Below are 57671 nucleotides of genomic sequence, written 5' to 3' on the forward strand. Positions count from 1 at the left end.
CTTAAAAGGTACAGATTGGGGTGCTGATAATGAAACGGATAAGTTATTTAGAGGTTTTACTAGAGATGATTTAGATTATGATGGGGTAAATGTTTATGGTGATGAAGTAAGTCAGAATATGTTTAGTGTTGCACAAATACTTACCAAAACTAATAACCCAGCTACAGGAGAGCCAATTTTACCTGCTGGAGCAGAAGCACTAGTGCCTAATGTTAATGTGAGTAGAACTGGTTATAATGAAAAATATTTGACTGATTACAATGCAGAAAGCATTAAGGCTGATTGGGGACTTTATTACAGACCGTGGGAAAATGATTTTGAAATTTCTTATGTTGGTAAAGTAGGTTCTGGGTCTACAATTTACCAAGGAGCAAACAGGTATGCTATTGATGATTTCTTTTTACAACAGCATAAAATTGAAATTAAGAACGATAATTTTTTCTTAAGAGGATATATGACAGAGGATAAAGCAGGAGATTCCTATGATATGGTATTTACAGGGATTAATATAAACAGGGCTTGGAAATCTGACCCACAATGGTTTGCAGAATATGTTGGTACGTATGTACAGAGTACTTTAGGTGGTGCAACATCAGACCAAGCACATGCTAATGCAAGAGCACAAGCTGAATCAGGGAGATATCTACCGGGTACACCTGAGTTTCAGGCGGCATTTGAAAAAAGTATAAATGATCCGGATTTAAGTTCTGGTTCTAAGTTTCAAGATAATTCAAAAATTTATCATGCAGATGCAAACTATAATTTTTCTGAAATAATTGAATTTGCAGATATTCAAGTGGGTGGGTCTACAAGAACATATGAGCTAAATTCTTCAGGTACAATTTATACAGATAATGACGGACCTATTAGGTATTCTGAATTTGGTATTTATACACAAATACAGAAAAAATTAATGGAAGATCGTTTAAAGCTAACAGGTTCTTTACGTTATGATAAGTCGGAGCTGTTTGATGGTTTCTTTTCTCCAAGATTAGCTGCTGGTTATACTTTAGGTGAAAATAAAAACCATAATTTAAGAGCATCTTTTCAGACAGGATTTAGAAATCCTACTACACAGGATTTATACATTGGTTTAGACGTTGGTAGAGCTATTTTAATAGGTGGTGCTAAAGATAACTTAGATAGAGATGTTAGAACATATGGTATTAGTCAAGATGCACAAGATGATCTTGGTCAGCCTGCAACGATAGAAAAATCTGGAGATGGTGCTTACAATAATTCTTATTTGGCAAGTTCTTTACAGGCTTTTGGAGCTTCAGGAAACCCTGCAGATTTAAAAGTGGCAAATTCAAACTTAGCAAAACCAGAGCAGGTAACTTCGTTTGAATTAGGATATAGAGGTAAAGTACATGGTGTGGTAATAGATTTAAGTGGATACTATAATAGTTATAAGGACTTTTTGTCTAACGAGACTGTAGTTTCTACTTTTTATGGTGAAGCAGGTGATAATAGCTTATCTGTTTTGGCATTAGCTAATGGAGATTATCAGGCTTATCAAACATATACAAACTCTGAGGCAAATGTAAACTCTTATGGTGCTACATTAGGCTTAGATACTAAAGTTTTAGGCGGATTTGATTTAGGAGCAAATTATACATATTCTAAGTTAGATTTTGACCAAGAGGCAAACCCTGATTTTAGAACAAACTTTAATACTCCAGAGCATAAGTTTAAAGCTAATTTTGGTAAAACTGATTTATTTGAAAATATTGGTTTTAATGTAGCTTACAGGTGGAGTGACTCTTATTTTTGGGAAGCATCATTTGGAGATGGTCAGGTGCCTTCTTTTAGCGTTTTAGATGCTCAGGTAAATATTACTGTGCCAAGTATAAAATCTAACTTTAAAGTTGGTGCTTCTAATTTATTAGGAGATGAGTATTTTACAGCATTTGGTACTGGTTACGTAGGTTCTCAATACTATGTTTCTTGGACAATTAATAATTTATAAGATTTAAATATGAAAACTAAATATATATGGCTAGTAGCCGCAATGGTGGCATTTTCTTCTTGTAGTGATGATGACGATTCGTCTACAATGAAGGAAGAACAATTACCGGAATTAACAGCAGGGACGGCAGATTTTTCAAATTATGTTTCATTAGGAGCTTCTTTTACTGCAGGATATACAGATGGAGCTTTGTTTAAAGCATCTCAGGAAATGTCTTTTCCAAATATACTTTCTCAGAAGTTTGTTAATGCGGGTGGTAGTACAACATTTACACAACCATTAACAAATGATAATTTTGGAGGATTAGCCTTAAACGGAGATAGAATTGCAGATCCTAGATTAGTTTTTGGTGGAGCAGGACCAGTGCCATTAGAGGTGGCGCTTCAAAGTTCTGTTACTGTTTCTACAGATATAATTTTAAATAACCCAACAGGTCCTTTTAGTAATATGGGAGTTCCTGGAGCTAAAAGTTTTCACTTATTAGCAAACGGATACGGAAATATATCTAATTTATCTGCAGGAGCAGCCAACCCATACTTTGTTAGGATGACAGGTAGTACGCCAGATGCAAGTATGATAGAGTTAGCGGCAGCACAAAATCCAACATTTTTTACACTATCAGAAATAGGAGGAAATGATGTTTTAGGATTTGCTGTTTCTGGCGGTATGGGAGTTGATCAAACAGGTAATCCTAATGCAGCTTCTTATGGCTCAAATGATATAACAGATCCGGGTCTTTTTCAAGTTGTGCTAAGTGGTTTAGTAGATGCTTTAACTGCAAATGGAGCTAAAGGTGCTGTAACTAACGTACCTTATATTACGAGTTTGCCTCATTTTACAACAGTACCTCACAACCCTTTACCAATGGATGAAGCTACTGCTACACAAGTAAACAATGGTTACGCCCAATACAATGGAGGTTTACAGGCAATGGTTACAGCTGGTTTATTAGATGAAGAAGAGGCAAAGGCACGTACAATAGAATTTGTTGCATCTGCGACCAACGCAGTGGTTATAGAAGATGAAGATTTAACAGATTTAACAGCATTTGGATTGCCAAGTTATAGGCATGCAACAGCAGATGATTTATTAGTTTTGCCAGCATCATCTTTTATTGGAACTAAAGTAAATGATGACCCAACAATGGTTAACGGTGTATCTGTGCCGTTAAAAGATAAGTGGGTTTTAGTAGCAAGTGAGCTAGAATCTATAAAAACGGCAACAGACGCGTATAATGCAACAATTGCATCTGTTGTTTCTGCAAAAGGATTGGCGTTGGTAGATTTAAATGCTATTCTTATACAAGCGTCAGAATCTGGTGTCCCTTTTGATGAGTATACAGTGAATACAGATTTAGTATTTGGAGGCTTAATAAGTTTAGATGGTATACATTTAACTTCTAGAGGTTATGCATTAATGGCAAACAAATTTTTAGAGGCTATAGATGCAACTTATGAGTCTAATTTTGTGGCGTCAAAAAACTTAGCTAAAGCAGCAAATTATCCAACAAATTTTTCTCCTGCGTTGCAATAGAAAAATATAAATGTTATAGAAAAGCGCCTTATTTAATAAGGCGCTTTTTTTTATAAAATGTGTTTAAGAACTAAAAGGTTTTCAATAAGTTAAAAAAACAATAAAAAGTAGTTTTTATTTAAATTTGAAAAACTTATCTTTGCACCCTGAAAAACACGGGGTCTGTATTACAGGGTTTTATGTTTTTTAAAAAACGAAAAATTATATATAAATAAATACTGATAGCAATGTCTAAAGTTACAGGTAAAGTTTCCCAAATTATTGGCCCAGTTATAGATGTGGAGTTCCAAGCAGGGGTAGATCTTCCAAAAATTTATGATTCATTAGAAATTAAAAAAGCAGATGGATCAATTTTGGTTTTGGAAGTACAATCACACATTGGTGAAAATACAGTAAGAACTATCTCTATGGATTCTTCTGATGGTTTAAGCCGTGGAGCAGAGGTTAATGCAACAGGAAGCGCTATACAAATGCCGGTTGGAGATGACGTTTACGGACGTTTATTTAACGTAATTGGAGACGCTATTGATGGTCTTGGAAATTTACCAAAATCTGGTAAAGATGGTTTGCCAATACACAGACAGGCACCAAAATTTGAAGACTTATCTACTTCTACTGAAGTATTATTTACAGGTATTAAAGTAATTGACCTTATTGAGCCTTATGCAAAAGGTGGTAAAATTGGTTTATTTGGTGGTGCCGGTGTAGGTAAAACAGTATTAATTCAAGAATTAATTAACAACATTGCAAAAGGTCACGGTGGACTTTCTGTATTTGCTGGTGTAGGTGAGCGTACTCGTGAGGGTAACGATTTACTACGTGAGATGTTAGAGTCTGGTATTATTAAATACGGAGATGACTTTATGCACTCAATGGAAGAAGGTGGATGGGATTTATCTAAAGTTGATAAATCTGTAATGAAAGATTCTAAAGCAACTTTTGTTTTTGGACAAATGAATGAGCCACCTGGAGCACGTGCACGTGTTGCATTATCTGGTTTAACTATTGCAGAATATTTCCGTGATGGAGCAGGTGAAGGTCAAGGTAAAGATGTACTTTTCTTTGTAGATAATATTTTCCGTTTTACACAAGCTGGTTCTGAGGTATCTGCATTACTTGGTCGTATGCCATCTGCGGTAGGTTACCAACCAACATTAGCAACAGAAATGGGTGCTATGCAAGAGCGTATTACATCAACAAAAAGAGGTTCTATTACATCTGTACAGGCGGTTTACGTACCTGCGGATGATTTAACGGATCCAGCTCCGGCAACAACGTTTGCTCACTTAGATGCAACAACAGTATTGTCTCGTAAAATTGCAGAGTTAGGTATTTACCCAGCAGTAGATCCGTTAGATTCTACTTCTAGAATCTTAGCTCCAGAAATTTTAGGAAAAGATCACTATTCTTGTGCGCAACGTGTAAAAGAGTTGTTACAACGTTATAAAGAATTACAAGATATTATTGCTATCCTTGGTATGGAAGAATTATCTGAAGAGGATAAAATGGCAGTTGGTAGAGCAAGACGTGTACAACGTTTCTTATCTCAGCCATTCCACGTAGCAGAGCAATTTACAGGTCTTAAAGGTGTTTTAGTAGATATCAAAGATACTATTAAAGGATTTAATATGATTATGGATGGTGAGCTAGATCACTTGCCAGAATCTGCATTTAACCTTAAAGGTACTATTGAAGAAGCTATAGAAGCAGGAGAAAAAATGCTTGCTGAAGCATAAATAATACATAATATTACGTGTTAGCTAAATGGCTTGCACGTAATATTTATTTAATACTTTTATAATTATGTATTTAGAAATTGTATCACCAGAAGCTACATTATTTGCAGGAGAAGTTGTTTCTGTAACTGTACCTGGTATTAATGGAGATTTTCAAATGTTATCTAATCACGCACCAGTTGTTTCGTTATTACAGCAAGGTACTGTTAAGATTCAAGGAAATGTATCTATAGATGAGGCTTTTGAGGGTAAATTCTCTAAAGGTTCTAACGGAGATACTGTTTTAGCTATAAGCAGTGGAACTATAGAAATGAAAGATAATAAAGTTATTGTACTAGCGGATTAAGTATAGCTAACTCTACTAAATAAATATAAACGTGAAGTTAAATGCTTCGCGTTTTTTTATGCCTTGCTTTTAAATTGTGATATTTTATAATGGCATTATCTTATTTTGTAAGAAAATATGTTAAATAATAAATATTTAAAAGTAATTTCTTACATTTGATACGTCTAAAGTATATGTTTTAAGCGTATTTAAAAGAAACACAGCGCATTATAATAATGTGTATTATATAATATTTATTTTATTATTGGAGTTAGTATCTGTAATAAATGTAAAGCGTAAAGTGTAAACTTTGCGCTTTTTTGTTGTTATACTTTTTTTATAACATTGGTAACAATGCCCCAAATTATAAAGTTGTTTTCTTCAGTAATTTGTATGGGTTTGTAATTGGGGTTTTCTGGTTGTAGCCAAACTATATTATTTTCAACTTTTAGTCTCTTTACGGTAAATTCACCGTCTAAATAGCAAACAGCAATTTTATTATGAGATGCTTCTAAACTTCGGTCTATAACTAATAAATCATTATTTTCTAAACCAGCGCCAATCATAGACTCACCACTTACTCGTGCAAAAAAAGTTGCTTCGGGGTTTTTAATTAGTTCTTTGTCTAAGCTAATTCTATTCTCTTTAAAGTCATCAGCCGGAGACGGAAAGCCAGCAGAGATACCAGTATCTATAAAAATAGTAGAGCTACTGGTAGAGCTATCAACAGAGAAAAAAGTAAGATTTGTATTTTTTATCACGCTTAATTTACTTTTATAATGTCGTTAAAACTTGTTGTGTACTTAGGAGATAAGTGTTCTTGTTTCATTTTCCAGGTTCGCTCCAAATCTTGATTGGCAATTTTTAATTTTTGATCACCATATTTAAAATTTAATTTATCTATGGCTTTCATTAAAGGTTTGTGCTTTGGGTTTTCTGTGGTAAACAAATGCAGTTGGTGATTATTTGTGGGTACTAAACCAGTAACAATAACACCAGCACGCTTGTAGTTAATACCAGGTTTGTATATGTGTTCTATAGCTTTTATAGCTGCGTTGCTAATTGCTAGGCTAGAATCTGTTGGGTAAGACATATTTACGCTAAAAGTTCCTCTATGTTGTTCTGCGCCTTGTTTATGTTTATCACTACTTAATAAAACAACTACCGTATGGCAACTAGAGTTTTGTTTGCGCAACTTTTCTGCACAGCTACTAGCAAAAGTAGATATACGCTCTTTTATATTTTCTATGTCAGAAAAAGTATGTTCAAAACTTCTGGTAGTTGCTATAGATTTTTTATTCTCTTTAATTTCTAGATCTAAAGTAGGTATGCCTTCCAAATCTTTTTTTAGTCGCCACTCGGTTATAGAAAAGTTTTTGCGCACCCAATCGTCAGGTAGGTTAACAAAGTCTAATGCTGTTTTACAATTTTTAATTGCTAAGCGCTTGTGAAGCCTTCTTCCAATTCCCCAAACGTCCTCAAGCTTTATCCATTTTAAGGCTTTTATACGTTTTTCTTCAGTATCAATAACATAAGTTCCTTTTGTTTGGTTGGGAAATTTACGTGCAATTTTGTTTGCTACTTTGCTAAGCGCTTTTGTTGGGGCAATACCAACGCAGGTAGGTATGCCAGTCCATTTTAAAACACGGTCTCTTATTTCTGTTCCATAGGTCGTAAAATTATAATTGTTAAAGCCTTTAAACTGAATAAAAGCTTCATCAATACTATATACTTCTACATCTGGAGAAAATTGTTGTAGTATGCTCATTACTCGACTGCTCATATCGCCGTATAATGAATAATTAGAAGAAAAAACGTGGACATTATTAGCTTTAAAAAAGCTTTTGTATTTAAAGGCAGGAGCGCCCATAGGTAAGCCAATTAATTTAGCTTCATCGCTTCTAGAGATTACACAGCCATCATTATTGCTTAAAATTGCAATAGGTTTTCCCTGTAGGCTAGGGTTAAAAACCCGCTCACAGGAGGCATAAAAGTTGTTACAATCTACTAGTGCATACATTGTTGCAAAGGTACAAGATTTGCTCTTTACATTTTGTATGTGCACTAGTAGTATGTGTTAATTATAATTTTATTTTTTTAGTTAAGTCTTTTGGTAATGCATCTTTGTGTACCATAACACTTATTGCTTTAAGTCGCATATAAGCCTCGCTAAAATATACATAGCCGTTATGTGTGGTTCTGCTAGCATCTGTGCCCCAACTGTTTTTTACTTTGTAGTATTTTGTTCCGTTTTGGTCTTTTACTGTGCCCGTTATGTGCATTAAATGGTCATCTGTAGTTGTAAAGTTTTCAAACTCGTTTTGTCTGTAGCTTTGCGTAACTTTTAGCTCTGGATAAATGCCTTCTAGTGCTTTTTTACTGTTTTCATAATTTGCAGGTACTACAGCAACTCCGTGTTTAGATGAAAACGTACGCTCGCTAACATCACAATCTAACTCAACAGTAAATCCGTTTTCTAGAGCGTTATCAATAGTATTCATCATTTGGTCTAAAGTAACATTGTACATACTACCGTTACTCCAGTTATCAGGTATGTTTAATATAAACGAACTGTAAAAAGGAGCGTGTGTAAAAGAAGTAATTGTAACATAGTCTTCTGGTGTAATTTTGGTCATTTTTAAAAATGAAACAGGAGTATATTCTTTTCCTTGATAAGTAAAAGATGTTTTATTTGCTCCTAAATACACATCTAAAACAGCATTTACGGCTTTAGACCAGTTTTTGCTTAACTCTCCAGCAGGATTGTCTGCATATGTTTTTACCATAGCTTCTAGCACTGCAACTAATTCCGCGTGATTGTGAAAGTTGCTATTTTCTAGAAGTCCATTATATGCTTCTTGTGGTACAAGACCATAATTTTTAACCGAGTTAATTACATCATGTGCTAGTCCACCTTCGCTAAACTGAGCTTTACCTTGTCGCATCACAAAGTTTTCTGCTTTTTTAGGATAAGTATTACGCACAGTGTACATCTCAGACAAATCTATTTGCTTTCCGGTAAGTCGTATAATTTCCGATTCTAAAAATGAAGAAGTAGAAAAACTCCAACATGTGCCCGTAGCTCCTTGACTAATAACAGGTGTTGCGTCTAAATCTATAACATCTGTAAATTTATATGCTTCTTGTGCGTTTATAGCACCTATGGCAAGCATAAAGCCAAGGCTTAAAAGTAGTTTTCGCATAGTGTTCTTAATTAATTAGTGCTTTGCGGTTAGCGTATTTTTTATTGATTAAAAGATTTTATGTATTCTATAAACTCTTTTCTCTCATATTTTTTAGCAAAATCTAAAGCAGACTGTTTATCATTGTTTCTAAGTGTAATCTCTGCACCTGCTTTAACAAGTTTTTTTGCCATTGCTAATCTGTTGTATTTGGCAGTATACATAAGAGGGGTTTTGTTGTTGCACGTTTTTTCTACGTTAGCACTTTGTGCTATTAGTTCTGCAAAACAAGATTTCGCGTTAAGTTTTATAGAAAGTGTTAACAAAGTGTATTCAGACTCTTCAAACTTAAAGCAGTTATTAATTTCTTTGGTTGTTATGTGTTTTTTAAGAGCGGTAACATTATCGCTTTCTAAAGCACTTTTAATGTCGTTGTTTAGTTCTTGTGCGCTTGCATAAGTAGAAATAATAAGTAGGAATGTTAAAAATAGGGTTTTCATTATTTTGAGTTTATTTAATTTAACTAATGTTTATATAAAACGTTAGTGAGTTAAATTTATTCTTTTTCTTTTACATATTCTAAAATATCTGATGGTAGTTGTTTTTTTTCAATTTGTTGTTAATATAACAATTGCTAGTTTCTAATACTTTTTTTAGCTTCAATTAAAATCCATCTCTTTGTATCTTTGCCAAATGCTACCACAAAAACTTCAGAAAAAATTAGAAGAACGACAACAGAATATGTCTTTGCGTACATTACCTGTGTTTAAACAATTGGTAGATTTTTCTTCTAACGATTATTTAGGTTTTTCTGGCAATGCTATAATCTTTAACGCTACGCATCAATATTTAATAAACCATAATTTTTTAAAAAACGGAGCAACAGGTTCTAGGTTGCTTTCTGGGAATCATAATTTATACGATGAGTTAGAGTCTAAATTGGCATTATTTCATCAATCTAAAGCAGCAATAGTATACAACTCTGGTTATGATGCTAATATTGGTTTTTTTAGTTGTGTTCCTCAACGCGGAGATTTGGTTTTTTATGACGAATATATACACGCAAGTATAAGAGACGGTATTGCTATGAGTAATGCTAAGAGTTATAAGTTTAAGCATAATAGCCTGTCCGACTTAGAAAAATTAGTTGAAAGGCATTCGGCTATAATAAAAGATGATGAAACTGCTACTTACGTAGTAACAGAATCTGTTTTTTCTATGGATGGCGATTCTCCAAACTTAAAAGAAATGGCATTATTCTGTAAAGAATATAAACTATTTTTTGTGGTAGATGAAGCACACGCTGTTGGTGTTTTTAGTGATTTAGGTCAGGGTTTAGTGCAAGAATTACAATTAGTAGACTTAGTTTTTGCACGTATTATAACTTTTGGTAAGGCATTAGGTTGTCACGGTGCAGCTATATTGGGTAGTGTAGAGCTAAAAAACTATTTGGTTAATTTTTCTCGTAGCTTTATATATACAACAGCTTTAGCGCCGCATAGTGTAGCTTCAATTTTGCAGTCGTACTATTTTTTAGAAAGTAAAGAAGGTAAAATGCAGCAGCAACTTCTGCAGAGTGCTATTCAGTTTTTTAAAAATGAAGTTGATCAACGCGGGTTAAAAGAATATTTTATACCAAGCAATTCGGCAATACAATGTTGTTTAATATCAGGAAATAATAAAGTAAAAAGTATTGCGAAAAAGCTTGAAGAAAATGGGTTTAATGTAAAAGCTATATTATCGCCAACAGTACCAAGAGGAGAAGAGCGATTGCGTTTTTGCTTGCATGCATACAATACACCAAAAGAAATAGAAAAAGTAATAACCGTTTTGTGTAATCATATAAAAGAATGAGTCAGAAATTTTACAAGTTAGCCGCATTTGAGTATTTGGCAGATACAGTTATTATAAAAGGCAAGCTAGAGTCAGAAGGTATTGAGGTGTTTTTAAAAGATGAAAACACGGTAAATTCAGACCCATTAATTAGCAACGCAATTGGCGGAATAAAACTTTTGGTTTTAGATGAAGATAAGGACAAAGCAATAGAAATTTATAATGAAATTAGAAGCTATGCAGTAGATGATGACGGAAAACCTTTAGCATGCCCAAATTGCAAGGCAGAAAAGTTAGAAGGCTATTATTCTGGAAAGGGAATTTTTTACAAATTGTTTCCTTTTTTTGAAAAACGAAAGTTTCGTTGTTTTAACTGCAATATAGTTTCTTAAATAAGTGATAAGATGAAAACAAAACAAATATTTGTAACTGGTATATCTACAGAAGTTGGTAAAACGGTTGCTTCTGCAATATTAACTGAAGCATTAGAGGCAGATTACTGGAAGCCAATACAGGCAGGAGATTTAGATACGTCAGACAGTCATAAAATAGCAGATTTTATTTCTAACTCTAAAACGGTAATACATAAAAATAGTTACGCTTTGCAAACACCTATGAGTCCGCATGCGGCGGCAGAAATAGACGGTGTAGTAATAGAGGTAGATAAAATAGTGGCGCCAAAAACAAGTAATCACCTGGTTATAGAAGGCGCAGGTGGTTTATTAGTTCCTTTAAATAATAATGATACCATATTAGATATTATAGATCCTAGTTACCAAGTTGTAGTGGTTTCTAGACATTATTTAGGCAGTATAAATCATACTTTATTAACGGTAAATTATTTAGAAGAGCGTGGTTTTAAAGTGTCTATAATTTTTAGTGGAGAAGAACACAAAACAACAGAAAGTATTATATTATCTAAAACAAATGCAAAACTTATAGGCCGTATAGAAGAAGAACCATATTTTGATAAAAATGTGATAAAAGAATACGCAGATTTGTTTAGAGATAACCTATAAAATCTAGGCTGGTTTGTATATTTGCCAAAAAATAATAGCTATTTGTGTGGTGTAAAATATTGCAAAAACACATTTTAGAAATCTACTAATAAATTAAATGCCATAAATCCTAATACTATAGGATGGTATACAGCTTATGAATCTTACAGAGAGAGATAAAAAACACTTGTGGCACCCGTTAACCCAGCATAAATTACATAGCGCAATGTTGCCAATTGTAAAGGCTAAAGGGGCAGTGTTAACTGATGATAAAGGAAAAGATTATATAGACGGAATATCTTCATGGTATACCTCTGTATACGGACATTGTAATGATTATATTTTAGGAAAAGTTCAGGCGCAAATGCAACAGTTAGACCAGGTTGTGTTTAGTGGTTTTACGCATAAACCAGCTATAGAACTGTCTGAAGAGTTAATAAAAATATTGCCAAACAATCAGCAGAAGTTATTTTTCTCAGATAACGGTTCTACTTCGGTAGAAATAGGAATTAAAATGGCATTGCAATATCATTTTAATAAAGGCGAAAAGCGTAATGTAATGTTAGCTTTTGAAGACGGATTTCATGGCGACACGTTTGGTGCAATGTCTGTGTCTAGTTTATCTGTTTATAACGGTCCTTTTGAAGATTTTTTTATAGATGTAGAGCGTATTCCTGTACCCACAGAAGAAAATATAGAAGCTATTTTATTGCAAATTGAAGATTTGGTTAGTACTAAAGCTATTGCAGGTTTTGTGTATGAGCCTCTTGTACAAGGAGCAGCAGCAATGAAAATGCATAATGTAGAAGGTTTAAATAAAATTTTATCAGCCTTAAAAAAACATAATGTTCTTTTAGTTGCAGATGAGGTAATGACTAGCTTTGGTAAAACAGGTGAGTTTTTTGCTTCTGATTATATGGATGTAAAGCCAGATGTTATATGTATGTCTAAGGCATTAACGGCAGGTTTGGTCCCAATGGCAGCTACTAGTTGTACGCAACAAGTTTATGATGCTTTTTATGATGATGATATTTCTAAAGGATTATTTCACGGGCATACATACACTGCAAATCCTTTGGCTTGTACTGCTGCGTTAGCAGGTTTAGAGTTGCTTAAGTCTGCAGAAATGCAAGATAATATTGCTAGAATTATAGCTTCCCATAAGCAATTTAATGAAGAGGTTAAAAATCATCCTAAAGTTGCAACAACAAGACAGTTGGGTGTTATTTATGCATTAGATCTTAATATAAAAATGGAGCGCTACGGTAATTTAAGAGATAAATTATTTAAGCATTTTATGGATTCTGGAGTGTTTTTACGTCCGTTAGGAAATACAATTTACATTTTGGCGCCTTTTGTAACTACAGATGAGCAACTTCAAAAAATATACAACTCAATTAAAGAAGCACTAGAAATAGTTTAAGTATGAGTATTTACATTACGGCACTGGCATCTATTTCTCCTTTAGGAACTTCTTTAGATAAAGTTTGGGAGAGTTATAAAAACGATGCGCATTTATTAGAAGAAAAAAATATAGGCAGTCAAAAAAGTTGGGTTGCTGGCTTAAATGATGATGCCAAGCAAGAAATAGAAGCTTTAAAAAACTCTGACTTAAAGTATAAAAGTTTAGATGATACTGTATTGTTTGCTATGTATGCTTCAAGAAAAGCACTAAAGCAAGCCGGTTGGAGTTCAAAAGATAATTTTGGTGTAAACTTTGGATCTTCACGCGGAGCTACAGCTTTGTTTGAAAAATATCATACAGAGTTTTTAGAAAAAGATAAAGCATCAACCCTATCATCACCAACAACTACATTGGGTAATATTTCTTCTTGGGTTGCTCATGATTTGCAAACGCAGGGTCCGGAAATATCACACTCTATTACTTGTTCTACAGCATTACATTCGTTATTAAATGGTGTTGCTTGGGTAAAAAGCGGAATGGCAAATAAATTTTTAGTAGGTGGTAGTGAGGCTCCTTTAACGCCTTTTACCATTGCGCAAATGAAAGCTTTAAAAATTTATGCAAGAGGTACAGAAGCATATCCTTGTAAAGCTTTTGATGTAACAAAAGACCAAAATACTATGGTTTTGGGAGAAGGAGCTGCGGTAATTGGTATAGAGAACGGGAATAAAGAAAATGCCCTAGCGGAAATTATAGGTGTTGGTTATGCTACAGAAGTTTTAAAACATAATATTTCTATTTCTTCTGATGCTGTATGTTTTCAACGTTCTATGAAAATGGCTTTAGAAGGAGTAAATCTGGACGATGTGGACGTTATTGTAATGCATGCGCCAGGCACAATTAAAGGAGATTTGTCAGAAATTGAAGCAATACATAAAGTTTTTTGTAACAAAATACCTTCTTTAACTACAAATAAGTGGAAGATAGGTCATTCTTTTGGCGCTTCAGGGATGTTAAGTATAGAGCTAGCAATAGCAATGTTGCAAAAACAAGAATTTATAAAAGTTCCTTTTGTAAACTATGCAGAAACTCCAAAGAGTATAAAAAAGGTGCTAATAAACGCTGTTGGCTTTGGTGGTAACGCTGTAAGTATTTTATTGCAAAAAACTTTTTAAAACTAGTCATTAGCTAAGTTGTATTTTATTATCTTTCACAAACCAAACTAAATTTTTATTTATGGGAGAATGGTATGCAAGCTTAGAGTTGTTTCCAAAAGTGTACTGGAGTATTGCCTTAATTGGCTCTGTGGTAATGATTGTCTTTTTATTGCTAACCTTAATTGGTGGTGATGTAGATGGTGTAGACGGTGATGTAGATGCAGAAATAGAAGGTGATTCGGGAATTGGATTTCAATTTTTATCTATTAAAAACTTATCAGGATTTTTTGCCATTTTTGGATGGACAGGCATTGCTTGTATAGAAGCAGGCTTTTCTAATGTGCTAACGATACTAATTTCTGTTATTTGTGGTTTATTAATGATGCTGTCTATGGCGGCATTATTTTATTACCTAAGTAAATTGCAAAGTAGCGGAACACTACGCTTAAAAAATGCTTTAGGTCAAGTTGGAGAAGTGTACTTGACTATAGGTGCAAACAGAAGTTTTATAGGTAAAGTAAGTATAACAGTGCAAGGGTCTTTGCGCGAGCTAGAAGCACTTACAGATGAAACTGTGAATCTTACACAGGGTAATGTTGTTAAAGTAGAAGACATTACAGATAACGGAATTTTAATTGTTAAATTATTAAATAAATAACCATATGATTTTAGTACCCCTACAGTTGGGCGGTAATGCCAGTTTAATTGGTATTGCAGTAGCCATTTTGTTCTTTTTTATAATTGTGATCTCGTTTATACGTAGATACAAACGATGTCCTTCAGACAGGATTTTAGTTGTGTACGGTAAAGTGGGCGGAGGAAATTCGGCCAAATGTATACACGGTGGAGCCGCTTTTATTTGGCCAGTTGTACAAGATTATGAATTTTTAGATTTAACACCTATATCTATAGAGGTTAACCTAGTAAATGCATTAAGTAAGCAAAATATACGTGTAAACGTACCTTCAAGATTTACAATTGGTATATCTACAGAGCCTGGAGTTATGCAAAATGCTGCAGAGCGTTTATTAGGATTAGGTCAGAGTCAAATTCAAGATTTAGCACAAGAAATTATTTTTGGACAATTACGTTTGGTAGTTGCTTCTATGGATATTGAAGAAATTAACAACGATAGAGATAAATTTTTAACTAACATATCTCAGAGTGTAGAAACGGAATTAAAAAAGGTTGGTTTAAAATTAATCAACGTAAATATTACAGATATTGTTGATGAGTCTGGATATATTGAAGCTTTAGGTAAAGAAGCTGCTGCACACGCAATTAATGCAGCGCGTAAATCTGTAGCAGAGAAAACAAGAGATGGTTCTATTGGTGAAGCTAACGCATTACAAGATGAGCGTACACAAGTAGCAGCAGCAAATGCACAAGCTGTAGAAGGTGAAAACATTGCAAAAATTAATGTTGCAAATTCAGATTCTTTACGTCGTCAAAGAGAAGCAGAAGCAGAGCGTACGGCAATTGCATCAGAAAAAGTACAATCTGCAAAAGCATTAGAAGAATCTTATGCGGCAGAAAAAGATGCGGAACTTGCAAGAGCAGAACGTGTGCGTAGTTCACAAATGGCAGATATAGTTGTACCTGCAGAGATAGATAAGAAAAAAGTAGAGATAGATGCAGAAGCAGATGCAGAGCGTACAAGACGTTTAGCAAAAGGTGAAGCAGATGCAATCTTATTTAAAGCGCAAGCAGAAGCACAAGGTATTTTAGAGGTTTTAACTAAGCAAGCACAAGGTTTAGATGAAATTGTAAAAGCTGCGGGAGACAATCCTAAAGATGCAGTATTATTATTAGTGGCAGATAAGTTACCAGAATTGGTTAAAACACAAGCAGAAGCTATTAAAAATATTAAAATTGATAAGGTTACTGTTTGGGATTCTGGAGCAAAAACTGCAGATGGTAAAGGTTCTACAGCTAACTTTATTTCTGGTATGTACAAATCTGTACCACCACTACAAGAAATGTTTAATATGGCTGGTATGCAATTACCAGAGTATTTAAAAGGTAAAGATGTAGAGGCAGTAGATGTAGAAGAGAAATCATCTAAAAAAGACGAAAATAAATAAAAAACGTTTTTTGATATTTATATGTAAAATGAACCATTAGATTATATCTTTTGGTTCATTTTGTTATTTAAAAACCTTTATTGGGATTTAATTACTAAATAGGCTATTTTTGACAACTGATTTAAAATAATCGTATGAGCGAAGTAAGACACAACTGGAGCAAGCAAGAAATTTTAGATATATATAATAAACCGTTAATGGATTTACTGTATGAGGCAGCAACAATTCATAGACAAGAACACGATCCTAACACAGTACAAGTATCTACTTTGTTATCTATAAAAACAGGTGGTTGTCCTGAAGATTGTGGGTACTGCCCACAAGCAGCTAGGTATCATACAGATGTAGAAGGCAATGATTTAATGTCTGTGCAACAAGTAAAAGCACAAGCTTTACGTGCAAAATCTTCTGGAAGTTCTAGAGTTTGTATGGGGGCAGCTTGGCGTAATGTTAAAGACGGACCAGAATTTGACCAAGTATTAGAAATGGTACGTACAATAAACAAACTAGATATGGAGGTTTGTTGTACACTTGGTATGATTACTGAAAACCAAGCGCAAAGATTAGCTGAAGCTGGTTTGTATGCTTATAACCATAACTTAGATACATCTGAAGATTATTACAAAGATGTAATTTCTACTCGTGCTTTTGAAGATAGATTAGATACTATTGAAAATGTACGTAAAACCAATGTTACTGTTTGTAGTGGTGGTATTATTGGTATGGGCGAAGCTTTAGAAGATAGAGCAGGTATGTTAGTTGCATTATCTACTTTAAGTCCGCAACCAGAATCTGTGCCAATTAATGCATTAGTAGCTGTAGAAGGTACACCAATGGAGGATATAGAGCCGGTATCTATTTGGGATATGGTGCGTATGGTTGCAACCACACGTATTGTTATGCCAAATACTCAGGTTAGGTTATCTGCAGGGCGTACGCAAATGAGTAGAGAAGGGCAAGCAATGTGTTTCTTTGCAGGTGCCAACTCAATCTTTGCAGGAGATAAATTATTAACTACTCCTAATCCAGATGTAAACGAGGATATGGAAATGTTTAAGATGTTAGGTTTAAATCCGCAAAAACCATTTACTAAAGTTTCTCAACCAAAAACAGTAGAAGCTCAGGATTCTGAGTATCAAAATTTAGGTGAAAAACCAAAATGGTCTAGACCGGGTCATAAAATAGAACGTAACGAGGCTGCTAAAGAAAAAGCAAAGCTTACAAAATAATAAAAACATCAAGTTATATAAAGCCGCTATTTAATTTTATAATTAGATAGCGGTTTCTTAATTATTCTAGGTTTTTAAATGATTTTAAGAATTATTTAAATCGTATTTTTTATTTTTATCTATTATTTAATATAATTTCTATTGCAGTTACAAGATATTCCAAGGGTAAAAACCATTACCAAAGAAGATTTTATAAACCACTTTTTTAAGCCTCAAAAACCAGTAGTTGTTGAACGTTTTATTGAAGAGTGGCCTGCGTATTCTAAATGGAATTTAGAATATATGAAAACTGTAGCGGGAGATAAACTTGTACCGCTTTATGATGATAGACCTGTAGATTATAAAGATGGTTTTAATGAGCCACACGCCACAATGAAAATGGCAGATTATATAGATTTGCTTAAAAAAGAGCCTACTAAATTCCGTATCTTCTTGTGGAATATCTTAAAGGAAGTTCCTCATTTACAAAAAGATTTTACGTATCCGGACTTTGGCTTACGATTAATGAAAAGTCTTCCTATGTTATTTTTTGGCGGTAGAGATTCTCATACATTTATGCATTATGATATTGATTTAGCTAATATTTTTCATTTTCATTTTGAAGGAGATAAAGAGGTGGTTCTTTTTGATCAGTCTCAGAATAAACACTTATATAAAGTGCCACATTCTTTAATTACAAACGAGAGTATAAATTTTTCTGACCCAGATTATAGTAAATGGCCAGCACTAAAAAATGCTAAAGGCTTTAAAACAACATTGCAACACGGAGAAGTGCTATATATGCCAGAGGGCTATTGGCATTATATGAAGTATATTACGCCAGGTTTTTCTATGAGTTTGCGGGCAATAGCGCGTAACCCTAAAAACTTAAGTAAAGCGCTCTACAATGTCTTTATAATGCGTAATTATGATAATCTAATGCGTAGAATTAAAGGTCAAAAATGGATAGATTGGAAAAATAATAAATCTATAATAGATACAAATAAGGCATTAAAGTAATGTGTTATTTAATTGGTAGGAGTAAGTTCTTTTACTTTTTCGTAAACCAAATGACTTTCCCAGCCTCTGTATAGTAAATAGTCTGCTATTTTTTTTCTTTTTTTAAATACATTGGTTTCTTTAACTTCATTAGCTCTTTTAGTGGCAAGTGCATCTAATGTCTCTGTGTATTTATTGTCTTCTATTTCTTTTAAAGCTGTTTTAATATTGTAAATAGATATGTCTCTAAACTTTAGTTCGTTTACAATTCTATTTTTGCCCCATTTTTTAATATTAAATTTTCCACGAGCAAAACTTTGAGCAAAACGCTCTTCGTTTAAGTAGTTTTCTTTAATTAAATGAGTAATTATAACATCTCTAGCATCTGTAATCATCCCCATATCTTTTAGTTTTTTGGCAACTTCTTTGTGGCAACGTTCTTGGTATGCGCAGTACTGCTCTAATTTTTTAGTTGCTTCTTTAATAGTGTAAGAGGGTTGTAGACTCATATTACAAATGTACGTAAACAAAAAAAAGCGACCACATTGCTGAGGTCGCTTTTTGCTTATTTTTTATATAGCTCTTTTGGTTTTGAGAAGATCTATATAACAAACCGTTTTTTAAGTAAAGGTATATTTTAATATATGGTTTTACCTTTTTTGTTTTTAAAGCGATATTCTAGATACGTATATGCGTCTCTAGGCTGCACTTTAACCCATTTTTTATATTCCATAAACCACTTGAAACGAATGGATTGTAATCCTTTTGTAAGATATGCTGCAATAAACGGGTGTATGTGTAGAATAACATCGTTGTCTTTTGCAGGGCCGTTTAGTAGTTTTTCTAAATCGGATTTAATCTTATCTATTAAAACTATAGGAGCTTCTACCTCTGCGCCATTTACGCCGCTAGGGTTTTTCTCCATTGTTTTAATGTTCCTTTCTGGTCTTACTCTTTGTCTTGTTATTTGAATAAGTCCAAATTTACTTGGTGGTAAAATTTTATGCTTAGCTCTGTCATCTTTCATTTCATCACGTAGATGATCAAAAAGTTTTTTTCTATGATCTGGCTTGCCCATATCTATAAAATCTACAACAATAATACCTCCCATATCGCGTAAGCGTAATTGTCTGGCTATTTCTGTAGCAGAAATCATATTTACCTCTAATGCTGTATCTTCTTGGTTTTTTGCCTTATTAGATCTGTTACCACTGTTAACATCTATAACGTGTAGGGCTTCAGTATGTTCTATTATTAAATAGGCGCCTTTACTCATAGAGGCAGTTCTACCAAATGAAGTTTTAATTTGTCTTTCTATTCCAAATTTTTCAAAAATTGGTACGGAAGACTCATATAATTTTACAATAGATTCTTTCTTTGGTGCAATTTCCTGCACATAATCTTTTATTTCATTGTAAAGCGTTGTATCATCAACATGTATTCCTGTAAAGGTGTCGTTAAATACGTCTCTAAGTATAGATGATGCTCTGTTTAGCTCTACTAATACTTTAGATGGGTGAGGTGCTTTATACAATTTTTTACACATTACTGTCCATTTGTCCAGTAAGTTTTCTAGATCCTTGTCTAGCTCTGCAACTTTTTTGCCTTCGGCAACGGTTCTTATAATTACACCAAAACCTTTTGGTTTTATGCTTCTTACAAGTCTTTTTAACCTCTCTTTTTCTTCTTTGCTTTCTATTTTTTGAGAAACAGAAACTCTGTCTGAAAATGGTACCATAACCACATAACGTCCTGCTAATGAAAGCTCGGAGCTAATTCGTGGTCCTTTGGTAGAGATAGGTTCTTTTACAATTTGTACTAATAAGGATTGATTAGATTTAATAGCATCGTTAATGCTACCGTCTTTATCAATATCTTTTTCAAAAGGGAAGTCTTTTAATGAAAAATCTTTTAATTTTCCAGTACTTGCTCCCTTTACGAATTTCAGCATAGAAGATAACTGCGGACCAAGGTCATGATAATGCAAAAATGCATCTTTTTCATAACCAACATCTACAAATGCAGCGTTAAGGCCAGTAACAGGTTTTCTTATTTTGGCAAGAAATATATCGCCAACAGAAAAATTGTTATTGTCCTCTTCTTTGTGAAGTTCTATTAGTTTTCCGTCCTTAGTTAAGGCAAAATCGACAGCGTTAGAACCAGATCTTACGATTAATTCTTTATTCACCTGAATCAATTTTTATTTAACTCTGCCTAATAATTAAGCAAGTTAAATGGATTAAACAATAGTTGTGCGGGTAAAATTTACCCGCTGAAATTCTTTCGTTAGAATCTCTATGTCAATGAACGTTTTTAAAACGAAAAAGTAGTTGTTAACAACTACTTTTTCTTGTGTCGGTTAGCTCTTCTACGCTTCTTGCGCTTGTGAGTAGCTACCTTATGTCTTTTTCTTTTCTTACCACTAGGCATAAAATCTACTTTTTAATTAATATTATGTTTTATTTTACTTGTACGTTGCTCTTTACACCTTCAACAAAAACCTTTGCAGGCTTAAATGCAGGGATGTTATGAGCTGGTATTTTAATGGTAGTGTTTTTTGAAATATTTCTACCAGTTTTTTCTGCTCTTGTTTTAATAATAAAACTACCAAAACCTCTTAGGTAAACATTATCTCCATTCTCTAATGAAGTTTTAACCTCTTCCATAAAAGTTTCAACAGTAGCCTGTACATCTCCTTTTTCAATACCCAGTTTATCTGAGATTTTCGATACGATATCTGCTTTCGTCATTGTCAGTATATATTATGTCCTTGTTTTTTCGGGTTGCAAATATATAAATTAAATTTATTCTTTTACGTTAATAGACTTAATTTTAAGTATATAAACCTGTACTTTTGTTTATTATTATTTATTTGATGACTTTTTCCCAAAAAATTCTTGATTGGTACGCCTTAAATAAACGCTCTTTACCTTGGCGAAGCACTGTAAACCCTTATAAAATATGGCTTTCAGAAATTATGCTTCAACAAACAAGAGTTGCTCAAGGTACGTCTTATTATTTAAGTTTTGAAAAACATTTTCCCACAATTTTTGATTTAGCTAATGCTTCAGAGGAAAAAGTTTTAAAATTATGGCAAGGTTTGGGGTATTATTCAAGGGCAAGGAACCTTCATTTTACGGCAAAACACATTGTAAATAATTTAAATGGCGAGTTTCCTAATACATATAAGGAGTTGGTAAAACTAAAAGGAGTGGGTGATTATACTGCCAGTGCTATTGCATCTATTTCTTTTAATGAGCAACAAGCAGTTGTAGATGGTAATGTGTACAGAGTTTTGTCTAGATATTACGGTATAGATTTACCTATTAATAGTACGGAGGGGGTTAAATATTTTAAAACGTTGGCTACAGAAGTAATGCATTCCTCTAATATTAGAGATTACAATCAAGGTATAATGGAATTTGGAGCAATCCAATGTGTGCCTAAAAATCCAGATTGTAAAATATGTCCTTTAAATGATAGTTGCGTTGCATTAGAGAAAAACTTAATAGCTACTTTGCCAGTTAAACTAAAAAAGATTAAAGTTAAAAAGAGAAACTTTAATTATTTGGTTGTGGTTGATGCTGTAGGCAATACTTTATTGCAGCAGCGTACAGGTAAAGGAATATGGCAAAATTTATATCAATTTCCTTTGTTGGAGGAGGAGGTTAATGAGGATACAATATTAGAGTTATATAATAAGGTATTGCCTAAAATAGATGTAAATAGTGTTACCTTATATAATAAGGTAGCAATTGTGCATAAACTATCGCATCAGCATTTACATACACACTTTTGGGTGCTTCATACAGATGCTGTTTTAGAAGAAGGAATTCCTTTTTCTGAATTAGAAAAATATCCTGTACCTGTTTTAATAGCAGACTACATAAAAACATTGTAAATTTTTGTATTTTTGATTTTAATATAACAAAATTATGAGTGGTACGTTAAACAAAGTGATGCTAATTGGGCATTTAGGAGATGCAGTAAAAATGCACTATTTTGAAGGAGGAAACTGTATAGGAAGATTTCCTATTGCAACTAATGAGTCTTATACAAATAAGCAAACAGGAGAGCGTGTTACAAATACAGATTGGCACAATGTTGTAGTGCGTAATAAAGCCGCAGAAATATGCGAAAAGTATTTAAGCAAGGGAGATAAAATATACGTTGAGGGAAGATTAAAAAACCGTCAATGGCAAGCGGAAGATGGTACTACGCGTTATGCAACAGAGGTACACGTGCAAGATTTTACATTTTTATCTACTAAGCAAGAGAGTATGAATAATGCGCAAAATAATTCTGCACAACCAGCTCAGCAACAGCAAAGTCAAGCTGCGCCACAACAAAGTGCTCCTGTGCAACAAAATACTGCAGCTCCTAGTGAGCCTGTAGAAGATGACGATTTACCGTTTTAATACAACTAAATTATAATTATTGGACCCTGACCCCCTTATTTTACTGCTAAACGCAACTGTTTTTGATGGCGCCTTAATAACTAAGTTTATTGTGCTAGTTGTGCTATTGCTGTTGTCTGCCTTAATTTCTGGTGCAGAGGTTGCATTTTTTGGTATGTCTGCAACAGACATTAATGCTATTGGAGAAGAGAAATCTGCAAAAGGAGAATCTGTAATAAAGTTATTGCAAAAACCTAAAAAATTGCTAGCAACTATTTTAATTGCTAATAATGCAATAAATATTGGCATTGTTTTATTATTTAGTGCCATTGGAGATGTTATTTTTTCTAGCATAACATATAAGTTTTTAGATGTTATTTCAGTTCGCTTTTTGTTAGAAGTTGTTTTGGCTACTTTTCTAATTTTAATGTTTGGGGAAATTATGCCTAAGGTATATGCAAACAGAAATAGGGTTCAGTTTTCTTATTTTATGGCATTTCCTTTGCGCTTTTTAGATGTAGTTTTTACACCTTTAAGCTCGCCAATGAGATCTGTAACCTTGTATTTGCATAATAAATTAGGAAAACAAAAATCTAGTTTAAGTGTAGATCATTTGTCGCAAGCTTTAGAAATGACATCTGAAGATGATACGACTAAGGAGGAGCAGAAAATTTTAGAAGGTATAGTGTCTTTTGGTAATACAGATACTAAGCAAGTAATGAGGCCTAGAATAGATATTTTTGCCTTGGACGCAGAGCTTAAATTTTTAGAAGTTGTTGCTGAAATTAAGCAGAAAGGATATTCTAGAATTCCGGTTTTTGAAGAAAATGTAGATAATGTAAAAGGTGTGCTTTATGTTAAGGATTTACTACCTTATATAGATAGAAAAACATTTAACTGGGTAAGCTTATTAAGAGAGCCTTATTTTGTGCCAGAAAATAAAAAATTAGATGATTTGCTAAAAGAATTTCAAGAAAAGAAAAACCATTTAGCGGTTGTTGTAGATGAGTATGGTGGTACTTCTGGTATTGTTACTTTAGAAGATATTATTGAAGAGATAGTTGGTGATATAAGTGATGAATTTGATGATGAAGATTTAGTGTTTTCTAAAATTGATGACTTAACCTTTGTGTTTGATGGTAAAACAACTTTAAAAGAGTTTTATCGTGTAGCACGTATAACTGAAGATGAAGATGCTTTTGAAGAGCAAAAGGGAGAGTCTGAAACTATTGCTGGGTTTGTGTTAGAAATAGCGGGCAGTTTTCCTAAACGAGGAGAAAAAGTTTTATTTAAAGATTATCAGTTTGTGGTAGAGAGTTTAGATAAAAAAAGGTTAAAACAAATAAAAGTAATGTTGCCAAATGATGCGTAAATATATTTTTTTAATAGTGATTTTTAGTGCTTTGGTGGTAAGTTGTAAAGAAGATACTTTGCCAAAACCAAAGGCAATGCTAAGGTTGGAGTATCCGGACAGTACTACTGTGAATTTTGTTGCAAGCAAATATTCTTTTGATTACAATGCGTTAGCAAAAATAAATAAGAAGAATGAGAGTGCGGTTACTGTAGGGTACCCAAGAATGAATGGCTCTATATTTTTAAGTTATAAACCTGTAGCTGGTAATTTAAACCAATTATTATCTGATGCACAAAAACTTTCTTATGAGCATGCGGCAAAAGCAGATAATATATTAGAACAGCCTTTTGTTAATGAAGAGGCAAAGGTTTACGGTATGTTTTACGATGTAAAAGGAGATGCAGCATCACAATCTCAGTTTTATGTAACAGATAGTACGGAGCATTTTTTAACAGGTTCTTTGTATTTTTCTGTTAAACCTAATTATGATTCTATTTTGCCTGCTGCTGTTTATTTGCAAGAAGATATTAGAAAAATTATGGAAACATTACGTTGGGAAAATTAACGTGTATTTAAAGCTTACAAATTCAAAAAAGCCAATGTCTACTGGTAGATATTGGCTTTTTTAAATATTATTATAAGGGTGTTTTCTTTATTCTGCTGCTTGCATATTTTCAACAGTATAAATATCTCCAGAAGCTGCAGATGTTACTGTTTTAGTTAAATCTTCTGTAGAAACAGAATTTTTATCATATTCTACAATAGCAAGTTCTTTATCAAAAGAAACAGTGGCAGATTTTACGCCTTCCATTTTAGCTAATTTTTTTTCAATTGTAGCGGCGCATCCAATTTGGCACGTCATTCCTTTAATTGTAAATTCAGCTTTGCTAAACTCAGCATTTTCAGCAAATACTTTTGTTTTCTCTTTTGCAACTGTATTATTAACGGTAACAACTTCTGGCTCTTTCTTATTTTCTTTACAAGATGCAAATAATGTTAAAGAGGCAACAAGAGCTAGACTAATATTTTTTATAAGTTTCATCTAAATAGGTGTTATAATAAGTTGTAAAAGTACTAATTTTTAATTTTTTAGTTCTTAAAATATAAAATCATATTCTAAATAAAATCATAAAAAAAGCTGTCTAAATAATGTTGAATGGCTTTGTGGTTTACGTTGACAAATATTTTTTTGTAAATTTCTCTAGAATTAAAAGTAGTTATTAATGAGTGTAGCTGAAAATATGGTTTAAATGTAAAATGTATTATGAAAAAATCAAGACCCAAAACATTACTCTATTTTGAGATTATAGCTATGTTAATATTGTGTTATTTAAGTTATGCTAAAATAATAGAGGAGTGGCAATTTTACTTTATGGTAACAGGTTATATGATTATAGCATACTTACATTGGTTTTTTGTAGTGTCTAAAAATAAAAAAGAAGAAGACTAGTCGGGTTTACAGAAGGTGTTACTATTCTGGCGTGTTAAAAAAATATAAAAGCCCCCTGAAAATTAAATTTTCAGGAGGCTTTTTTTTGTTCTTTCGTTAATTTAAAACTACTTACTTAAAATCTTCAGCAGTAACACCTTCGTTAACTTTTATTTCAGTTACGTTAAAGTCAAACTTCTGTGGTCCCATTGCTTGTTTCCAGATAAAAGGAAATTGTACTCCAGACACTTCTTTGTAATCTGTGTAACTAATAGTAGCGCTACCTTGTGGGGTTGTTGTAATATCTGCAATTTTTAATCCTGTTTTGGTATTGTAAGCAGCAGATTTAGTATCATTAAACTTAATAACATAGGCTTTGGTTCCGTCAAAATCTTCTATGCCAGTTAATGTTGCACCTCCATTTAGGAAATTAAGTTCAGGAAAAGGAGCAGATTCTGCTTTAATAGCAGCTATTTGAGCTTCTTGTAAATCCATTTTACGACCTTGAATAACCATAAATCCGCTGTCGCCATCTAATACTTGCTTGCTTACAGAGTTGCCCATCATACTAACATTTTGCATAAATTGGTTGCTAGTAGTTTTTTTAACTTCTAACAGTAACTCTTGTCCTTGTACTGTTGCCTTAGCTTTTATGTAGTAAGATGTAACGCTTTCTAATTTAGCTTTACCACCAATTGCAGCTACATAATCTGCTAAAATTTTATTAGCATCAACACCTTCAGGAATAGCAACGTCGTACTTTGGCTTTTCAACTGCGTTTCCGTATTTGTCAAAATATTTAACAGGAATAGATTCTCCTTTAAAAGTGACTTTTTCTAAGTTTTCTAAAACTTCACTTCCTTTTCCGGTAACAACAATACGTGCATTAGAAGATTTAAAATACTTTTTAGCTGCATTTTCTACATCAGCAACAGTAATAGCGTTTATTTTTTCTAAGTATGTTTTGTAGTAGTCTTTGTCTAAGCCTTCAGTTTCTATGTTAAGTGCATAGCTAGCCATAGTGCTTGGCTTTTCTAGTGCCATAATAAAGTTTCCTATATATGCAGCTTTTGCAGCGCTTAATTCTTTTTCAGACACTGGTGTGTTTGCTATTTTATCAATTTCGGATAAAATTTCTACTACAGCGCTATCTGTAACGGCGTTACGTACACTTGCATAAGCTCTAAATCTAGATACTGAGTTTTTGTCGTTTCCAACACTAGAGTAAGCTCCGTAAGTATATGCTTTATCTTCTCTAAGGTTTAAGAATAGCCTAGCAGATCCACCACCACCTAAAATACGATTTGCCATTAATGCAGCAAGGTAGTCAGGGTCGCTCTTTTTAAGAGGTACTAAATTTTCAACAGCTACATCAGATTGTACTGCGTTAGGTACGTCTACAAAGTTAATTTGTGTGTATTGTACATCTTTTGGAGTAGGTAAAGAAAAAGAAGGAGGGGTTGCTTTTGTCCAAGAGACAAAATTGTTCTTTATTAATTTTTTCACCTCTTTAAAGTCTACATCTCCAATAATAACCATATATGCATTAGCAGGCACAAAATAGTCACTGTAAAACTGCTTCACATCTTTTAGTGTAATGTTGTTTACAGTTTTTTCTGTTACTTGTTCTCCATATGGATGTTTTTGTCCGTATGCTAAAGTGCTTTGTACGTTTCTAGCTATACTAGCAACATTTTTTTCATCAGCTTTTAAGCCGGTTAAAAGCTTTTCTTTCTCTTTGTCAAATTCCTCTTGTGTAAAGTTAGGATTAATACTGGCATCTGCCATTAACTCTATAATTCTAGGAAAATATTTGGATAAAGAAGAGGCGGAAGCGCTTTCTGATCCAAAAGACATTCTTGCTCCCATAAAATCTAACTCCTCATTAAAATCGTCTTTAGAAATTGTTTTAGAGCCGTTACCTAATAAACTAGAAACAAAAGAGCTAACGCCGGCTTTGTTGCCTTCTGCAACAGGAGCATTATCTATAATTAATTGTACAGAAACACGTGGTAGTTTGTGGTTCTCTACAACCATAACCTTAAGTCCGTTTTTAAGTTCAAAACGCTGAGGTTCAGATAGGTTTATTTCTGGTAGTGGTCCTGCCTTTGGCATTTTACTACGGTCTACTTGTGCTTGTAGGTTAAAAGCAATTAATGCTATAACCAGTAAAGAATATATTTTTTTCATTTTATTAGTTTTCAGGTTTTGCAACAGGTAAGTATTCTAATTCTACGCGTTGGTTAGGCTTAAGGTATTTGTTGGCTACATTTTTAATATCTTCTCTGGTAATAGCTCTGTAGATTTCTATTTCAGTATTAATTAAATTTGTGTCGCCGTACAACATATAGTTTCTTGCTAAAGAGTTAGCAATACCTTCTACGCCACTGTTAGAGTTAACAAAGTTGTTCTCGAACTTATTTTGTAATTTTTGATAATCTTTTTCTGTAATTAACTCTGTTTGTAGTTTTGCAATTTCTTTATCAAATTCAGCAATTAAATCATTTAAAGATGTTTCTCCTAAAGGTAAGGCTCCTATAATGTAAGAACCATAATCTTCCTGTGAATTATTGAATGCAAAAACTTGTAAAGCCATTTTTTTGTCATCTACTAAGCTCTTGTATAATTTAGAGCTTTTTCCGCTAGTTAAGTATGTAGATATCATATCTAATACGTATGCATCTTTTTCTGTGTTAGCAGGGGTTCTGTAAGCAGTAAAAATTGCAGGGATTTGTATGTTAGGGTCGTTGTAGCTAGCCTTAATTGTTTTTGTTATAGGCTCTTCTGTGTACTTGTTTCTTTTTATTTCTTTGCCTCTAGGAATAGGTCCAAAATAATCTTGAATCATTTTTTTAGTGCTAGCAACTTCAAAATCACCCGCTATAACTAAAACGGCATTATTAGGTACGTAGTAAATTTTATTAAAATCCTGAAAATCTTCTAAAGTAGCATTTGCTAAATGCTCTAAAGAGCCAATAGTTTGCCATTTGTAAGGGTGATTTTTAAATAAGTTAATACCTATTTGTTCTTGAAATTTACCGTAAGGTGAATTGTCTACACGCATACGCTTTTCTTCTTGTACAACCTCTTTTTGTGTATCTACACCTATTTGATTAATTACCGGATGCATTAATCTTTCAGATTCTAGCCATAATCCTAATTCTAATTTGTTAGAAGGAAAAACTTCGTAGTAGTATGTACGGTCTTGTGTTGTGTTTGCATTGTTAGTTCCTCCGTTAGATGAAACTATTTCAAACCACTTGCCACGCTCTATGTTCTTTGTTCCTTCAAAAAGTAAATGCTCAAAAAAATGTGCAAAACCTGTTTTTTCTGGATTTTCATCTTTGGCACCTACGTGGTACATAACAGAAGTTGTTACAATAGGAGCTGTGTTGTCTTGATGCAAAATAACGTGCATGCCGTTATCAAGATCATATTCTTCAAAAGCAACTTGCTGTGCTTGCATCGTAAACGCTGCACAGAAAAGAGTTGCGGATAGGAATAAATTTCTTTTCATTTTTAATAGTGTTTTATTTAGTTAAATCATAAGTCTAAAATTACTGGATTTGTTACATATTTAGATGAAAAAAATAGAAAAAAAGAAGAAAATACTTTCAATATTTGGTTTTAAAGCCTTCAGAAGATGCAAAAAACAGTTTTAAAATACGGAGATTATTAGAGGTTAATAGTGTGCTGTCTTTTTTTTATAAAATAGCTTGTAAGTTAAGGAATTAGCAGTATATTTGCATCCGCTTATTTAGGTAGGCAAGTTCATTAAATTAAACATAATTAATTAATACACAAGCTATGTATGCAATTGTAGAGATAGCAGGGCAGCAATTTAAAGTTGCGAAAGATCAAAAAGTGTATGTTCACCGTTTACAAACTGAAGAAGGTCAAAAGGTAACTTTTGATAACGTTCTTTTGTTAGAGAATGGAAAGGACATTACTATTGGCGCCCCAGCTATAGACGGAGCCGCTGTTGAGGCAAAAGTCGTGAAGCACCTTAAAGGTGACAAAGTTATCGTCTTTAAAAAGAAAAGACGTAAAGGGTATAAAGTGAAAAATGGTCACCGTCAGTATTTAACGGAGATTGTTATTGAAAACATTTTAGCCTCTGGTGCAAAGAAAGCTGCACCAAAGAAAGAAGCTGCTCCTAAAGCAGAAGCTAAAAAAGCTGCACCAAAGAAATCTGCAAAAGCAGACGATTTGAAAAAGGTTGAAGGAATTGGACCTAAAATTGCAGAAACATTAGCTGCGGCAGGAATATCAACTTTTGCTGAATTAGCAAAAACTGATGCTGCTAAAATTTCTGAAATCATTGCAGACGTTCGTGGTAACCACGTAACTGATACGTGGCCAGCACAAGCTAAATTAGCTGCTGACGGTAAATGGGATGAGTTAAAGAAATGGCAAGATGAATTAGACGGTGGTAAAGCATAATTGCATTATCATTTAAGTATAACAAAATAAAACCTAGAAATTATGGCACATAAGAAAGGTGTTGGTAGTTCGAAAAACGGTAGAGAATCAGAATCGAAACGTTTAGGAGTTAAAATTTTTGGTGGTCAAGCAGCTATCGCAGGAAATATTCTTGTAAGACAGCGTGGTACTAAGCATAATCCAGGAGATAATGTTTATGCTGGTAAAGACCATACTTTACATGCTAAAGTAGACGGTATTGTAAAGTTTCAGAAAAAAGCAGGTGGTAAGTCTTATGTCTCTGTAGAGGCATTTGAAGCTTAAGAAACTAGCTTAAAATTCTATAAATAGCTCTTCCTTTTACAAGGAAGGGCTTTTTGTGTTTTTAATATTTATTAGATTTTTTGCGTGCTTTAAGTTTAATTAAGCTTAAGCGGTGAGTAGTTTTTTATATTAAATAAGAATAAAAAAGGGGTAACATAAAATGTTACCCCTTTTTAAATTTAAGTGTGGTTATACTACCATTTCTGGTTTCTAAAATTTTTAAGCTTTGCAAACTCTACTGTATTTGCTAGGTATTGCTCTAAGTCGTATTTAGGTATGGGTAAAATACTTTCTAGTAAAGATGTGTCCCATTCATATGGTTTAGACGTTAAATAGGGGTTTAAGTGTACGCCAATAGTCTCGTAGTAAAATTGTTCTAATTTAGATTCAAAACCTGCTGCTTTGGTAATAATATCTTGTGTAATATTGTACGAGGTAAAATCTACCGTATCTAAAATTTTAGAAATACCGTTGCTAATGTTAGTTGCTTTGTTGTGTACAATATTTAATTGTTTTACATCAGTGTCAAAAACCTTCACAATAACTTTGGCGGCGTAATCTGTAGGTATAATGTTAAGTCCGCTATCTGCATTTGCAGTAATTCTTATGTGCTCCTTTGATGGGGTGTTGTAAAAGAACTTAGCAAATAGGTAAAACACCATATACTTAGAGATGAAGTAGCTTGGATTGTCCATAGCATTACCGCCTAGAACACTGGGTCTTAGTATTTGTAATGGTATGCTGTTTTTTTTGCTTGCTTCAGTTAAAAATTTTTCTGATGCGTGTTTAGAAGCTTCGTAGAAATTACGGTAGGTTCCGCCTTCAATTTTTATATAATCATCACCTATAATTCCACCTAAATCACCAATAGAAAAAGCGGTACTTATGTATATAAATTTTTTTAAGTATGGTAAATATGCGTTGTAAATAGACTTGGTAAAGTTAAAATTTTCTTCAAAAATTTCATCTTTATTCGCAGGGTCTACAGATAAGTTTACAAAGCCAGCGGAGTGTATAAAAAAATACTTTTCTTGTTGGTTTAAATAGGTATTTGGTTTTAAAATGTCTGATGCGTCAATAACCTTAATTTTAGAGACAACAGCTTCTAAATTATCTTTTATAAACTGTGGAGCATATTCGCTCTTTAGCATATTAGTTACTCTTTCTAATGGAGCGGTTAAACCTTTTTTACGAACCAATAGATACACCTTATTAATTTGGTTGTATTTTGTTTCAAAAAGAGTGTGTAAAACTTTAGAGCCTAAGGTGCCTGTTGCTCCTGTTAAGATAATATTCATTACTGTTATTGTGTAAGTAAGGTTTGTGTATAAAAAAGCTCTTTTCCAAATAGATTTATATATAGGAAAAGAGCTAAGTTATTTTATAGTGCTAAAAAATTAGTATCTGTAATGTTCTGGCTTGTATGGGCCTTCTACTGTTACACCAATATAACTAGCCTGATCTTCTTTTAACTCAGTAAGTTCAACGCCAATTTTAGCTAAGTGTAATTTGGCTACTTTTTCATCTAAAGCTTTTGGTAGCATATAAACATCGTTTCCGTATGCTTCTTTGTTGTTCCAAAGTTCTATTTGAGCTAAAGTTTGGTTTGTAAAAGAGTTACTCATTACAAAACTAGGATGTCCTGTAGCGCAACCTAAGTTTACCAAACGACCTTCTGCTAAAAGAATAATGTCTTTACCGTTTATAGTGTATTTATCAACCTGTGGCTTAATAGTGTTTTTGGTATCGCCGTGCTTCTCGTTTAACCATCCAACTTGGATTTCGTTATCAAAGTGACCAATGTTACAAACAATAGTTTTGTCTTTCATAGCCTCAAAATGCTCAGCACGTACAATATCTTTGTTACCAGTTGTTGTAATAATAATGTCAGCATTACCAACAACAGTCTCTAGTCTTTTTACTTCAAAACCGTCCATTGCAGCTTGTAATGCGCAAATTGGATCAATTTCTGTAACTGTTACTATAGAGCCTGCGCCTTTAAAAGAGGCAGCAGTACCTTTACCAACATCACCATAACCACAAACAACAACACGCTTACCAGCTAACATAACATCTGTAGCTCTACGTATAGCATCTACAGCAGATTCTTTACAACCGTATTTGTTATCAAATTTAGATTTAGTAACAGAATCATTTACGTTAATTGCAGGCATTGGTAATGTACCATTTTTAACGCGCTCGTAAAGTCTGTGTACACCAGTTGTAGTTTCTTCAGATAAACCATTAATGCCTTCTGCTAACTCTGGATATTTATCTAAAACCATATTAGTTAAATCTCCACCATCATCCAATATCATATTTAAAGGCTTGCGATCTTCGCCAAAAAATAAAGTTTGTTCTATACACCAGTCAAACTCTTCTTCTGTCATATCTTTCCAAGCATAAACAGCAGTTCCTGCAGCAGCAATTGCAGCGGCAGCTTGGTCTTGAGTAGAAAAAATGTTACATGAACTCCAAGTAACCTCTGCTCCTAAAGCTTGTAAAGTTTCTATTAAAACGGCAGTTTGTATTGTCATATGCAAGCAACCTGCAATTCTAGCACCTTTAAGAGGCTGAGAATCTTTGTACTCTTCTCTTAAAGACATTAAACCTGGCATTTCTGCTTCAGCTAATTCAATTTCTTTTCTTCCCCAATCTGCTAGAGAAATATCTTTTACCTTATTTGGTACGTAAGCAACTGTATTTGAGCTCATTTTTTCTTTTTTTCGTATTTTTAATAAAAAGAAACACTTTGGCGTAGCGTTTTAAATAGTTAAATTCGCTTACCAATACTATTTCATTTGCCTTAAGCAGTGCAAAGATACTAATATCTTAAATAATGCTATGCCTCTTTACAAAACTATAACAGTAAACAATACCACAAAACTCTACATTTGGAAAATAGAAGAGTCTGAGGCGGAATTAGCTGATCCAATTACACTTACAGATCATTGTCAAAATAGATTAAGTGGAATGAAATCTGATATGCATAGAAAAGGTTTTTTAAGTATTAGGCATTTGCTTAAACAAGCTGGTTATACAGATTTTGATTTGAGATATGATGAGGTAGGAAAACCACATCTAAAAGACGGTAATTTTATATCAATAACACATTCTCATCACTTTACAGGCATTATTATTAGTGAGGCAGAAGAGGTTGGTATTGATATAGAAATGCAGCGTGATAAAATTTTAAAAATAGCGCATAAATTTACTCCAATTGAAGAATATAAAACCATAGCCAATGTATCTGCTTTACTGCAAAAGTTAACTGTAGTTTGGGGAGCAAAAGAATCGCTTTATAAAATTTATGCACAAAAAGGATTAAGTTTTTTACATCATATAAATGTAAAAGATTTTACGTTTGCAGATGAGCAAACAACAGCAGAGATTTTATACCAAGGAGCATCTTCATTTTACAATGTAGCTTTTTTAGAATTTGAGGGTTTTACATGTGTTTATGCATTAAAAACAACATAGACTTACTAATTTATTACTAATAATTTTACAATGAATATTTCTGTAGAACTTACATTTTCACCGCTTCAAGATACGTTTGAAGAGCATATAATTAATTTTATTAAAAAACTAAGAACATCTGGATTAACAATTTTAGAAAACCCATTAAGTACCCAAGTTTACGGAGATTATGATGAGGTAATGCAGGTCTTAAACACAGAAATTAAAGAAGCATTTGATTTAATGGATAAAGGATTGCTTTTTATGAAAATTGTAAAATCTGACAGAAGCGATTATGAGCCACATTTTTGATTGGATTTTTGCGCAGTATAATGGCGTGCCAACACATTTAATAGTTTTAGAATCTATTGGTGTTTTGTTTGGGTTGCTAAGTGTTATTTACTCTAAAAGAGAAAACATATTGGTTTTTCCAACAGGTATTATTAGCACCGCTATTTTTGTGTATATATTACTAGTGTATGGACTGTTGGGTGATATGATGATAAATGCATATTATTTTTCTATGAGTATCTATGGTTGGTACATTTGGACAAGAAAAGTAGATGCTAATCATTTTATACCAATAACCACAACTACAGTTAAAGATAAAAAATGGTCCGTATTTTTATTTGTATTTACTGTTGTGTTTGTAGCCTTGATTTATTTATTTTTTGATAAATTTAATAGCTGGACCGCTTATGTAGACACATTTACTACAGCAATTTTCTTTGTGGGTATGTGGTTAATGGCGAAAAAGAAGATAGAAAACTGGATATATTGGATTATAGGAGATATAATTTCTGTTCCATTGTATCTTTATAAAGGGCTTGTTTTTACGGCCTTACAATATTTTGTTTTTACAGGAGTAGCAATTTTAGGATATTTAGCATGGAAGAAAAGTATAGGCAAAAGCCCACAGACGTTATTAAAGTAGTTTTGTTTGGGCCAGAGTCTACTGGTAAAACAACGCTGTCAGAACAATTAGCAAGGCATTACCATTCTGTTTGGGTCCCAGAGTATGCTAGGGAGTATTTACAAGATAAATGGAACAACGAACGTAAAACCTGTGAACCCAAAGACCTTTTGCCAATTGCAGAAGGACAAATGAGAATTGAGAACAGCCTAGCTGAAAAAGCAACAGATGTTCTTATTTGTGATACAGATTTGTTAGAGACAAAAGTATACTCAGAAGCCTATTACATTGGCACTTGTGATCCTGTTTTAGAAAAATACGCTTTAGAAAATACGTACGATTTATACTTTTTAACCTATATAGACGTTCCTTGGGAGGCAGATGATTTAAGAGATAAGCCAGGAGAGCGCCAAGAAATGTTTAATTTTTTTGAGCAAACATTGCTAAAGTATAACAGGAATTTTATTACTTTAAGGGGCGGTAAGGCAGAAAGACTAGCTACAGCAGTAGCAGCAATAGACAAAATATTAAAAAATAGATGAATTTTACAGATATAGATTTACAGCAATTTGCAGCAAAAGGAATTACCAACGAAAAGGTTTTAGGTCAAATAGAAACCTTTAAAGAGGGGATACCTTTTGTAAATTTATCTAAAGCAGCCGTTGTGGGTGATGGTATCTTAAAATTTACAACAGATGAAGAGCAGCAATTAATTTCTTTATTTGAAAAAGAACGTACAGCTAAAGAATTGCTGAAATTTACGCCTGCCTCTGGTGCGGCAACACGTATGTTTAAGGCTTTATTTGCTTTTTTAGAAGTATATACCCCTAAAAAACAAACATTACAAGAGTATATAAATACATCAGAAGATGGTGCTGTTAAGGCTTTTACAGAAGGGTTAAAGAGTTTTCCTTTTTATGATGATGTAAAACAGCGTATAGGGTCTAATTTTTCTTCTACAGGTGAGGAGGTTTATGCTTTTGTAAGTGAGTTGCTTTCTGATGAAAAATTAAATTATGGTTTTTATCCTAAAGGTTTATTGCCTTTTCATAACTATAAAGACCAAATTGTAACCCCTTTTTATGAGCATTTGAGAGAAGCCGCTTTATACGCTGCTACGGATAATAAAGCAAAACTACACTTTACAATATCTGAACAACACCAACAAATGTTTTTAGATAAGGAAGAGCAAGTCTTGGGTAAAGTGAATAAAGAAACAGGAGTTAGCTTTAGTGTGGACTATTCTTTTCAGAAAAAAGAAACAGATACTATTGCTGTAGATATGAGTAACAAGCCTTTTAGGCTTAAAAACGGAAGTTTGTTATTTAGACCCGGAGGACACGGAGCCTTAATAGAAAACTTAAACGATAAAACAGCAGATGTTATTTTTATTAAAAATATAGATAATATAGTTGTTGAGGAGCATTTAGAAACGATAGCTAACAGCAAAAAAATGTTAGCAGGTTTTTTATTAAAAGTACAGAACAAAGCTTTTAAATATGCATCAATTTTGGATAATAATGATATTGATGACGAGTTAATTAATGAAATTAGATTATTTTTAAAGGAAGAGCTAAATGTCAGGTTCAAAAATGGTTTTATTCATTTAGGAAAAAAAGATCAAATAGCACTTTTAAAAGATTATATAAATAGGCCAATAAGGGTTTGTGGTATGGTTAAAAATCTAGGTGATCCAGGAGGCGGACCTTTTTGGATTAAAGATTATCAAGAAAACGTGTCTTTGCAAATAGTTGAATCTGCACAGATAGACACCTCTAATTACAACCAAGCCAAAATATTACAAAATGCAACACATTTTAATCCTGTAGATTTAGTTTGTGGTGTTAAAAATTACAAAGGAGAAAAATATAATTTGTTAGACTTTGTAAATGAAAAGCAAGGATTTATAACAGAAAAAACAAAAGAAGGAAGGCCTGTAAAAGCCCTAGAGTTGCCTGGTCTTTGGAACGGAGCAATGGCATATTGGAACACAATTTTTGTAGAGGTGCCAAGTATTACTTTTAATCCGGTAAAAACAGTAAACGATTTACTTAAATCTGCTCACCAACCTAAATAGTTATATGTTTTCTGTATTTATTAATTTCATTAACAAATACAGGAAAACATAAGTTTTGTGTAAAATGTCTTAGTATTATGCTGTTGTATGTGTTTAAACTTGCTGTAAATACTTCTAATTTCATAATATAGGTTTAGTTGCAGAGGTTAATAAAATTAACTTTTTTTTATGATTACAAGAAAGTGTGCCATACATTTGCTCTTATCTCAAAGGGGTGCTTATTTATGTAGGCTGAGATTATACCCAACGAACCTGAGCAGATAATGCTGCTAAGGGAAGTAATAGCAATACAAAATATTAGTGTTAGCTAGGTTTAAAGGCAAGTAACAAATAGAGTTTGCCACTCTTAAAAATCAATATAATTTAATAAAAATAACAGCCCCTTTTATTTGTAATACTATTACGAATGAAAACAAACTGTTTTAAATTTAATGCTACTGCACGCAAAAATAGCAGTAATAATAGGCAGCCTAGCTTAAAAACTTTAGGCGCAACTTTTGCTTTTTTTGGTTTAGCTTTTTCTGGTTTAGCTCAAGAAAAGGAAATAGACACTTTAGAAGGTAAAAAAGTGATTTTAGATGAGGTTTTGGTGTCAGGAATACGTGTTACAACACAATCTCCTGTTACATTTACAAATTTAACAAAAGAACAATTTAAATCGCGTAACCTTGGTCAGGATATTCCAATTTTAATGAACTTTTTGCCAGCCGTAGTAACCACTTCAGATGCAGGTGCTGGTGTTGGTTACACAGGAATTAGGGTTCGTGGTACAGATGCTACGCGTGTAAATATTACCATAAATGGTATACCTTATAACGACTCTGAGTCTCACGGTACTTTTTGGGTAAATATGCCAGATTTTGCTTCTTCTACAGAGAATTTACAGCTGCAAAGAGGTGTGGGTACATCTACAAACGGTTCTGGTGCTTTTGGAGCTAGTTTAAACATTTTAACAGATGCCGTTTCTGAAGATGCTTACGGGCAAGTTTCTACATCAATTGGTAGTTTTAATACTTTAAAAAACAACATAAAGTTTAGTACTGGTTTGTTAAATAACCATATTGAAATTTCTGGTAGATTATCTAGGATAGCTTCAGATGGTTATGTAGACAGGGCTTCATCTAACTTAGAATCGTACTTTTTACAAGCTGCTTATATAGATGATAATACCTTAATTAAGGCATTGCTTTTTGGAGGTAAACAAGTAACGTATCAATCTTGGGACGGTATAGATAGAGAAACATTAAAAGAAGACAGAACATACAACCCGGTTGGTGCATACCAAGATGAAAATGGAGTTACTCAATTTTATGAAAATGAAAATGATGATTACAAGCAAGATCATTTTCAACTACTTTGGAACGAACAAATTTCTGATACTTGGTCTACTAACCTAGCGGTACACTATACAAAAGGACGTGGTTTTTTTGAGCAATACAAGGAAGATGAAGACCCTGCAGATTATAGCGGCATTGTGGCTGGTTTTAACGGAACAGGTGTTACAGATTTAATTAGAAGAAGGTGGTTGGATAATGATTTTTATGGAACTACTTTTTCTGCTAACTATAAAGAAAATGCTGTAAACTTTATTGTTGGTGGTGGTTACAGCAAATATAAAGGAGACCATTTTGGAGAAGTAATTTGGGCACAACAATTTGCAGTTAATAGTAGTTATGAAGACCGTTATTATGATGATAACTCTACTAAGACCGACTTTAATATCTACACTAAATTAAATTATGATGTAGATAATAAATGGAGCCTTTTTGGAGATGTACAATACAGAAGCGTTGGTTATAAAGCTAACGGAGAAGATACAGGTTTGGTAAATGATAGGTTTAACTTTATAAATCCAAAAGCAGGTGTAACTTTTAACTTAAATAAAAATAATAACTTTTATGCTTCTTATGCTGTGGCAAACAGAGAGCCTAACAGAAATGATTATGAAAGCGGTAGTCCTAAACCAGAAAAATTAAACGATTATGAATTAGGTTGGCGCTATGTAACTTCTGCTGTACAGGTAAATACAAACTTGTATTATATGGGTTATAAAGATCAGTTGGTTGTTACAGGTGAGTTAAATGATGTAGGAGCTCCTCTTAGAGAAAATATTGGAGATAGTTACCGTTTTGGTATAGAGGTAGATGCAAATATTGTTATCAATGAGCAGTTTTCTGCCAGGCCAAACATTTCTTTAAGTAGTAATAAAAATAAAGATTTTTTTACAGATAGAGATGGTGGGGTACAAGACTTAGGAGATACAAATATTGCATATTCTCCTAGTGTTGTAGCAGGAAATATTTTTACATATTCGCCAAAAGAGAACATAAAATTATCTTTTTTATCTAAATTTGTGGGCGAACAATACTTAAGTAACACAGACACAGCAAAATCTAAACTAGATAGCTATTTTGTAAATGATTTTAATGTGGCTTACGAGATAAAATTTAATAAAATATTTAAATCTATTGTGTTAAGCGGGCTAGTAAATAATGTTTTTAATGAAAAATATGTATCTAACGGATACACTTATTTAAACAATTGGAAAACTCCTGGCACTACTTTTGAAGTACAAGGTTATTACCCGCAAGCAGGAACTAACTTTTTGTTAGGAGCTACATTTAACTTTTAAAATTTTGAACACTAACCATGTTTATAAAGGGGTGAGCCTTATTTTAGGTTTGCCCTTTTTTTAATTTCTAACGGTAACAATGTTTCCGTTAATAGACGAGCTGTAAAAAAGCATATCATGGTATCTTGTATCGCCTTCTGGTCTATTTAAAAACTGACCTGTAAATAAATTATATTTATAGTCTTCGCAAGAGCAAGTAACATTTTGTTTATCAGCATCTAAAATCATTGTAGAGCAAGCACTAGGTTCGTGGTTGGGACAACTAGCTTCAAAAGCCATAAAATTATCAAAACCTGTGTTTATTACAAATATACCCTTGGTACCAACACCTTGACTGCCTACGTATACACCACTTCCTGTATTTTTTAAAGCACTGTATGATGGTAAGTTTAAGTTTAAATCTATTCTAAAACCTATCTCTTGTAAATAAGGGTTTCTGTTGGTTCTACCGCTATCGCAGGCAAATAAAAGTAAAACTGCAAAAAGTGAAAAAAGTGATCTCATAATATATTCTCTTAGTACTAATACAACAGCAAATGTGAACAAAAATTATGTATATTTGTATAAAATCCTCTAGAAATAAGAGGATTTTCTTATTTATAAAACGATAATGTTATGAGTAACGTATCTTATTATACCGCAGAAGGTTTAAAAAAGTTAAAAGACGAGCTTAATCAGCTTAAAGATATAGAGCGCCCAAAAGCGTCACAGGCAATTGCAGAAGCAAGAGATAAAGGAGATTTATCTGAAAATGCTGAGTATGATGCAGCTAAAGAAGCACAAGGATTGTTAGAGCTTAAAATTTCTAAGTTAGAAGAAATTGTTTCTGGAGCCAGAATTATTGATGAGTCTCAGTTAGATACATCTAAGGTGTTAGTTTTATCTACGGTTAAATTGAAAAATCAATCTAACGGTATGGAAATGAAATATACTTTAGTTGCAGAAAGTGAGGCCGATTTAAAAACAGGAAAAATATCTGTAAACTCTCCAATAGGTAAAGGTTTGCTAGGTAAAAGTGTTGGTGATGAGGCAGAAATTGCTGTGCCAAACGGAAAAATTAAACTTACAATTTTAGAAATAACCAGAGCGTAATGGCATCTATTTTTACCAAAATAATAAATGGCGAAATACCTTGCTATAAAGTAGCAGAGGATGCTAATTATTTTGCTTTTTTAGATATTAGTCCAAATGCAAAAGGGCATACACTTTGTGTGCCTAAGCTAGAGGTAGATAAAATTCTAGATTTAGATGAAGAAACCTATATGGGTTTAATGGCTTTTTCTAGAAAAGTAGGTAAAGCTATAGAAGCTGTTATTCCTTGTAACCGTGTTGGTATGTCTGTAATAGGTTTAGAAGTGCCTCATGTGCACGTGCATTTAATACCATTAAATTCTATGGCAGATGCTTCCTTTAAAAAGAAGGAGGAAGTTACTAAAGAAGAGTTTAAATTACTAGCTGCAGCAATAGCTGTTAAAATTCAATAATTTTCTGTGTAAAAACATACACCGCTGCAGCTACTACAGCTGTTAGTATAAGCATAACAATGTAAAATAAAGAGGTGAATTTTACACTTGTTTTTTGTGGTATAGCTAATTTTTGGTAATAGTTAAAAGAGCGCTCTATATCGTCTGTCCAGTTTACAGGATATATAGTAGAGTGGCATCTTTGGCATTTGATATCATTAGTAACCTCATTGGTGGTTTTGTGTATAAATTTCCCAAATTTTTGCTTTTGATAAAACGTAACTGTTAGCTCGTTATGAAAACATTCCGGGCAGTTATTTTTTATATTAGCCTCTTTAAGTACTACTAATTTCTCCTTAGACATAGTTAAACTTTTGTTTTTAACGAAATCTGCATCACAGTGCCATCTTTGCTCGAAGATAATACTTTTACTTTTCCGTTATGGTATTCTTCTACAATTCTTTTAACCAAAGACAGTCCTAAACCCCAGCCACGACGCTTAGATGTGTGCCCTGGATTAAAAATTGAAGCATAGTTTCCTTTGGGTATTCCGTGTCCAGTGTCAGACACTAAAATATTAACAATACTTCCGGCAGGGATAATTTCTATAGCAATATGTCCTTTGCCTCGCATAGCGTCAATTCCATTTTTCACAAGATTTTCAATGGTCCAGTTAAATAAAGGTTTGTTTAGCATAACAGGTAGTTCATCAACCTTACTGTCAAAAGAAAATTGTATAAGTTTAGAGCTTCTTCGTTTTAAATAGTCAAAAGCACTTTTTGTCTCGGCAACAATATCTTTTTCTTCAAGCTTAGGCAATGATCCTATGTTAGAAAACCTGTCTGTTATAGTTTGTAATCTAGAGATATCTTTTTCTATTTCTACAGATATTTCTGGATTTATATTTTCATCTTTTAAAAGTTCATTCCATCCTAAAAGAGAGGTAAGCGGAGTGCCAATTTGGTGTGCTGTTTCTTTGGCCATACCAGCCCAAAGTTTACTCTGTTCAGACGCTTTGTTTGTTTTAAAGAAAAAGAAAATTACGGCGCCAAATAAAAATATGATTAAAAGTAGCGCTAAAGGGTAATATTTTAAATTGTTTAAAACCTCAGAGTTACCGTAATATAAAGTAGCAATTAACTCTCCTTTATGCGTCATTAAAATAGGCGTATTTTCTTTTTTAAAATCTTCTATTTTTTGTTTGATGAATGTAGTATCTTTTGTTTTTTTACTTTCTATGTTTTTAGCATTGAGTGTACCGTTTTTATTCACCAGAATCATTGGTGTAGAAGTATTATTCTGAAAAATTTTTAAGTGTAAATCACCTAAGTCTTCAGTTTGCGAAGAATTACGAAACTCTGTTTGTGCCGTAGCCCAAATCTCCATTTTATGGCGTTCTTCTTTTTTAAATTGTTCAAAAAAACTATTTGTATTCCATAAAATAAGGCTTACAATAAAGAAAGCCCCAATCATTAAGGAAATGTTTATAGTTTTGTTTTTTGGGTTAAAATTCATCTAGCCAATTATAGGGTTTAAAGATAACGTAATTTAATGCACATTTGGTATTTCTATCTCCGCATCTTGTTTTAAATAGCGTACAAATTATGTACCTTTGCATTCTATGAAAAAAACAATATCTATAGTTCCAAACGAGGTAACCACAGCAAAATTGCATGGTTATCTTTTGAGGGCAGTTGGTCCTAGACCTATAGCATTTGCTAGTACAGTAGATAAAGATGGTAATCCTAATTTATCTCCGTTTAGTTTTTTTAATGTATTTAGTGCAAATCCGCCAATTCTTATATTTTCGCCTGCTAGGCGTGTAAGAAACAATACAACAAAGCACACGCTAGAAAACGTATTAGAGACCAAAGAAGTTGTTGTAAATATTGTAAATTACCCAATAGTGCAGCAAATGTCTTTGTCTAGTACAGAGTATGCTGCTGGTGTAAATGAGTTTAAAAAGGCAGGTTTAACAATGTTAAAGTCTGATGTGGTTACACCTGCAAGAGTAGCAGAATCTCCTGTTCAGTTTGAGTGCAAAGTTACAAAAGTAGAGGCTTTGGGTGATGAAGGTGGTGCCGGAAACCTAGTTTTTTGTGAGGTTGTAAAAATACACGTAGATACAGCTGTTTTAGATGAAAACGGAGTTATAGATCAGCATAAAATAGATCTTGTGGCACGTATGGGAGGTAATTGGTATAGTAGGGCAAACCAAGGTATGTTTGAAGTTCCAAAACCATTATCTACACTAGGTATTGGTATAGATAGTTTGCCTGCTAAAATAAAAAACAGTAAGTTGTTGTCTGGTAACGATTTAGGTTTTTTAGGAAATATAGAAGAGTTGCCATCTGTAGAGAGTGTAACACAATTTGTAGAAAATAATGAAGAGGCCCAAGCAGTATTGGCAACTAATGACAGTATGCAACTACAGTTAAAAGCTAAAGAGTTTATTTTTAATGAAGATGTAGTAGGAGCATTAAAGCTTTTAATAGCTGGTATAGATATTATAGAGTAAGAACTAAATTAATAAACACGCATAAGAAACTAATTTAAGATGGAAGTACAAGGAAAAGTAAAAATGGTTGGGGAAACTCAGACTTTTGGAAGTAACGGATTTAGAAAAAGAGAAGTAGTTGTTACAACAGAGGAGCAATATCCACAACATATAATGGTAGAGTTTGTTCAGGATAAATGCGATTTATTAAACGGATATAGTGTTGGGCAACCAGTAAAAATTAGCATTAACTTAAGAGGTAGAGAATGGGTTAACCCACAAGGAGAAACAAAATACTTTAACTCTATACAAGGTTGGAGAATTGAAAACCTACAAGGAGCAGCACCAGAAGGTGGAGCAGGAATACCTCCAGTAGCACCAGCACAAGCTTTTGAGCCAGCTGATAATTTAAATGAAGAAGATCACGACGATTTGCCTTTCTAGGTTAAATGGTGAATCCTATATATTATTTAACAGATAAGTTAGAGTTTCCTCCAGTACATACAGCTAATGAAGAAGGTTTGTTAGCGGCTGGAGGAGATTTATCTGTAGAACGATTACAACTTGCCTATAAAAGCGGAATTTTTCCTTGGTTTGATGATGATAGATTGCCACTTTGGTGGAGTCCAGATCCAAGAATGGTATTGTTTCCGCAAGAATTAAAAGTTTCTAAAAGTATGCGTAAGCTTTTACGCGATGAGGCTTTTACTGTTACAAAAAATAAAAATTTTAAAGAAGTAATTCACCGTTGTGCTACTGTACCAAGAGACGGGCAGCCAGGCACGTGGATTACTCAAAATATGCAAAACGCATATATAGAATTGCATAAAAAAGGCTTTGCACACTCTTATGAGGTTTGGTTAAACAACCAACTGGTAGGTGGTTTGTACGGCATAGATTTAGGTACCGTGTTTTGTGGAGAAAGTATGTTTAGTGATGTTAGCAATGCATCTAAATATGGTTTTATAACAATGGTACAAGAAATGCAAGCTAACAATTACAAACTTATAGATTGCCAAGTCTACACCCAACACCTAGAGAGTTTAGGCGCCAGAGAAATAGATAGGGATGATTTTATGGAGTATATTGAGTAGTTAGTAATAAGACGATAGAAAAACCAATGGAACAAAACGGTGAAAAATATGATAGTTTCAGAATAGCTGTTCCAGCAGATTATAAAGAAATATTTTCTCATTTCTATTTTGCCGAAAATAAATCTAATAAAACCATAACAAAAACCTTATTACCATCATACCAAACTATTTTAATTTTCAATTTTGGTGCAAGTGCAATACTTAATTCTAAAAACAATTCACATATAGAAATAGAGAAGTGTATTGTTTTGGGAACAATACGGAAGGCATTTGATTATTCTTTACCTCCAAACACAAAAATTTTGGTTGCTAATTTCAAAGACGATGCGTTTTATCGTTTTTTTGGAAATTCTTTACTTGCTAAAAACTTACCTGTTAACCCAGATGAATTATTAAATGAAAATTGCTTTACTGCAATGTGGTATAAACTAAATAAAATTGTTGATGTAAATCAGCAAGTAAATTACATTCTTGAATTTTGCTCACTTTATATAAAGGAGCGTGATAAAGTTGCTGAACAATTATTAAAATTCACTAAAAAAAATTTAAACCCCATTAAGTCTGTTGCTAGCCAGAATAACCAAACAGAAAGAAATATTCAAATTAAACAAAAAAAGTACTTTGGGTATTCTGCTAAAGAAATTAACCGTTACCAACGTTTTTTAAAGGCGATTGAATACATTGGGAAGAGTGCTTCAAAGATTTCAAAAGAAGATTGGTTTACTATTATAAATGATTGTGGTTACTATGACCAAAGTCAACTAATTAACGACTTTAAATATTACATTAATATTAGTCCCACAGAATATCTAAAATTTCAACAAGATATATGTAATCCAGTAAACTGATTTTCGTTTTCTTACAATTTTAATAGAAAGCAACATTCTACTTTTGCTCTAAAGCATTTTAAAAAAGTAGAAAAATGAAACATTTAATCATTTACGCTCATCCAAATGAACAAAGTTTGAATGGATACCTAAAAAAAATAGTTTTTGATAAACTCAACCAGCAAAGACACGAAATAAAAGTTAGGAATTTGTATCAACTTAATTTTAACCCTGTACTTTCTTTAGAAGATATAGAAGGACAAAGAAAAGGAAAAGTTTATGAGGATGTAAAAGCAGAGCAAAATTACATTGCTTGGGCAGATAGTATTACTTTCATCTATCCAATTTGGTGGACTGGTTTACCCGCTATTATGAAAGGTTACATTGACCGTGTTTTTAGCTATGGTTTCGCCTATAAGTATGATAAAGGAATTCAAAAAGGTTTACTTGCGGGTAAGCAAGCCATAATTATTAATACACACGGAAAATCACGACAAGAATATAACGATATAGGAATGGATAGAGCTCTTAAGCTTACGTCGGATAAGGGAATTTATACCTATTGTGGTTTAGAGGTTAAACACCATTTATTTTTTGACCAAGCGGATAGAGTAGATGCTGAAATTATTGAGCAGTGGGCAAAGGAAATCAAATCAATATTTTAAAAATTGATAAAAATATGATCTATTTGCGAATCCCGATGTTCTGGGATTCGCATTTTTTATTTGTTTAATAAGCTAATTGTCTAGAGATATTTTAACTAAAATGTCAACTACTTTAAACTACTTGCTGTATGTGGGTTACTTAACAACTCTTTAAAAACTGCCCAGCGTTTTTCTGGTTGGTCTACAGTACCACCTTTAGCTTTTACATAGTCTGCAACTAGGTCTTTACCTAAATTATAGTTTATAACATAGCTACGGTATTGGTCTATAAAACGTGTGCGTTGCAATGCTCTGTCTGGCGCGTAAAATAAATATTTTTCTAGCCATTTAGCAGCTTCTTCTCTAGAGATTTCTCCGTTTAAATATTTTCTTGCAGCTTCATTACCTGCGTAATTTAATTTGCCAATTAGCCCTAGAATTTTATAGTATTTATCGGCCTTGCTAGCATCTAAACCTGCAATAGGGAATAGAACTTCTTTTTCAAAAGCAACACGCTCATCACCTGGGAAAGCTACGTCTATACCATAGTTTGCACTACCTTCTGCTATTAAAGACTGCGGAGAAAATAATGGATATACTGAAAATTCTTTCCATCCTTTGGCATCAACTAAATTTTGTTCTAATAGCGCATTAAATACGTGGTGACCAGGGTAACCCTCGTGGCAAGCTAAGTCTATTGCACGCTGAATAAAAATTGGAAAATCTGTATTTATCTGTATTAAACTTTTACTTTTTCCTTGGTAATAATTGTAACCAGACCAGCTTTTATCGTTTACATATTCTAAAACAAAATCTTCATTCTGCGGTAATTTAAAATGGTGGTTTGTTCTTTTTCTTGCTTCTGTTATCGCTACTCTAAAAACAGTATCTAACTTATCTTTTGGTATTGTAAATTGTTGTTCAAAAGCAGTATATCTTGTGGCTAAATCTTCATCCCCAGGCAACTCTTCTTCAAGTGCGGCAATAAGTTTGTTAAAGTGTTCTTCTGTAAAATGCGGTGGTTCTGCATCATACAAAAGTTTAGCTTCTTCATCAAAACTATAGGTTTTGCCTGCCAGCATCTCTAGCTTAGTTTTTACAGCAATTAGTTGCTTTTTAAACATCGTATGTCTTGCAGCTTCAATACTAGAAAAAGCAGTTGTATCTACCAAATTAGCGTTTTCTATTAATGTGTTGGCTCTGGCAATAAAATCTGAAGCTGGTATAGTATCTAATTTAGCTGAGGTTGGTTTCCATTCTTCTGGACCGTAATAAGCATCAACAAAATCACTATTATATTGTCCTACTTCTAAAACCAGTTTTACATAATCTTCTGCTAAAGCATTCATTTTAGGTTTTTCAGGTGGTTTGCTACAAGATCCTAATGCTATTACAGCAAATAAGGCTACTATTTTATTTTTCATAAGTGTTATTCTTTAGTGGTAATGTTTAAAAGACTCTCATTAAACAAATTAAAAATACGTGTATATTCATCTGTCCAGCTACTAGGCTCTACAAAACCGTGACGCTCTACAGGATATACAGCCATTTCCCAATTCTTTTTTTCTAACTCTATTAAGCGCTGAGATAAACGTACCATATCTTGAAAGTGCACATTGTCATCTACCATACCGTGTAGAATTAATAAGTCTCCTTTTAAACCATCTGCAAAATAAATAGGAGAACTTCTTCTGTAAGCAATGCTATCTGTAACAGGGGTATTTAAAATACGTGCAGTATAACCGTGGTTGTAAGCAGCCCAATCACCAACCGAACGTATTGCAGCACCAGCTTTAAAAGTGTCTGGAGCATTAAACATTCCCATTAGCGTAATAAAGCCACCATAAGAACCACCGTAGATTCCAACTTTATCTTTGTCAATCCCGTATTTTTCTACAAGTAATTTTGCGCCATCCACTTGGTCCGATAGATCTTTGCCCCCCATATGACGATAAATGCCTGTGCGCCATTTGCTGCCATAACCAGCGCTACCTCTATAGTCTATATCTAAAACAGTATACCCATTATCTACCAATAGGTTATGAAACATATACTCTCTGTAGTAAGAGCTCCACCATTTATGAGCATTTTGTAAATAACCAGCTCCGTGTACAAAAATTATGGCAGCTTTATTTTTTGTTGTTGTTTTAGGTTGATATAACCTTGCGTAAACCTCTGCACCATCTTCTGCATTAAAAGTAATTACTTCAGGATCTTTCCAGTTGTATTTTTTAAAGTTAGGGGTAAGTGAGTTTGTTATTTGTTTTGGAGCTGTTTTAGCTCTATTTTTTATTGGGTTAGGCTGTAAATATAATTCTGTTGGTTTATTGCTGTATGAGTATAAAATAGCCATTTGGCGCTCATCTGGAGATAAAGTAACCTCGTTATTACCAACCATTGTAGTTAACTGAGTTAATTTACCACCTTTTAAAGGCATTGTATAAAATTGTCTGTCTCCAGGATGATTTTTATTAGCCGTAAAATACCAACGTTTTTTGTCTATAGATATGGTTGGTTCATAAATTTCAAAATTACCAGAGGTAAGTGCTTTTGTTTTTTTGGTTAAAACATTAGTACTGTATAAATGAGAATAACCAGTTTTTTCAGACTGGTACCAAATACTATTGTCATCTGGTAACCAACCTAAATTACCCCAACCAATTCCTGGGCCGGCAATCCAAGCTTTATCGTGCTGGTGGTCTAAATTTGTAACAGAACCATCAGCAAGGTTTAAAAGAACTATCCAACGGTCTTTATAATCGTTAGAGCTAATGTCTAAAACGGCTTTTTTGCCATCTGCACTCCAAATAGGACCAACTATGTAGCCAATTCTGTTGTCGTTTTTATAGGCTTTGTTTGGGTAATCTTTAGTATACTCTGGTACATAGTCTAAACCTTCTAAATTATCTAAAGATACAGGATACGTTTTTTTGTTTTTAATATCGTAAATATGAAGCTCGTAGCTGCTTGGCTTGTCGCCAACCTTAGAGCGAGTATTTTCATTTTCTACATAACCAGATTCTGTTACAAAGTGTGGCATTGTAGTGCGCTTGTTATTTGCATAAGTAGCAGCAATATAGGTTACATAACTACCATCTGTACTAATACTTTGACTACTAATAGATTTGCCTTCTGTGTATATAGAAAACAACTCTTTTTCTTTGTAACGCTTCATTGCCTTTTTACGAGCATCTACTTTTGCTTTACGCTCTTTTAAAACATTAAAAAGAGCAAGTTGGTCGTTACGTAACCACTCGTCTTTATCGCTTAAACGTTTTTCTTGATCTTTTTTATCTGTAAAATTTGTGATTTGTACAGTTGCGCCAGTTGTTGTATTCCAAGTATAAATATTTTGTCCTTTTTGATATGCAATTTTACTGTCGTTCTCTATAAATTTAGCATTTCTTTCTCGGTCTTCTGTCTGTGTAATTTGTATGGTTTTGTTGGTGGCAACATCAGTATAAAAAATGTCTCCACGTTTTACATATACTTTTTTTGTTCGTTCAGAATTAAAAGTAGGGAAAGAAGGTAGGTTGTATTCGGTTTCAAAATCTACTTTGGCTGTTTTTGTTGTGTTTAGATTGTATACGTATAATGAGTCGTTAAATGCATTTTCTGTGTTCCAATTAAAGTAAATGCTTTTACTGTCTTGAGACCATTTGGGGGCAGAAGGCAAGTGGCCAACAAAGGTATCTCCTTGCATAATTTGTTTAATGCTTAAAACCGATTTGTTATTTTCTTGTGCGTAGATTGATAACGAGCAAAGCAGAATGCTTATGCTAAAAAGGAACTTCTTTTTCATTTTTTTTGGTTCTTTCTGATGATTTTTAGACTAGGTCAGCGTCTGTAGTTTTTTAATGCACTAAAGTTAGCATTATTTCCAATTACATAATAATATATTCCAAGTATCTGTTTGGTCTGTAAATGTATGGTTGCGGAATATGAAACTTAATTTAAGTAAAAACTAAAATATCAAAAATGGATTGTCAACTTAAAAAAGGAATAAAAAAAGGCTGGTAAAAACCAGCCTTTAGATTGTTGTTTTAGTTTTAATAAAACCAAATTATATTTTTACATACGTAAACTCAATAGTTTGCTTGTTGTTTAATTATCTTTATTTTGAAAAGAATTCATAATGTTTATAATTTTATTTTTTTCACGACCTAGTTTTCCAAAAGCAAATTTAGTTTGAGGATTATAATGTACTAAGTAATCTACATTGTAGTTTTTAGTTAAACTTAAGTTTGAATAACTTCCTTTCATATAAAAATAAATTTCTTTGATATTTTGAGGGTTAGAAATTATTCGTGCGTTAATTGTAGCTTTAGTCGTAATTTTTGATTCTTTAGAAAAAAAAGGTAGAGTTTTAAAGTGATATTCTCCATTTTTATATTCTATAAGAAGTTTACTGTCAATATTATAGTTTGTTGATCCAGCCCCCTCACTCTCAATTTCTAAATAAAAAAAATCTTTTTCTATCTTAATTCCTGAAAAAGTATTAATTGTAAGTGTAGGCTCCTTTTCTGATAGTACGTAGTTATTTGTTGCCCTATTTGCGTTTTTTAGATTAATTATAGTCTTGTTTATTGTATCTATTTTTAATTCTTGATTGGAGAAAGCTTTAGAGATATCATTGTACAATTTATTACTACTCGAATCAACTCCTGCTTTTATCCCTTTAGTAATATCTGCATCTCTTTGATTTCTTTCTTTGTTTAATATGTAATCTTTGTTATTGCCTAAGTTTTTATTATTTATTTCTTGTGCTACTAACAAAACTGTCATAAATAATAGAACAAAACCAACAATTTTACCTCTTCTCGTTAGCTTTTTATGCCACCTTTTATAAGAATTGTTTGTAAGTCCTCCTTTTGTTGTTAAAAATGTCAACCATATTGTTAAAATGGCGAAAAGGACAACAAAAATTATATTAGGAATTGTTGGCTTCATTCAAAATTTGAATAAGGATATTTTTAAAAATTTAATTTACAACCAATACAAAATAGTTCTTTTTACCACGTTGTAATAAAACAAACTTATTGTTAATTAGGTCTTTGCTTGTAATAACGTAATCTTCTTTTACTTTTTCTTTATTTACAGAAATAGAATTTTGTTTAAGTTCTCTACGTGCAGCACCATTAGAGTCTAAAAATTGAGTTTTAGCAGCTAAAGCACCAATCATATCTAAGCCTTCTTCAATGTCGGTTTTAGTTACTTCTGCTTGTGGTACACCTTCAAAAATATCTAAAAAAGTTTTTTCGTCTAGTGTTTTTAAATCTTCAGAAGTAGATTTTCCAAATAAAATATTACTTGCTTTTATAGCATTGTCTAAATCTTGTTTAGAGTGTACGCTAATGGTAATTTCTTCGGCTAATTTTTTCTGTAAAGCACGCATATGTGGTGCCTCTTTGTGTTCTGTAATTAAGGCATCAATCTCTTCTTTAGTTAAAAAAGTAAAGATTTTTATAAATTTTTCTGCATCCTCATCTGACGTGTTTAGCCAGTATTGGTAAAATTTATAAGGAGAAGTACGTTCTGCATCTAACCAAATGTTACCACCTTCGGTTTTTCCAAACTTAGTACCATCAGCTTTTGTTATTAATGGGCAAGTAAGTGCGTAGCCTTTACCGCTGCCAATTCTACGTATCATTTCTGTACCAGTAGTAATATTTCCCCACTGGTCACTACCACCCATTTGTAATGTACAGTTGTGTTCTTTAAACAAGTGGTAAAAATCGTACCCTTGTACTAATTGGTATGTGAACTCTGTAAAAGACATTCCTTCTTTGGCTTCAGAACTTAAGCGTTTTTTTACAGAATCTTTAGCCATCATATAATTAACGGTAATATGCTTACCAACATCACGAATAAAGTCTAAAAAAGAAAACTCTTTCATCCAATCGTAATTATTAACTAAAACAGCAGCGTTTTCTTCGTTGCTTTTAAAATCTAAAAAACGAGATAACTGGTCTTTTATAGCGTTTTGGTTGTGTCTAAGTGTTTTTTCATCTAATAAATTACGCTCGGCAGATTTACCAGACGGATCACCAATCATACCTGTAGCTCCACCAATTAACGCATAAGGTTTGTGGCCTGCTAGTTGAAAATGACGCAACATCATTACACTAACCAAGTGGCCAATGTGTAAAGAGTCTGCAGTTGGGTCTATACCCACATAAGCAGCACGCATTTGTTCTAGTAAGTGTTCCTCTGTGTCGGGCATAACATCGTGTATCATCCCTCTCCATTTTAATTCTGCGATAAAATTAGAAGCCATTGTATTTTATTTTTTGTAATAGTAGATGCAAATATAAAAGAAATAGAGAGCTTTGGCAGTAGTCTATGGTAAATTAAATTCCTAAATTTGAACTATGATATTGGTAACAGGAGGCACAGGATTGGTAGGTGCGCATCTTTTATTGCAGCTACTAAAAACAGAAGATAGTGTAAAGGCTATACATAGGCCAAGTAGCGACTTAGATAAGGTTAAAAAAGTATTTTCTTATTATGTAGATAATGCAGATGAGTTGTATGCTAAAATTAAATGGGTTGTTGCAGATATTACAGATATACCTGCTTTAGAGAATGCCTTTATTGGAGTTACACACGTGTATCATTGTGCTGCTTTAATTTCTTTTGACCCCAATGATTATTTTAGGTTAAGACGAACAAATGCAACGGGTACAGCTAATATTGTAAATTTTTGCTTAGCAAATAGTGTAGAAAAGCTAGCTTATGTAAGCTCTATTGCTACTATTGGGAAAAATGAAAACTCTCCTATTGTTACAGAAGAAACAGATTGGAATGAAGCAGATGTAAATGTATATGCAATTACAAAATATGCGGCAGAAATGGAAGTTTGGCGTGGCACACAAGAGGGGTTAGATGCTGTTATTGTTAATCCGGGTGTTATTTTAGGACCTGGATATTGGAACTCTGGTAGTGGACAGTTTTTTAGTAAAACAGCAGACGGATTAAAATACTACCCACCAAATGGTAGCGGATTTATTGGTGTTGGTGATGTTGTAGATATGTGTATTAGGTTAATGAAATCTGACTTAAAAAACCAGCGTTATATTGCTGTAGCCAAAAATGCTACGTTTAAAGAGGTGTTGGGTAAAATAGCAACTGCATTAGGAAAACCAGAGCCTAATAAAGCCTTAAAAATATGGCAGTTAAATATTTTGTATAGATTAGATTGGCTAGCACATTTGTTAACTAGAAGAGGTAGAAAACTCTCTAAAATGCAAGTTCACGGTCTAAAGAGTCAAGATATTTATGAAAATACAAAAATCACAACAGCAATAGATTTTACGTATACAGATTTAGATGAGGTTATTAAAACTACTTCTTCCCTGTTTTTGCAGGAGCAACTTTAAGCTTTTCTGGATTCTTTTTTCTGCTAGCGGCAATACTATCTGCTTCAAACTGTCTTTTACGTTCTAGTCGTTTTTTAATAGTATCTAGTTTGCTTTGTACATCTTTATAAAATCCTTCATAAACAGTTGGGTTAGCCGCGTAATATAAATCGCTATCTGCAAACTGAGTACTATCTATTTTATATTTGTTGTAGATGTATGGCATTGTTTTTACATTGTTTTCTACTAAAACATTAGAATTGGTGTTTTTAGCAGCAGTAATAAGTGCTAAGTCATACAAAATATCTACCATTTCCTCTTCACTAATAAGATTATCTGGTTTTTCAATAGCACTCTCTGCACAAGATGCTACTGTGGCAATTACAAAAAGTAACGTTAAAAACTTTTTCATCTTTTTTGTGTTAATGGTGTAACGTTAACCGTTTAATTATCTGTTAAACGTTAGTCTATGTGCATTTTTCTCTTCTGAAACAACGCCATTTTCATATGCTAAATGACCATTTACAAAGGTATGAGAAATTTTAGATTTAAATGTGTAATCTTCAAACGGAGACCAACCACATTTATACAAAATATTAGATTTGCTTACTTGCCAAGGTGTATTGGTATCTACAATAACTAAATCTGCAAAGTATCCTTCTTTAATATAACCTCTTTTTTCTATCTGAAATAAAATAGCAGGGTTGTGGCACATTTTTTCTACCATACGTTCTATAGTAATTCTACCGTCTAAAACTTTCTCTAGCATAGCAGGTAAAACGTGCTGTACCAATGGTCCGCCAGATGGTGCTTTTGTGTAAACGTTGTCTTTTTCCTCAAAAGTATGTGGTGCGTGGTCTGTAGCAATAACATCTATGCGGTCATCTAAAAGGGCGTCCCAAAGCATAGACCTGTCTTCTGCTGTTTTAACAGCAGGATTCCATTTTATAAGTGTGCCTTTTTCTTTGTAATCTTCATCAGAAAACCATAAATGGTGCACACAAACTTCTGCTGTAATTTTTTTATCTTTTAAAGGTATGTCATTTCTAAAAAGGCTAGTTTCTTTACCTGTAGATAAGTGAAAAACGTGTAATCTTGCCCCTGTTTTTTCTGCTAATGCAATAGCTTTGGAAGAAGATAAGTAACACGCCTCTGTACTTCTAATAATTGGGTGGTATTCTACAGGAATATTGTCTCCGTACTTTTCTTTGTAGGTGGCCATATTTTTGCGAATAGTAGTCTCATCTTCACAATGAGCCGAGATTACCATTTCTGTATTGCTAAATATTTTTTCTATAACCTCTTCATTATCTACTAGCATATTACCTGTAGAAGAACCTAAAAATAGTTTTACACCAGAGCAAGCATTTTTGTCTAGTTTTTTTAATTCTTCTAAATTATCATTAGTGCCACCAAATAAAAATGAGTAGTTAGCATAAGAGCTTTCTTTTGCTACTGCAAATTTTTCCTCTAATTTTTTTATAGTTGTTGTCTGCGGATTTGTGTTTGGTTGCTCCATAAAGGTAGTTACACCACCGGCAACGGCAGCCCTACTTTCTGTAGCAATATTACCTTTGTGTGTAAGTCCTGGTTCTCTAAAATGTACTTGGTCATCTATAATGCCAGGTAAAACATAATTACCTTTAGCATCTATAACAGTAGCGTTAGCATCACTAATAGAACTACTTATTTTTTCTATATAATTACCGTTTAAAAGAATATCACAGTTAGTAACTGTACCTTCATTTACAACTTTAGCGTTTTTTATTAGTGTCTTTTTCATTTTAAAATTTGTTTTTTTGAAACAAGCTTATGTATTTCATTTTTATCACTCCAAAAACAGCTTCGCCAATAATTGAAGAACTCATTTTAGATTTTCCGCGTACTCTATCTGTAAAAACAATAGGTACTTCTTGTATTTTAAAGCCTTTTAAATGTGCTCTAAATTTCATTTCTATTTGAAAAGCATAGCCAATAAAACGTACTGTATCTAAACTAATATTTTCTAAAACTTTTCTTTTGTAACATATAAAACCAGCAGTTGGGTCGTCTACACGCATACCCGTTATTATTTTTACGTAAAACGATGCGCCGTAAGAAAGCAAAATTCTAAAAAGAGGCCAATTTACAACGTTTATACCTTTTACATACCTAGAACCAATGGCTAAATCTGCGCCAGCAATACAGGCGTTGTATAGGTTTATTAAGTCTTTGGGTGAATGAGAAAAATCTGCATCCATCTCAAAAATATAATCGTATTTTTTAGCAATTGCCCATTTAAAACCGTGAATGTAAGCAGTTCCTAAACCAGCTTTTTCTTTACGAACCTCTAAAAATAATTTACCAGGAAATTGTGTTATTAATTCTTTTATTTTTTGAGGAGTACCGTCTGGCGAGTTGTCATCTACAACAAGAATGTGAAATTCCTTTTTTAATGCAAAAACTGCATTAATAATAGCTTCTATATTTTCTATCTCATTAAAAGTAGGAATTATAACTAAGCTATCTGTCATTCTTTTTTTAGTATTGAATTTACAAAAGTACTATTTAAATTTTAGTGATAAAACCTTAAGCACGTTTTATGATTTATTTACCACTGTATTGCGTCTTTTTTGTGTTTAAACACGTATTAATAAATAAAGTTGGTCTAAGTATTAATTTGTAGTTTTGTGCCACTTAAAAGAAGACAAAAATAATAATGGAATCTATTACTAGGGTTTTTAATAATGTAGATTGGGTTACCACCATATTTGTGGTTAGTCTTTTTGTGTTGGTTTTAAGTAAAATCTTTTTTTACAATAAGTTTATAAATTTTGTGGTACTACCTTTCAATAACAAATATATTTTTTTGCACAGCAAAAAGCATATTTTATTTAATTGGTTTAATGCATTGTGGAGTTTGTTTTTGTGGTTAAACGTAGCACTGTTTTTTTATTATATACTTGCTATTTTTAAAATAGGAGAAGTAGTAACGCCAACTAAATACCTTTTAATTTTTGGAATATTAGCGTTATTTATTTCTTTAAAATTGATACTTCAGTTTATAAATGGGTTTGTTTTTGACGCCGAATCTGCCATTGTACACATTGTTTTTAATAAAGTTTCTTATCAAAATTACAGTGGTTTAGTGTTGTTTGTGGCTAATATTTTTCTTACATATATTACGCCATATTCTGAGTTAGTTGCTTATTTGGCGGCGGTTTTGTTTATCGTTGTACTGTGCATTGGATGGGTTAATCTGCTAAGAATTCATCGAAATTTCATAACAATTAATTTTTTCTATTTTATTTTGTACCTTTGCGCACTCGAAATTTCACCTTTTGTGATAATAGGTAGTTACCTAAAATATTGATGTCTATGAAGATAAAAACGATTTTGGTTTCTCAGCCAGAACCTAAAATGGAGAATTCTCCCTATTCAAGACTTATTGAAAAGGAGAAGTTAAAGGTAGATTTTAGACCGTTTATACATGTAGAGGGCGTTGATGCAAAAACAGTGCGTCAGCAAAAAATAGATTTAAACAACTTTACAGCAATAGTTCTTACGAGTAGAAATTCTGTAGATCATTTTTTTAGAATTGCAGAAGAAATGCGTTTTAAAGTGCCAGATTCTATGAAGTACTTTTGCCAGTCTGAGGCTGTGGCTTACTATCTTCAAAAATATGTAGTTTACCGTAAGCGTAAGATATATGTTGGTAAAAGAATGTTTGCAGATTTAACTCCTTTGTTAAAAAAGTATAAAACAGAAAAGTTTCTTTTACCTTCTTCAGATGTATTAAAGCCAATAGTACCTGAAACATTGGATGGTCTTGGTTTAGAATGGAAAAGAGCTATTTTTTATAAAACAGTAATTAGTGATTTGTCTGACTTAAGAAATGTGTATTACGATATACTAGTGTTCTTTAGTCCGTCTGGTATTGAGTCTTTATTAAAGAATTTCCCAGATTTTGAACAAAATGATACTAAAATAGCTGTTTACGGAAATACAACAGTTAATGCTGCTACAGATGCTGGTTTACGTATAGACATACTTGCGCCAACACCAGAAACGCCATCTATGACAATGGCTTTACAGAAGTACATTACTACTGCTAATAAAAAATAAAAATAATACGTTATACGCAAAAGCCTCATTTTTTAATGAGGCTTTTTTTATGCATATATTTTAGAAATATATTAAAGTAAATATGTTAAGGAGATATAGCTATTTATGTAGCACTTACTTTTTTAAACTATGTAAAAAAGATCTCATTTTTGGTATAATTTTATCAGCATCTTCTTCTAGTGCAAAGTGACCAGTATTGTAGATATTGTAATCTATATTTTTTACATCTTTTTTAAATGCTTTTGCTC

60 protein-coding genes (2 of these 60 cut by a window edge) are annotated in these 57671 nt (G+C 32.9%); 36 read left to right on the forward strand and 24 right to left on the reverse strand.

All coding sequences use genetic code 11. From position 1 onward, the window contains the following. The 4 genes from AX016_RS05550 to AX016_RS05565 all read left to right on the forward strand — a co-directional run. Positions 1 to 1969: the 3' portion of a TonB-dependent receptor gene (locus AX016_RS05550; protein ID WP_100894666.1), read on the forward strand. Its footprint begins 836 nt before the window's first position; 1969 of the gene's 2805 nt are visible here — the last part of the coding sequence; its start codon lies off the left edge, out of view; the stop codon is at positions 1967 to 1969. 9 nt (positions 1970 to 1978) lie between these two features. Next, positions 1979 to 3502: an SGNH/GDSL hydrolase family protein gene (locus AX016_RS05555; protein WP_100894667.1), complete on the forward strand. Its 1524-nt coding sequence runs from the start codon at positions 1979 to 1981 to the stop codon at positions 3500 to 3502. Between the two features lie 227 nt (positions 3503 to 3729). Next, positions 3730 to 5238, forward strand: coding sequence for a F0F1 ATP synthase subunit beta (gene atpD / locus AX016_RS05560; RefSeq protein WP_100894668.1), 1509 nt, complete (start codon positions 3730 to 3732; stop codon positions 5236 to 5238). Between the two features lie 67 nt (positions 5239 to 5305). Further along, positions 5306 to 5584 (forward strand): F0F1 ATP synthase subunit epsilon, encoded by a 279-nt coding sequence (locus AX016_RS05565; RefSeq protein ID WP_100894669.1) that lies wholly within the window; start codon positions 5306 to 5308, stop codon positions 5582 to 5584. Positions 5585 to 5889: 305 nt separating this feature from the next. Here AX016_RS05565 and AX016_RS05570 read toward each other — a convergent pair whose 3' ends face one another. From AX016_RS05570 to AX016_RS05585, 4 genes are all read right to left on the reverse strand, one after another. Further along, positions 5890 to 6324 carry a LexA family protein gene (locus tag AX016_RS05570; protein ID WP_100894670.1) on the reverse strand — a complete coding sequence of 145 codons (435 nt, stop codon included), beginning with the start codon at positions 6322 to 6324 and terminating at the stop codon, positions 5890 to 5892. Between the two features lie 2 nt (positions 6325 to 6326). Next, positions 6327 to 7583 (reverse strand): Y-family DNA polymerase, encoded by a 1257-nt coding sequence (locus AX016_RS05575; RefSeq protein WP_100894671.1) that lies wholly within the window; start codon positions 7581 to 7583, stop codon positions 6327 to 6329. Positions 7584 to 7644: 61 nt separating this feature from the next. Then, positions 7645 to 8766, reverse strand: a complete 1122-nt coding sequence (locus tag AX016_RS05580; RefSeq protein ID WP_100894672.1) for an aminopeptidase C — start codon at positions 8764 to 8766, stop codon at positions 7645 to 7647. A gap of 41 nt (positions 8767 to 8807) precedes the next feature. Then, complete coding sequence (locus tag AX016_RS05585) at positions 8808 to 9245, reverse strand: ankyrin repeat domain-containing protein (protein WP_100894673.1); 438 nt, start codon at positions 9243 to 9245, stop codon at positions 8808 to 8810. Positions 9246 to 9438: 193 nt separating this feature from the next. Between AX016_RS05585 and AX016_RS05590 the strand changes: the two genes are divergently transcribed. The 9 genes from AX016_RS05590 (at position 9439) to AX016_RS05630 (ending at position 18450) form a co-directional block, all read left to right on the forward strand. Next, positions 9439 to 10599, forward strand: a complete 1161-nt coding sequence (locus tag AX016_RS05590) for an aminotransferase class I/II-fold pyridoxal phosphate-dependent enzyme (RefSeq protein WP_100894674.1) — start codon at positions 9439 to 9441, stop codon at positions 10597 to 10599. Then, positions 10596 to 10970 carry a putative signal transducing protein gene (locus AX016_RS05595; protein WP_100894675.1) on the forward strand — a complete coding sequence of 125 codons (375 nt, stop codon included), beginning with the start codon at positions 10596 to 10598 and terminating at the stop codon, positions 10968 to 10970. Before AX016_RS05590 ends, AX016_RS05595 begins: the two co-directional genes overlap by 4 nt. Before the next feature lie 12 nt (positions 10971 to 10982). Next, positions 10983 to 11597 (forward strand): dethiobiotin synthase, encoded by a 615-nt coding sequence (gene bioD / locus AX016_RS05600; RefSeq protein ID WP_100894676.1) that lies wholly within the window; start codon positions 10983 to 10985, stop codon positions 11595 to 11597. A 136-nt stretch (positions 11598 to 11733) separates the two neighbouring features. Beyond that, positions 11734 to 12999 (forward strand): adenosylmethionine--8-amino-7-oxononanoate transaminase, encoded by a 1266-nt coding sequence (gene bioA / locus AX016_RS05605; protein WP_100894677.1) that lies wholly within the window; start codon positions 11734 to 11736, stop codon positions 12997 to 12999. Positions 13000 to 13001: 2 nt separating this feature from the next. Continuing rightward, positions 13002 to 14156 (forward strand): beta-ketoacyl synthase N-terminal-like domain-containing protein, encoded by a 1155-nt coding sequence (locus AX016_RS05610; protein WP_100894678.1) that lies wholly within the window; start codon positions 13002 to 13004, stop codon positions 14154 to 14156. 61 nt (positions 14157 to 14217) lie between these two features. Next, positions 14218 to 14796: a hypothetical protein gene (locus tag AX016_RS05615; protein ID WP_100894679.1), complete on the forward strand. Its 579-nt coding sequence runs from the start codon at positions 14218 to 14220 to the stop codon at positions 14794 to 14796. A 4-nt stretch (positions 14797 to 14800) separates the two neighbouring features. Further along, the gene (locus AX016_RS05620) at positions 14801 to 16222 is read left to right on the forward strand and encodes a flotillin family protein (RefSeq protein ID WP_100894680.1); all 1422 of its coding nucleotides are present in this window, start codon (positions 14801 to 14803) and stop codon (positions 16220 to 16222) included. Positions 16223 to 16356: 134 nt separating this feature from the next. Then, positions 16357 to 17451 carry a biotin synthase BioB gene (gene bioB / locus AX016_RS05625; RefSeq protein WP_100894681.1) on the forward strand — a complete coding sequence of 365 codons (1095 nt, stop codon included), beginning with the start codon at positions 16357 to 16359 and terminating at the stop codon, positions 17449 to 17451. 141 nt (positions 17452 to 17592) lie between these two features. Beyond that, a complete protein-coding gene (locus tag AX016_RS05630; protein ID WP_100894682.1) occupies positions 17593 to 18450 on the forward strand; it encodes a cupin-like domain-containing protein in 858 nt (285 codons plus the stop codon). An 8-nt stretch (positions 18451 to 18458) separates the two neighbouring features. Here the strand turns inward: AX016_RS05630 and AX016_RS05635 are convergent, their stop codons facing one another. From AX016_RS05635 to AX016_RS05645, 3 genes are all read right to left on the reverse strand, one after another. Beyond that, a complete protein-coding gene (locus AX016_RS05635) occupies positions 18459 to 18938 on the reverse strand; it encodes a regulatory protein RecX (RefSeq protein ID WP_100894683.1) in 480 nt (159 codons plus the stop codon). Between the two features lie 128 nt (positions 18939 to 19066). Then, the gene (locus AX016_RS05640; RefSeq protein ID WP_100896809.1) at positions 19067 to 20617 is read right to left on the reverse strand and encodes an Rne/Rng family ribonuclease; all 1551 of its coding nucleotides are present in this window, start codon (positions 20615 to 20617) and stop codon (positions 19067 to 19069) included. 271 nt (positions 20618 to 20888) lie between these two features. Then, positions 20889 to 21179 (reverse strand): HU family DNA-binding protein, encoded by a 291-nt coding sequence (locus tag AX016_RS05645; protein WP_013620605.1) that lies wholly within the window; start codon positions 21177 to 21179, stop codon positions 20889 to 20891. Positions 21180 to 21304: 125 nt separating this feature from the next. Between AX016_RS05645 and mutY the strand changes: the two genes are divergently transcribed. Genes mutY through gldD form a run of 4 tightly spaced genes read left to right on the forward strand, consistent with a single transcriptional unit; the run spans position 21305 to position 24745 of the window. After that, entirely contained in the window at positions 21305 to 22330 is a 1026-nt protein-coding gene (mutY, locus tag AX016_RS05650; protein WP_100894684.1) for an A/G-specific adenine glycosylase, read from the forward strand. 34 nt (positions 22331 to 22364) lie between these two features. Further along, positions 22365 to 22847, forward strand: coding sequence for a single-stranded DNA-binding protein (locus AX016_RS05655; RefSeq protein WP_100894685.1), 483 nt, complete (start codon positions 22365 to 22367; stop codon positions 22845 to 22847). A 19-nt stretch (positions 22848 to 22866) separates the two neighbouring features. Further along, positions 22867 to 24198 (forward strand): gliding motility-associated protein GldE, encoded by a 1332-nt coding sequence (locus AX016_RS05660; RefSeq protein ID WP_100894686.1) that lies wholly within the window; start codon positions 22867 to 22869, stop codon positions 24196 to 24198. After that, the gene (gene gldD, locus AX016_RS05665; RefSeq protein ID WP_100894687.1) at positions 24188 to 24745 is read left to right on the forward strand and encodes a gliding motility lipoprotein GldD; all 558 of its coding nucleotides are present in this window, start codon (positions 24188 to 24190) and stop codon (positions 24743 to 24745) included. Before AX016_RS05660 ends, gldD begins: the two co-directional genes overlap by 11 nt. An 87-nt stretch (positions 24746 to 24832) precedes the next feature. Here the strand turns inward: gldD and AX016_RS05670 are convergent, their stop codons facing one another. Next, entirely contained in the window at positions 24833 to 25222 is a 390-nt protein-coding gene (locus AX016_RS05670; protein WP_100894688.1) for a heavy-metal-associated domain-containing protein, read from the reverse strand. Positions 25223 to 25444: 222 nt separating this feature from the next. Between AX016_RS05670 and AX016_RS05675 the strand changes: the two genes are divergently transcribed. Beyond that, the gene (locus AX016_RS05675; protein WP_100894689.1) at positions 25445 to 25630 is read left to right on the forward strand and encodes a hypothetical protein; all 186 of its coding nucleotides are present in this window, start codon (positions 25445 to 25447) and stop codon (positions 25628 to 25630) included. A 111-nt stretch (positions 25631 to 25741) separates the two neighbouring features. Here AX016_RS05675 and AX016_RS05680 read toward each other — a convergent pair whose 3' ends face one another. Both AX016_RS05680 and AX016_RS05685 read right to left on the reverse strand, forming a co-directional pair. Continuing rightward, entirely contained in the window at positions 25742 to 27799 is a 2058-nt protein-coding gene (locus AX016_RS05680) for a M16 family metallopeptidase (protein WP_100894690.1), read from the reverse strand. 4 nt (positions 27800 to 27803) lie between these two features. Beyond that, positions 27804 to 29126 carry a M16 family metallopeptidase gene (locus AX016_RS05685; protein WP_100894691.1) on the reverse strand — a complete coding sequence of 441 codons (1323 nt, stop codon included), beginning with the start codon at positions 29124 to 29126 and terminating at the stop codon, positions 27804 to 27806. A gap of 290 nt (positions 29127 to 29416) precedes the next feature. Between AX016_RS05685 and rplU the strand changes: the two genes are divergently transcribed. Then, entirely contained in the window at positions 29417 to 30052 is a 636-nt protein-coding gene (gene rplU / locus AX016_RS05690; protein WP_100894692.1) for a 50S ribosomal protein L21, read from the forward strand. 42 nt (positions 30053 to 30094) lie between these two features. After that, positions 30095 to 30355, forward strand: coding sequence for a 50S ribosomal protein L27 (gene rpmA / locus AX016_RS05695; protein WP_100894693.1), 261 nt, complete (start codon positions 30095 to 30097; stop codon positions 30353 to 30355). Between the two features lie 194 nt (positions 30356 to 30549). Here rpmA and AX016_RS05700 read toward each other — a convergent pair whose 3' ends face one another. Both AX016_RS05700 and ahcY read right to left on the reverse strand, forming a co-directional pair. Beyond that, positions 30550 to 31653, reverse strand: coding sequence for an SDR family oxidoreductase (locus AX016_RS05700; protein WP_100894694.1), 1104 nt, complete (start codon positions 31651 to 31653; stop codon positions 30550 to 30552). Positions 31654 to 31752: 99 nt separating this feature from the next. Beyond that, positions 31753 to 33069, reverse strand: coding sequence for an adenosylhomocysteinase (gene ahcY, locus AX016_RS05705; RefSeq protein WP_100894695.1), 1317 nt, complete (start codon positions 33067 to 33069; stop codon positions 31753 to 31755). 130 nt (positions 33070 to 33199) lie between these two features. Here ahcY and AX016_RS05710 point away from each other — a divergent pair, with 130 nt between their 5' ends. From AX016_RS05710 to AX016_RS05730, 5 genes are read left to right on the forward strand one after another with little or no spacing between them, the layout of a single operon-like run. Further along, complete coding sequence (locus AX016_RS05710) at positions 33200 to 33835, forward strand: 4'-phosphopantetheinyl transferase family protein (protein WP_100894696.1); 636 nt, start codon at positions 33200 to 33202, stop codon at positions 33833 to 33835. 30 nt (positions 33836 to 33865) lie between these two features. After that, positions 33866 to 34126, forward strand: coding sequence for a thiamine-binding protein (locus AX016_RS05715; RefSeq protein WP_100894697.1), 261 nt, complete (start codon positions 33866 to 33868; stop codon positions 34124 to 34126). Beyond that, on the forward strand, positions 34110 to 34748 hold the full coding sequence (pnuC, locus tag AX016_RS05720) for a nicotinamide riboside transporter PnuC (protein WP_100894698.1): 639 nt from the start codon (positions 34110 to 34112) through the stop codon (positions 34746 to 34748). The genes AX016_RS05715 and pnuC overlap by 17 nt, the downstream gene beginning before the upstream one ends. After that, positions 34703 to 35269, forward strand: coding sequence for an AAA family ATPase (locus AX016_RS05725; protein WP_100894699.1), 567 nt, complete (start codon positions 34703 to 34705; stop codon positions 35267 to 35269). The genes pnuC and AX016_RS05725 overlap by 46 nt, the downstream gene beginning before the upstream one ends. Beyond that, positions 35266 to 36804, forward strand: coding sequence for a DUF4301 family protein (locus AX016_RS05730; protein WP_100894700.1), 1539 nt, complete (start codon positions 35266 to 35268; stop codon positions 36802 to 36804). The genes AX016_RS05725 and AX016_RS05730 overlap by 4 nt, the downstream gene beginning before the upstream one ends. On the opposite strand, the gene AX016_RS17390 is transcribed toward AX016_RS05730, so the two are convergent. Continuing rightward, positions 36797 to 36928 carry a hypothetical protein gene (locus tag AX016_RS17390; RefSeq protein ID WP_286141908.1) on the reverse strand — a complete coding sequence of 44 codons (132 nt, stop codon included), beginning with the start codon at positions 36926 to 36928 and terminating at the stop codon, positions 36797 to 36799. The genes AX016_RS05730 and AX016_RS17390 overlap by 8 nt on opposite strands. Positions 36929 to 37210: 282 nt before the next feature. Between AX016_RS17390 and AX016_RS05735 the strand changes: the two genes are divergently transcribed. Further along, positions 37211 to 39436 (forward strand): TonB-dependent receptor, encoded by a 2226-nt coding sequence (locus AX016_RS05735; RefSeq protein ID WP_100894701.1) that lies wholly within the window; start codon positions 37211 to 37213, stop codon positions 39434 to 39436. Positions 39437 to 39496: 60 nt separating this feature from the next. Here AX016_RS05735 and AX016_RS05740 read toward each other — a convergent pair whose 3' ends face one another. Continuing rightward, on the reverse strand, positions 39497 to 39940 hold the full coding sequence (locus AX016_RS05740; RefSeq protein WP_100894702.1) for a hypothetical protein: 444 nt from the start codon (positions 39938 to 39940) through the stop codon (positions 39497 to 39499). 111 nt (positions 39941 to 40051) lie between these two features. On the opposite strand from AX016_RS05740, the gene greA reads away from it, so the two are divergent. Beyond that, positions 40052 to 40528, forward strand: a complete 477-nt coding sequence (gene greA, locus AX016_RS05745) for a transcription elongation factor GreA (RefSeq protein WP_100894703.1) — start codon at positions 40052 to 40054, stop codon at positions 40526 to 40528. Beyond that, positions 40528 to 40920 carry an HIT family protein gene (locus AX016_RS05750; RefSeq protein WP_100894704.1) on the forward strand — a complete coding sequence of 131 codons (393 nt, stop codon included), beginning with the start codon at positions 40528 to 40530 and terminating at the stop codon, positions 40918 to 40920. Before greA ends, AX016_RS05750 begins: the two co-directional genes overlap by 1 nt. Here AX016_RS05750 and AX016_RS05755 read toward each other — a convergent pair. Then, a complete protein-coding gene (locus AX016_RS05755) occupies positions 40907 to 41263 on the reverse strand; it encodes a hypothetical protein (RefSeq protein WP_100894705.1) in 357 nt (118 codons plus the stop codon). The genes AX016_RS05750 and AX016_RS05755 overlap by 14 nt on opposite strands. Before the next feature lie 2 nt (positions 41264 to 41265). After that, entirely contained in the window at positions 41266 to 42414 is a 1149-nt protein-coding gene (locus AX016_RS05760) for a sensor histidine kinase (RefSeq protein WP_100894706.1), read from the reverse strand. A gap of 106 nt (positions 42415 to 42520) precedes the next feature. Between AX016_RS05760 and AX016_RS05765 the strand changes: the two genes are divergently transcribed. The 5 genes from AX016_RS05765 (at position 42521) to AX016_RS05785 (ending at position 45982) form a co-directional block, all read left to right on the forward strand. Beyond that, a complete protein-coding gene (locus tag AX016_RS05765; protein ID WP_100894707.1) occupies positions 42521 to 43417 on the forward strand; it encodes a flavin reductase family protein in 897 nt (298 codons plus the stop codon). A gap of 39 nt (positions 43418 to 43456) precedes the next feature. After that, positions 43457 to 43840, forward strand: coding sequence for a DUF3127 domain-containing protein (locus AX016_RS05770; RefSeq protein ID WP_100894708.1), 384 nt, complete (start codon positions 43457 to 43459; stop codon positions 43838 to 43840). A gap of 5 nt (positions 43841 to 43845) precedes the next feature. After that, positions 43846 to 44490, forward strand: a complete 645-nt coding sequence (aat, locus tag AX016_RS05775; protein ID WP_100894709.1) for a leucyl/phenylalanyl-tRNA--protein transferase — start codon at positions 43846 to 43848, stop codon at positions 44488 to 44490. Between the two features lie 26 nt (positions 44491 to 44516). Next, entirely contained in the window at positions 44517 to 45338 is an 822-nt protein-coding gene (locus tag AX016_RS05780) for a helix-turn-helix domain-containing protein (protein ID WP_100894710.1), read from the forward strand. 74 nt (positions 45339 to 45412) lie between these two features. Continuing rightward, positions 45413 to 45982 carry an NAD(P)H-dependent oxidoreductase gene (locus AX016_RS05785; RefSeq protein WP_100894711.1) on the forward strand — a complete coding sequence of 190 codons (570 nt, stop codon included), beginning with the start codon at positions 45413 to 45415 and terminating at the stop codon, positions 45980 to 45982. Positions 45983 to 46089: 107 nt separating this feature from the next. On the opposite strand, the gene AX016_RS05790 is transcribed toward AX016_RS05785, so the two are convergent. The 4 genes from AX016_RS05790 to tyrS all read right to left on the reverse strand — a co-directional run bounded on the left by AX016_RS05790 (position 46090) and on the right by tyrS (position 52238). Next, entirely contained in the window at positions 46090 to 47385 is a 1296-nt protein-coding gene (locus tag AX016_RS05790; RefSeq protein ID WP_100894712.1) for a hypothetical protein, read from the reverse strand. A 5-nt stretch (positions 47386 to 47390) separates the two neighbouring features. Then, entirely contained in the window at positions 47391 to 49763 is a 2373-nt protein-coding gene (locus AX016_RS05795) for a prolyl oligopeptidase family serine peptidase (protein WP_100894713.1), read from the reverse strand. A 302-nt stretch (positions 49764 to 50065) separates the two neighbouring features. Beyond that, the gene (locus tag AX016_RS05800) at positions 50066 to 50911 is read right to left on the reverse strand and encodes a hypothetical protein (RefSeq protein WP_157811090.1); all 846 of its coding nucleotides are present in this window, start codon (positions 50909 to 50911) and stop codon (positions 50066 to 50068) included. A 31-nt stretch (positions 50912 to 50942) separates the two neighbouring features. Further along, positions 50943 to 52238 (reverse strand): tyrosine--tRNA ligase, encoded by a 1296-nt coding sequence (tyrS, locus tag AX016_RS05805; RefSeq protein ID WP_100894715.1) that lies wholly within the window; start codon positions 52236 to 52238, stop codon positions 50943 to 50945. A gap of 94 nt (positions 52239 to 52332) precedes the next feature. On the opposite strand from tyrS, the gene AX016_RS05810 reads away from it, so the two are divergent. Beyond that, the gene (locus AX016_RS05810; RefSeq protein WP_100894716.1) at positions 52333 to 53340 is read left to right on the forward strand and encodes an NAD-dependent epimerase/dehydratase family protein; all 1008 of its coding nucleotides are present in this window, start codon (positions 52333 to 52335) and stop codon (positions 53338 to 53340) included. Here the strand turns inward: AX016_RS05810 and AX016_RS05815 are convergent. Genes AX016_RS05815 through AX016_RS05825 form a run of 3 tightly spaced genes read right to left on the reverse strand, consistent with a single transcriptional unit; the run spans position 53306 to position 55832 of the window. Next, positions 53306 to 53731, reverse strand: coding sequence for a DUF4296 domain-containing protein (locus tag AX016_RS05815; RefSeq protein ID WP_100894717.1), 426 nt, complete (start codon positions 53729 to 53731; stop codon positions 53306 to 53308). The genes AX016_RS05810 and AX016_RS05815 overlap by 35 nt on opposite strands. A gap of 36 nt (positions 53732 to 53767) precedes the next feature. Beyond that, positions 53768 to 55102, reverse strand: coding sequence for a dihydroorotase (locus AX016_RS05820; protein WP_100894718.1), 1335 nt, complete (start codon positions 55100 to 55102; stop codon positions 53768 to 53770). 1 nt (position 55103) lies between these two features. Then, on the reverse strand, positions 55104 to 55832 hold the full coding sequence (locus AX016_RS05825; protein WP_100894719.1) for a polyprenol monophosphomannose synthase: 729 nt from the start codon (positions 55830 to 55832) through the stop codon (positions 55104 to 55106). A 185-nt stretch (positions 55833 to 56017) separates the two neighbouring features. Here AX016_RS05825 and AX016_RS05830 point away from each other — a divergent pair, with 185 nt between their 5' ends. Both AX016_RS05830 and AX016_RS05835 read left to right on the forward strand, forming a co-directional pair. Continuing rightward, positions 56018 to 56671, forward strand: a complete 654-nt coding sequence (locus tag AX016_RS05830; protein WP_100894720.1) for a DUF4271 domain-containing protein — start codon at positions 56018 to 56020, stop codon at positions 56669 to 56671. A 5-nt stretch (positions 56672 to 56676) separates the two neighbouring features. Continuing rightward, the gene (locus AX016_RS05835; protein ID WP_100896810.1) at positions 56677 to 57423 is read left to right on the forward strand and encodes a uroporphyrinogen-III synthase; all 747 of its coding nucleotides are present in this window, start codon (positions 56677 to 56679) and stop codon (positions 57421 to 57423) included. A 114-nt stretch (positions 57424 to 57537) separates the two neighbouring features. Here the strand turns inward: AX016_RS05835 and AX016_RS05840 are convergent, their stop codons facing one another. Then, a protein-coding gene (locus tag AX016_RS05840; RefSeq protein ID WP_100894721.1) for an alpha/beta fold hydrolase crosses the window boundary here: on the reverse strand, positions 57538 to 57671 show its 3' portion. 730 nt of this gene lie beyond the right edge of the window; 134 of the gene's 864 nt are visible here — the last part of the coding sequence; its start codon lies off the right edge, out of view; it ends in the stop codon at positions 57538 to 57540.

This window comes from Cellulophaga sp. RHA19, assembly GCF_002813425.1.
GTDB lineage: Bacteria > Bacteroidota > Bacteroidia > Flavobacteriales > Flavobacteriaceae > Cellulophaga.

Bases quoted from the DNA above. Each gene is read 5' to 3' on its own strand.
- AX016_RS05555 (WP_100894667.1), top strand. From the start codon at position 1,979: ATGAAAACTAAATATATATGGCTAGTAGCCGCAATGGTGGCATTTTCT.
- atpD (WP_100894668.1), top strand. From the start codon at position 3,730: ATGTCTAAAGTTACAGGTAAAGTTTCCCAAATTATTGGCCCAGTTATA.
- AX016_RS05565 (WP_100894669.1), top strand. From the start codon at position 5,306: ATGTATTTAGAAATTGTATCACCAGAAGCTACATTATTTGCAGGAGAA.
- AX016_RS05575 (WP_100894671.1), bottom strand. From the start codon at position 7,583: ATGTATGCACTAGTAGATTGTAACAACTTTTATGCCTCCTGTGAGCGG.
- AX016_RS05580 (WP_100894672.1), bottom strand. From the start codon at position 8,766: ATGCGAAAACTACTTTTAAGCCTTGGCTTTATGCTTGCCATAGGTGCT.
- AX016_RS05585 (WP_100894673.1), bottom strand. From the start codon at position 9,245: ATGAAAACCCTATTTTTAACATTCCTACTTATTATTTCTACTTATGCA.
- AX016_RS05590 (WP_100894674.1), top strand. From the start codon at position 9,439: ATGCTACCACAAAAACTTCAGAAAAAATTAGAAGAACGACAACAGAAT.
- AX016_RS05595 (WP_100894675.1), top strand. From the start codon at position 10,596: ATGAGTCAGAAATTTTACAAGTTAGCCGCATTTGAGTATTTGGCAGAT.
- bioD (WP_100894676.1), top strand. From the start codon at position 10,983: ATGAAAACAAAACAAATATTTGTAACTGGTATATCTACAGAAGTTGGT.
- bioA (WP_100894677.1), top strand. From the start codon at position 11,734: ATGAATCTTACAGAGAGAGATAAAAAACACTTGTGGCACCCGTTAACC.
- AX016_RS05610 (WP_100894678.1), top strand. From the start codon at position 13,002: ATGAGTATTTACATTACGGCACTGGCATCTATTTCTCCTTTAGGAACT.
- AX016_RS05615 (WP_100894679.1), top strand. From the start codon at position 14,218: ATGGGAGAATGGTATGCAAGCTTAGAGTTGTTTCCAAAAGTGTACTGG.
- AX016_RS05620 (WP_100894680.1), top strand. From the start codon at position 14,801: ATGATTTTAGTACCCCTACAGTTGGGCGGTAATGCCAGTTTAATTGGT.
- bioB (WP_100894681.1), top strand. From the start codon at position 16,357: ATGAGCGAAGTAAGACACAACTGGAGCAAGCAAGAAATTTTAGATATA.
- AX016_RS05635 (WP_100894683.1), bottom strand. From the start codon at position 18,938: ATGAGTCTACAACCCTCTTACACTATTAAAGAAGCAACTAAAAAATTA.
- AX016_RS05645 (WP_013620605.1), bottom strand. From the start codon at position 21,179: ATGACGAAAGCAGATATCGTATCGAAAATCTCAGATAAACTGGGTATT.
- mutY (WP_100894684.1), top strand. From the start codon at position 21,305: ATGACTTTTTCCCAAAAAATTCTTGATTGGTACGCCTTAAATAAACGC.
- AX016_RS05655 (WP_100894685.1), top strand. From the start codon at position 22,365: ATGAGTGGTACGTTAAACAAAGTGATGCTAATTGGGCATTTAGGAGAT.
- gldD (WP_100894687.1), top strand. From the start codon at position 24,188: ATGATGCGTAAATATATTTTTTTAATAGTGATTTTTAGTGCTTTGGTG.
- AX016_RS05670 (WP_100894688.1), bottom strand. From the start codon at position 25,222: ATGAAACTTATAAAAAATATTAGTCTAGCTCTTGTTGCCTCTTTAACA.
- AX016_RS05675 (WP_100894689.1), top strand. From the start codon at position 25,445: ATGAAAAAATCAAGACCCAAAACATTACTCTATTTTGAGATTATAGCT.
- AX016_RS05680 (WP_100894690.1), bottom strand. From the start codon at position 27,799: ATGAAAAAAATATATTCTTTACTGGTTATAGCATTAATTGCTTTTAAC.
- AX016_RS05685 (WP_100894691.1), bottom strand. From the start codon at position 29,126: ATGAAAAGAAATTTATTCCTATCCGCAACTCTTTTCTGTGCAGCGTTT.
- rplU (WP_100894692.1), top strand. From the start codon at position 29,417: ATGTATGCAATTGTAGAGATAGCAGGGCAGCAATTTAAAGTTGCGAAA.
- rpmA (WP_100894693.1), top strand. From the start codon at position 30,095: ATGGCACATAAGAAAGGTGTTGGTAGTTCGAAAAACGGTAGAGAATCA.
- AX016_RS05700 (WP_100894694.1), bottom strand. From the start codon at position 31,653: ATGAATATTATCTTAACAGGAGCAACAGGCACCTTAGGCTCTAAAGTT.
- ahcY (WP_100894695.1), bottom strand. From the start codon at position 33,069: ATGAGCTCAAATACAGTTGCTTACGTACCAAATAAGGTAAAAGATATT.
- AX016_RS05710 (WP_100894696.1), top strand. From the start codon at position 33,200: ATGCCTCTTTACAAAACTATAACAGTAAACAATACCACAAAACTCTAC.
- AX016_RS05715 (WP_100894697.1), top strand. From the start codon at position 33,866: ATGAATATTTCTGTAGAACTTACATTTTCACCGCTTCAAGATACGTTT.
- pnuC (WP_100894698.1), top strand. From the start codon at position 34,110: ATGAGCCACATTTTTGATTGGATTTTTGCGCAGTATAATGGCGTGCCA.
- AX016_RS05725 (WP_100894699.1), top strand. From the start codon at position 34,703: ATGGAAGAAAAGTATAGGCAAAAGCCCACAGACGTTATTAAAGTAGTT.
- AX016_RS05730 (WP_100894700.1), top strand. From the start codon at position 35,266: ATGAATTTTACAGATATAGATTTACAGCAATTTGCAGCAAAAGGAATT.
- AX016_RS17390 (WP_286141908.1), bottom strand. From the start codon at position 36,928: ATGAAATTAGAAGTATTTACAGCAAGTTTAAACACATACAACAGCATA.
- AX016_RS05735 (WP_100894701.1), top strand. From the start codon at position 37,211: ATGAAAACAAACTGTTTTAAATTTAATGCTACTGCACGCAAAAATAGC.
- AX016_RS05740 (WP_100894702.1), bottom strand. From the start codon at position 39,940: ATGAGATCACTTTTTTCACTTTTTGCAGTTTTACTTTTATTTGCCTGC.
- greA (WP_100894703.1), top strand. From the start codon at position 40,052: ATGAGTAACGTATCTTATTATACCGCAGAAGGTTTAAAAAAGTTAAAA.
- AX016_RS05750 (WP_100894704.1), top strand. From the start codon at position 40,528: ATGGCATCTATTTTTACCAAAATAATAAATGGCGAAATACCTTGCTAT.
- AX016_RS05755 (WP_100894705.1), bottom strand. From the start codon at position 41,263: ATGTCTAAGGAGAAATTAGTAGTACTTAAAGAGGCTAATATAAAAAAT.
- AX016_RS05760 (WP_100894706.1), bottom strand. From the start codon at position 42,414: ATGAATTTTAACCCAAAAAACAAAACTATAAACATTTCCTTAATGATT.
- AX016_RS05765 (WP_100894707.1), top strand. From the start codon at position 42,521: ATGAAAAAAACAATATCTATAGTTCCAAACGAGGTAACCACAGCAAAA.
- AX016_RS05770 (WP_100894708.1), top strand. From the start codon at position 43,457: ATGGAAGTACAAGGAAAAGTAAAAATGGTTGGGGAAACTCAGACTTTT.
- aat (WP_100894709.1), top strand. From the start codon at position 43,846: ATGGTGAATCCTATATATTATTTAACAGATAAGTTAGAGTTTCCTCCA.
- AX016_RS05780 (WP_100894710.1), top strand. From the start codon at position 44,517: ATGGAACAAAACGGTGAAAAATATGATAGTTTCAGAATAGCTGTTCCA.
- AX016_RS05785 (WP_100894711.1), top strand. From the start codon at position 45,413: ATGAAACATTTAATCATTTACGCTCATCCAAATGAACAAAGTTTGAAT.
- AX016_RS05790 (WP_100894712.1), bottom strand. From the start codon at position 47,385: ATGAAAAATAAAATAGTAGCCTTATTTGCTGTAATAGCATTAGGATCT.
- AX016_RS05795 (WP_100894713.1), bottom strand. From the start codon at position 49,763: ATGAAAAAGAAGTTCCTTTTTAGCATAAGCATTCTGCTTTGCTCGTTA.
- AX016_RS05800 (WP_157811090.1), bottom strand. From the start codon at position 50,911: ATGAAGCCAACAATTCCTAATATAATTTTTGTTGTCCTTTTCGCCATT.
- tyrS (WP_100894715.1), bottom strand. From the start codon at position 52,238: ATGGCTTCTAATTTTATCGCAGAATTAAAATGGAGAGGGATGATACAC.
- AX016_RS05810 (WP_100894716.1), top strand. From the start codon at position 52,333: ATGATATTGGTAACAGGAGGCACAGGATTGGTAGGTGCGCATCTTTTA.
- AX016_RS05815 (WP_100894717.1), bottom strand. From the start codon at position 53,731: ATGAAAAAGTTTTTAACGTTACTTTTTGTAATTGCCACAGTAGCATCT.
- AX016_RS05820 (WP_100894718.1), bottom strand. From the start codon at position 55,102: ATGAAAAAGACACTAATAAAAAACGCTAAAGTTGTAAATGAAGGTACA.
- AX016_RS05825 (WP_100894719.1), bottom strand. From the start codon at position 55,832: ATGACAGATAGCTTAGTTATAATTCCTACTTTTAATGAGATAGAAAAT.
- AX016_RS05830 (WP_100894720.1), top strand. From the start codon at position 56,018: ATGGAATCTATTACTAGGGTTTTTAATAATGTAGATTGGGTTACCACC.
- AX016_RS05835 (WP_100896810.1), top strand. From the start codon at position 56,677: ATGAAGATAAAAACGATTTTGGTTTCTCAGCCAGAACCTAAAATGGAG.